General features: G+C 48.8%; 59 protein-coding genes, 1 other RNA gene and 9 pseudogenes (2 of these 69 only partly in view). 52 read left to right on the top strand and 17 right to left on the bottom strand.

All coding sequences use genetic code 11. The annotated features are described in order from the left end of the window. From ffh to ssrA, 9 genes are all read left to right on the top strand, one after another. On the top strand, positions 1 to 762 hold the 3' portion of the coding sequence (ffh, locus tag RWS31_RS01690; protein WP_009646459.1) for a signal recognition particle protein. The gene continues 609 nt to the left of window position 1, outside the view; the window shows 762 of its 1,371 coding nt (coding positions 610-1,371); its start codon lies beyond the left edge, outside the window; it ends in the stop codon at positions 760 to 762. A gap of 74 nt (positions 763 to 836) precedes the next feature. Next, the gene (rpsP, locus tag RWS31_RS01695) at positions 837 to 1,112 is read left to right on the top strand and encodes a 30S ribosomal protein S16 (RefSeq protein WP_006191829.1); all 276 of its coding nucleotides are present in this window, start codon (positions 837 to 839) and stop codon (positions 1,110 to 1,112) included. A gap of 70 nt (positions 1,113 to 1,182) precedes the next feature. After that, positions 1,183 to 1,410, top strand: coding sequence for a KH domain-containing protein (locus RWS31_RS01700; protein ID WP_006191831.1), 228 nt, complete (start codon positions 1,183 to 1,185; stop codon positions 1,408 to 1,410). 111 nt (positions 1,411 to 1,521) lie between these two features. After that, positions 1,522 to 1,929, top strand: coding sequence for a YlqD family protein (locus tag RWS31_RS01705; protein WP_009646489.1), 408 nt, complete (start codon positions 1,522 to 1,524; stop codon positions 1,927 to 1,929). Then, entirely contained in the window at positions 1,922 to 2,431 is a 510-nt protein-coding gene (gene rimM, locus RWS31_RS01710; RefSeq protein WP_314595698.1) for a ribosome maturation factor RimM, read from the top strand. The genes RWS31_RS01705 and rimM overlap by 8 nt, the downstream gene beginning before the upstream one ends. After that, positions 2,421 to 3,176, top strand: a complete 756-nt coding sequence (trmD, locus tag RWS31_RS01715; protein ID WP_314595578.1) for a tRNA (guanosine(37)-N1)-methyltransferase TrmD — start codon at positions 2,421 to 2,423, stop codon at positions 3,174 to 3,176. Before rimM ends, trmD begins: the two co-directional genes overlap by 11 nt. A gap of 90 nt (positions 3,177 to 3,266) precedes the next feature. Beyond that, the gene (locus RWS31_RS01720) at positions 3,267 to 3,869 is read left to right on the top strand and encodes a 3D domain-containing protein (protein WP_399553719.1); all 603 of its coding nucleotides are present in this window, start codon (positions 3,267 to 3,269) and stop codon (positions 3,867 to 3,869) included. Positions 3,870 to 3,978: 109 nt separating this feature from the next. Then, positions 3,979 to 6,387 (top strand): primosomal protein N', encoded by a 2,409-nt coding sequence (gene priA / locus RWS31_RS01725; protein ID WP_314595580.1) that lies wholly within the window; start codon positions 3,979 to 3,981, stop codon positions 6,385 to 6,387. A 110-nt stretch (positions 6,388 to 6,497) separates the two neighbouring features. Beyond that, positions 6,498 to 6,850, top strand: a transfer-messenger RNA (tmRNA) gene (gene ssrA / locus RWS31_RS01730). 139 nt (positions 6,851 to 6,989) lie between these two features. On the opposite strand, the gene RWS31_RS01735 is transcribed toward ssrA, so the two are convergent. Further along, positions 6,990 to 9,026, bottom strand: coding sequence for a bifunctional diguanylate cyclase/phosphodiesterase (locus RWS31_RS01735; protein ID WP_314595582.1), 2,037 nt, complete (start codon positions 9,024 to 9,026; stop codon positions 6,990 to 6,992). A 573-nt stretch (positions 9,027 to 9,599) separates the two neighbouring features. On the opposite strand from RWS31_RS01735, the gene RWS31_RS01740 reads away from it, so the two are divergent. Together RWS31_RS01740 and rlmD are read left to right on the top strand one after the other, a co-directional pair. Continuing rightward, positions 9,600 to 10,259, top strand: a complete 660-nt coding sequence (locus tag RWS31_RS01740; protein ID WP_314595583.1) for an HAD family hydrolase — start codon at positions 9,600 to 9,602, stop codon at positions 10,257 to 10,259. Positions 10,260 to 10,292: 33 nt separating this feature from the next. Next, positions 10,293 to 11,666, top strand: a complete 1,374-nt coding sequence (gene rlmD, locus RWS31_RS01745) for a 23S rRNA (uracil(1939)-C(5))-methyltransferase RlmD (RefSeq protein ID WP_314595585.1) — start codon at positions 10,293 to 10,295, stop codon at positions 11,664 to 11,666. A 472-nt stretch (positions 11,667 to 12,138) separates the two neighbouring features. Here rlmD and RWS31_RS11015 read toward each other — a convergent pair. Continuing rightward, positions 12,139 to 13,334: pseudogene (locus RWS31_RS11015) on the bottom strand (transposase). A 240-nt stretch (positions 13,335 to 13,574) separates the two neighbouring features. Between RWS31_RS11015 and RWS31_RS01760 the strand changes: the two are divergent. From RWS31_RS01760 to rpsI, 11 genes are all read left to right on the top strand, one after another. Continuing rightward, positions 13,575 to 14,192, top strand: coding sequence for an SAP domain-containing protein (locus RWS31_RS01760; RefSeq protein ID WP_009646355.1), 618 nt, complete (start codon positions 13,575 to 13,577; stop codon positions 14,190 to 14,192). 100 nt (positions 14,193 to 14,292) lie between these two features. Then, the gene (locus RWS31_RS01765; RefSeq protein WP_009646491.1) at positions 14,293 to 14,592 is read left to right on the top strand and encodes a hypothetical protein; all 300 of its coding nucleotides are present in this window, start codon (positions 14,293 to 14,295) and stop codon (positions 14,590 to 14,592) included. A 36-nt stretch (positions 14,593 to 14,628) separates the two neighbouring features. Further along, positions 14,629 to 14,844, top strand: coding sequence for a helix-turn-helix transcriptional regulator (locus RWS31_RS01770; protein ID WP_009646506.1), 216 nt, complete (start codon positions 14,629 to 14,631; stop codon positions 14,842 to 14,844). Between the two features lie 13 nt (positions 14,845 to 14,857). Then, entirely contained in the window at positions 14,858 to 16,612 is a 1,755-nt protein-coding gene (locus tag RWS31_RS01775; RefSeq protein WP_314595591.1) for a DUF262 domain-containing protein, read from the top strand. A 322-nt stretch (positions 16,613 to 16,934) separates the two neighbouring features. Beyond that, positions 16,935 to 17,840 carry a ribosome biogenesis GTPase YlqF gene (gene ylqF, locus RWS31_RS01780; RefSeq protein ID WP_399553726.1) on the top strand — a complete coding sequence of 302 codons (906 nt, stop codon included), beginning with the start codon at positions 16,935 to 16,937 and terminating at the stop codon, positions 17,838 to 17,840. After that, positions 17,840 to 18,607 carry a ribonuclease HII gene (locus RWS31_RS01785; RefSeq protein ID WP_399553720.1) on the top strand — a complete coding sequence of 256 codons (768 nt, stop codon included), beginning with the start codon at positions 17,840 to 17,842 and terminating at the stop codon, positions 18,605 to 18,607. The genes ylqF and RWS31_RS01785 overlap by 1 nt, the downstream gene beginning before the upstream one ends. Positions 18,608 to 18,696: 89 nt before the next feature. Continuing rightward, positions 18,697 to 20,811 carry a hypothetical protein gene (locus RWS31_RS01790; RefSeq protein ID WP_314595597.1) on the top strand — a complete coding sequence of 705 codons (2,115 nt, stop codon included), beginning with the start codon at positions 18,697 to 18,699 and terminating at the stop codon, positions 20,809 to 20,811. Continuing rightward, complete coding sequence (locus RWS31_RS01795; RefSeq protein ID WP_009646424.1) at positions 20,808 to 21,137, top strand: EscU/YscU/HrcU family type III secretion system export apparatus switch protein; 330 nt, start codon at positions 20,808 to 20,810, stop codon at positions 21,135 to 21,137. The genes RWS31_RS01790 and RWS31_RS01795 overlap by 4 nt, the downstream gene beginning before the upstream one ends. Then, entirely contained in the window at positions 21,134 to 21,499 is a 366-nt protein-coding gene (locus tag RWS31_RS01800; RefSeq protein WP_313972528.1) for a YraN family protein, read from the top strand. Before RWS31_RS01795 ends, RWS31_RS01800 begins: the two co-directional genes overlap by 4 nt. A 278-nt stretch (positions 21,500 to 21,777) precedes the next feature. Then, a complete protein-coding gene (rplM, locus tag RWS31_RS01805) occupies positions 21,778 to 22,218 on the top strand; it encodes a 50S ribosomal protein L13 (RefSeq protein ID WP_009646432.1) in 441 nt (146 codons plus the stop codon). Between the two features lie 25 nt (positions 22,219 to 22,243). After that, positions 22,244 to 22,636, top strand: coding sequence for a 30S ribosomal protein S9 (gene rpsI / locus RWS31_RS01810; protein WP_006192988.1), 393 nt, complete (start codon positions 22,244 to 22,246; stop codon positions 22,634 to 22,636). 300 nt (positions 22,637 to 22,936) lie between these two features. Here the strand turns inward: rpsI and RWS31_RS01815 are convergent, their stop codons facing one another. Continuing rightward, positions 22,937 to 24,208, bottom strand: a complete 1,272-nt coding sequence (locus tag RWS31_RS01815; protein ID WP_314595602.1) for an MFS transporter — start codon at positions 24,206 to 24,208, stop codon at positions 22,937 to 22,939. Between the two features lie 106 nt (positions 24,209 to 24,314). On the opposite strand from RWS31_RS01815, the gene RWS31_RS01820 reads away from it, so the two are divergent. Together RWS31_RS01820 and RWS31_RS01825 are read left to right on the top strand one after the other, a co-directional pair. Then, entirely contained in the window at positions 24,315 to 25,721 is a 1,407-nt protein-coding gene (locus RWS31_RS01820; RefSeq protein ID WP_314595605.1) for a PLP-dependent aminotransferase family protein, read from the top strand. 96 nt (positions 25,722 to 25,817) lie between these two features. Beyond that, positions 25,818 to 26,507, top strand: coding sequence for an aspartate/glutamate racemase family protein (locus RWS31_RS01825; protein ID WP_399553727.1), 690 nt, complete (start codon positions 25,818 to 25,820; stop codon positions 26,505 to 26,507). Between the two features lie 77 nt (positions 26,508 to 26,584). On the opposite strand, the gene RWS31_RS01830 is transcribed toward RWS31_RS01825, so the two are convergent. Further along, positions 26,585 to 27,214, bottom strand: coding sequence for an alpha/beta hydrolase (locus RWS31_RS01830; RefSeq protein ID WP_314595702.1), 630 nt, complete (start codon positions 27,212 to 27,214; stop codon positions 26,585 to 26,587). Between RWS31_RS01830 and RWS31_RS01835 the strand changes: the two genes are divergently transcribed. Together RWS31_RS01835 and RWS31_RS01840 are read left to right on the top strand one after the other, a co-directional pair. Then, positions 27,209 to 27,799: a flavin reductase gene (locus RWS31_RS01835; RefSeq protein ID WP_314595609.1), complete on the top strand. Its 591-nt coding sequence runs from the start codon at positions 27,209 to 27,211 to the stop codon at positions 27,797 to 27,799. The genes RWS31_RS01830 and RWS31_RS01835 overlap by 6 nt on opposite strands. Before the next feature lie 121 nt (positions 27,800 to 27,920). Then, positions 27,921 to 28,220 (top strand): annotated as a pseudogene (locus RWS31_RS01840) (ATP-binding protein); the annotation flags it as partial. Between the two features lie 66 nt (positions 28,221 to 28,286). Here the strand turns inward: RWS31_RS01840 and RWS31_RS01845 are convergent. From RWS31_RS01845 to RWS31_RS01860, 4 genes are all read right to left on the bottom strand, one after another. After that, positions 28,287 to 28,631 carry a hypothetical protein gene (locus RWS31_RS01845; protein WP_314595611.1) on the bottom strand — a complete coding sequence of 115 codons (345 nt, stop codon included), beginning with the start codon at positions 28,629 to 28,631 and terminating at the stop codon, positions 28,287 to 28,289. Between the two features lie 99 nt (positions 28,632 to 28,730). Next, positions 28,731 to 29,087 (bottom strand): hypothetical protein, encoded by a 357-nt coding sequence (locus RWS31_RS01850; protein ID WP_314595613.1) that lies wholly within the window; start codon positions 29,085 to 29,087, stop codon positions 28,731 to 28,733. 222 nt (positions 29,088 to 29,309) lie between these two features. Continuing rightward, positions 29,310 to 29,753, bottom strand: a complete 444-nt coding sequence (locus tag RWS31_RS01855; protein WP_399553713.1) for a DUF2691 family protein — start codon at positions 29,751 to 29,753, stop codon at positions 29,310 to 29,312. Between the two features lie 16 nt (positions 29,754 to 29,769). After that, positions 29,770 to 30,267 (bottom strand): hypothetical protein, encoded by a 498-nt coding sequence (locus tag RWS31_RS01860; RefSeq protein ID WP_314595615.1) that lies wholly within the window; start codon positions 30,265 to 30,267, stop codon positions 29,770 to 29,772. Positions 30,268 to 30,516: 249 nt separating this feature from the next. On the opposite strand from RWS31_RS01860, the gene RWS31_RS01865 reads away from it, so the two are divergent. Beyond that, positions 30,517 to 30,870 carry an HNH endonuclease signature motif containing protein gene (locus tag RWS31_RS01865; protein WP_314595617.1) on the top strand — a complete coding sequence of 118 codons (354 nt, stop codon included), beginning with the start codon at positions 30,517 to 30,519 and terminating at the stop codon, positions 30,868 to 30,870. Positions 30,871 to 30,892: 22 nt separating this feature from the next. Here the strand turns inward: RWS31_RS01865 and RWS31_RS01870 are convergent, their stop codons facing one another. Further along, positions 30,893 to 31,165, bottom strand: a complete 273-nt coding sequence (locus RWS31_RS01870; RefSeq protein WP_314595619.1) for a type II toxin-antitoxin system YafQ family toxin — start codon at positions 31,163 to 31,165, stop codon at positions 30,893 to 30,895. After that, positions 31,158 to 31,451, bottom strand: a complete 294-nt coding sequence (locus tag RWS31_RS01875) for a type II toxin-antitoxin system RelB/DinJ family antitoxin (RefSeq protein ID WP_314595620.1) — start codon at positions 31,449 to 31,451, stop codon at positions 31,158 to 31,160. Before RWS31_RS01875 ends, RWS31_RS01870 begins: the two co-directional genes overlap by 8 nt. Before the next feature lie 238 nt (positions 31,452 to 31,689). On the opposite strand from RWS31_RS01875, the pseudogene RWS31_RS11020 reads away from it, so the two are divergent. Together RWS31_RS11020 and RWS31_RS01880 are read left to right on the top strand one after the other, a co-directional pair. Next, positions 31,690 to 31,812, top strand: a pseudogene (locus RWS31_RS11020) (ParB N-terminal domain-containing protein); the annotation flags it as partial. Continuing rightward, positions 31,811 to 32,986 (top strand): annotated as a pseudogene (locus RWS31_RS01880) (terminase large subunit); the annotation flags it as partial. The pseudogenes RWS31_RS11020 and RWS31_RS01880, both read left to right, overlap by 2 nt. Positions 32,987 to 33,034: 48 nt before the next feature. On the opposite strand, the gene RWS31_RS01885 reads toward RWS31_RS01880, so the two are convergent. Then, positions 33,035 to 33,430, bottom strand: a complete 396-nt coding sequence (locus RWS31_RS01885) for a TIGR04076 family protein (RefSeq protein WP_314595623.1) — start codon at positions 33,428 to 33,430, stop codon at positions 33,035 to 33,037. Positions 33,431 to 33,498: 68 nt separating this feature from the next. Between RWS31_RS01885 and RWS31_RS01890 the strand changes: the two are divergent. Both RWS31_RS01890 and RWS31_RS11025 read left to right on the top strand, forming a co-directional pair. After that, positions 33,499 to 34,502 (top strand): annotated as a pseudogene (locus tag RWS31_RS01890) (phage portal protein); the annotation flags it as partial. 97 nt (positions 34,503 to 34,599) lie between these two features. Beyond that, positions 34,600 to 34,692, top strand: a pseudogene (locus tag RWS31_RS11025) (phage holin family protein); the annotation flags it as partial. Positions 34,693 to 34,749: 57 nt separating this feature from the next. Here the strand turns inward: RWS31_RS11025 and RWS31_RS01900 are convergent. Next, positions 34,750 to 35,076, bottom strand: a complete 327-nt coding sequence (locus RWS31_RS01900; RefSeq protein ID WP_314595627.1) for a helix-turn-helix domain-containing protein — start codon at positions 35,074 to 35,076, stop codon at positions 34,750 to 34,752. Positions 35,077 to 35,322: 246 nt separating this feature from the next. Here RWS31_RS01900 and acgA point away from each other — a divergent pair, with 246 nt between their 5' ends. The 8 genes and pseudogenes from acgA to RWS31_RS01940 all read left to right on the top strand — a co-directional run bounded on the left by acgA (position 35,323) and on the right by RWS31_RS01940 (position 40,954). Then, a complete protein-coding gene (gene acgA / locus RWS31_RS01905; protein WP_314595629.1) occupies positions 35,323 to 35,535 on the top strand; it encodes an ACGX-repeat peptide in 213 nt (70 codons plus the stop codon). A 129-nt stretch (positions 35,536 to 35,664) separates the two neighbouring features. Then, entirely contained in the window at positions 35,665 to 36,714 is a 1,050-nt protein-coding gene (acgM, locus tag RWS31_RS01910; RefSeq protein ID WP_314595631.1) for a radical SAM/SPASM domain protein, ACGX system, read from the top strand. A 27-nt stretch (positions 36,715 to 36,741) separates the two neighbouring features. Further along, the gene (locus RWS31_RS01915) at positions 36,742 to 37,707 is read left to right on the top strand and encodes an alcohol dehydrogenase catalytic domain-containing protein (RefSeq protein WP_314595632.1); all 966 of its coding nucleotides are present in this window, start codon (positions 36,742 to 36,744) and stop codon (positions 37,705 to 37,707) included. A gap of 34 nt (positions 37,708 to 37,741) precedes the next feature. Next, positions 37,742 to 37,852, top strand: a pseudogene (locus RWS31_RS01920) (phage holin family protein); the annotation flags it as partial. A gap of 108 nt (positions 37,853 to 37,960) precedes the next feature. Next, complete coding sequence (locus tag RWS31_RS01925; protein WP_314595633.1) at positions 37,961 to 38,146, top strand: SHOCT domain-containing protein; 186 nt, start codon at positions 37,961 to 37,963, stop codon at positions 38,144 to 38,146. Positions 38,147 to 38,180: 34 nt separating this feature from the next. Continuing rightward, positions 38,181 to 39,724: pseudogene (locus tag RWS31_RS01930) on the top strand (recombinase family protein). 444 nt (positions 39,725 to 40,168) lie between these two features. After that, positions 40,169 to 40,459 carry a 4Fe-4S binding protein gene (locus tag RWS31_RS01935; RefSeq protein ID WP_314595634.1) on the top strand — a complete coding sequence of 97 codons (291 nt, stop codon included), beginning with the start codon at positions 40,169 to 40,171 and terminating at the stop codon, positions 40,457 to 40,459. 126 nt (positions 40,460 to 40,585) lie between these two features. Then, positions 40,586 to 40,954, top strand: coding sequence for a TIGR02328 family protein (locus tag RWS31_RS01940; protein WP_037366828.1), 369 nt, complete (start codon positions 40,586 to 40,588; stop codon positions 40,952 to 40,954). 145 nt (positions 40,955 to 41,099) lie between these two features. Here RWS31_RS01940 and RWS31_RS01945 read toward each other — a convergent pair whose 3' ends face one another. Together RWS31_RS01945 and RWS31_RS01950 are read right to left on the bottom strand one after the other, a co-directional pair. After that, positions 41,100 to 41,429 (bottom strand): hypothetical protein, encoded by a 330-nt coding sequence (locus tag RWS31_RS01945; RefSeq protein ID WP_314595637.1) that lies wholly within the window; start codon positions 41,427 to 41,429, stop codon positions 41,100 to 41,102. Positions 41,430 to 41,769: 340 nt separating this feature from the next. Continuing rightward, positions 41,770 to 42,420 carry a flavodoxin family protein gene (locus tag RWS31_RS01950; protein WP_314595639.1) on the bottom strand — a complete coding sequence of 217 codons (651 nt, stop codon included), beginning with the start codon at positions 42,418 to 42,420 and terminating at the stop codon, positions 41,770 to 41,772. Between the two features lie 139 nt (positions 42,421 to 42,559). On the opposite strand from RWS31_RS01950, the gene RWS31_RS01955 reads away from it, so the two are divergent. Beyond that, positions 42,560 to 42,847 (top strand): hypothetical protein, encoded by a 288-nt coding sequence (locus RWS31_RS01955; RefSeq protein WP_314595640.1) that lies wholly within the window; start codon positions 42,560 to 42,562, stop codon positions 42,845 to 42,847. A gap of 6 nt (positions 42,848 to 42,853) precedes the next feature. Next, positions 42,854 to 43,597, top strand: a complete 744-nt coding sequence (locus RWS31_RS01960; protein ID WP_314595704.1) for an IS30 family transposase — start codon at positions 42,854 to 42,856, stop codon at positions 43,595 to 43,597. 147 nt (positions 43,598 to 43,744) lie between these two features. Here the strand turns inward: RWS31_RS01960 and RWS31_RS01965 are convergent, their stop codons facing one another. Then, positions 43,745 to 43,900: a VOC family protein gene (locus RWS31_RS01965; protein WP_314595642.1), complete on the bottom strand. Its 156-nt coding sequence runs from the start codon at positions 43,898 to 43,900 to the stop codon at positions 43,745 to 43,747. A 64-nt stretch (positions 43,901 to 43,964) separates the two neighbouring features. Continuing rightward, positions 43,965 to 44,156 carry a hypothetical protein gene (locus RWS31_RS01970; RefSeq protein ID WP_314595644.1) on the bottom strand — a complete coding sequence of 64 codons (192 nt, stop codon included), beginning with the start codon at positions 44,154 to 44,156 and terminating at the stop codon, positions 43,965 to 43,967. A gap of 251 nt (positions 44,157 to 44,407) precedes the next feature. Here RWS31_RS01970 and RWS31_RS11030 point away from each other — a divergent pair, with 251 nt between their 5' ends. Then, positions 44,408 to 44,500 (top strand): magnesium chelatase domain-containing protein, encoded by a 93-nt coding sequence (locus tag RWS31_RS11030; protein ID WP_399553728.1) that lies wholly within the window; start codon positions 44,408 to 44,410, stop codon positions 44,498 to 44,500. A 133-nt stretch (positions 44,501 to 44,633) separates the two neighbouring features. After that, positions 44,634 to 45,731, top strand: coding sequence for a YifB family Mg chelatase-like AAA ATPase (locus RWS31_RS01980; RefSeq protein WP_314595646.1), 1,098 nt, complete (start codon positions 44,634 to 44,636; stop codon positions 45,729 to 45,731). Between the two features lie 228 nt (positions 45,732 to 45,959). Here RWS31_RS01980 and RWS31_RS01985 read toward each other — a convergent pair whose 3' ends face one another. Next, entirely contained in the window at positions 45,960 to 47,336 is a 1,377-nt protein-coding gene (locus RWS31_RS01985; RefSeq protein ID WP_314595648.1) for a transposase, read from the bottom strand. A gap of 350 nt (positions 47,337 to 47,686) precedes the next feature. Here RWS31_RS01985 and RWS31_RS01990 point away from each other — a divergent pair, with 350 nt between their 5' ends. From RWS31_RS01990 to RWS31_RS02030, 9 genes and pseudogenes are all read left to right on the top strand, one after another. Continuing rightward, complete coding sequence (locus tag RWS31_RS01990) at positions 47,687 to 47,881, top strand: helix-turn-helix domain-containing protein (RefSeq protein ID WP_314595650.1); 195 nt, start codon at positions 47,687 to 47,689, stop codon at positions 47,879 to 47,881. A gap of 11 nt (positions 47,882 to 47,892) precedes the next feature. Beyond that, entirely contained in the window at positions 47,893 to 49,350 is a 1,458-nt protein-coding gene (locus tag RWS31_RS01995; protein ID WP_314595652.1) for an Eco57I restriction-modification methylase domain-containing protein, read from the top strand. After that, complete coding sequence (locus RWS31_RS02000; RefSeq protein WP_314595654.1) at positions 49,340 to 50,431, top strand: DNA cytosine methyltransferase; 1,092 nt, start codon at positions 49,340 to 49,342, stop codon at positions 50,429 to 50,431. The genes RWS31_RS01995 and RWS31_RS02000 overlap by 11 nt, the downstream gene beginning before the upstream one ends. Before the next feature lie 4 nt (positions 50,432 to 50,435). Then, positions 50,436 to 52,979 (top strand): BpuSI family type II restriction endonuclease, encoded by a 2,544-nt coding sequence (locus RWS31_RS02005; RefSeq protein WP_314595656.1) that lies wholly within the window; start codon positions 50,436 to 50,438, stop codon positions 52,977 to 52,979. Between the two features lie 95 nt (positions 52,980 to 53,074). Further along, complete coding sequence (locus tag RWS31_RS02010; RefSeq protein ID WP_314595659.1) at positions 53,075 to 53,347, top strand: hypothetical protein; 273 nt, start codon at positions 53,075 to 53,077, stop codon at positions 53,345 to 53,347. Next, on the top strand, positions 53,337 to 53,444 hold the full coding sequence (locus RWS31_RS02015; protein WP_314595661.1) for a transposase: 108 nt from the start codon (positions 53,337 to 53,339) through the stop codon (positions 53,442 to 53,444). Before RWS31_RS02010 ends, RWS31_RS02015 begins: the two co-directional genes overlap by 11 nt. A gap of 45 nt (positions 53,445 to 53,489) precedes the next feature. Further along, positions 53,490 to 54,648 (top strand): annotated as a pseudogene (locus RWS31_RS02020) (IS3 family transposase). A gap of 66 nt (positions 54,649 to 54,714) precedes the next feature. Next, on the top strand, positions 54,715 to 55,083 hold the full coding sequence (locus RWS31_RS02025) for an IS30 family transposase (RefSeq protein ID WP_314595663.1): 369 nt from the start codon (positions 54,715 to 54,717) through the stop codon (positions 55,081 to 55,083). Between the two features lie 173 nt (positions 55,084 to 55,256). Beyond that, positions 55,257 to 55,605 carry the 5' portion of a hypothetical protein gene (locus RWS31_RS02030; RefSeq protein ID WP_314595665.1) on the top strand. It continues 158 nt past the right edge of the window, so 349 of the gene's 507 nt are visible here — the first part of the coding sequence; it begins with the start codon at positions 55,257 to 55,259; its stop codon lies off the right edge, out of view.

Consider the following 55,605-nt stretch of genomic DNA (forward strand, 5'->3'; position numbering starts at 1 on the left):
GAGCTTAAGGACATCAAGGCGGACGTCAAGCCGCACGAGATCCTGCTCGTCGTCGATGCCATGACGGGTCAGGATGCCGTGAATGTGGCCGAGAGCTTCAACGAGGGGCTGGGTATCGACGGCGTCGTTTTGACGAAGCTCGACGGTGACGCCCGAGGCGGTGCGGCTCTGTCGGTCAAGGCGGTCACGGGCTGCCCAATCAAGTTCGTCGGCATGGGTGAGAAGCTTGAAGCGCTTGAGCCTTTCCATCCCGACCGCATGGCGTCGCGCATCCTCGGCATGGGCGATGTGCTCTCCCTCATCGAGAAGGCGCAGTCCACGTTCGATGCGGAAGAAGCCAAGAAGATGGAGAAGAAGCTGCGCAAGGCGGACTTCACGCTCGACGATTTCCTCGCACAGATGCAGAAAGTCCGAAAGCTCGGTTCCTTTGAGCAAATCCTCGGCATGATTCCGGGCATGGGTGGGCTCAAGAAGCAGCTGCAGGGACAGGACATCGACCTCAACGGCAAGGAAGTGCGCCGCATCGAGGCGATCATCAAGTCTATGACGCCGAAGGAACGCGCGGACATTTCCATCATCAACGGCAGCCGCCGCAAGCGCATCGCGCTCGGCAGCGGCACGCGCGTGCAGGATGTGAACAAGCTCTTGAAGCAGTTCAACGAAATGAAGAAGATGATGAAGCAGGTCAAGAAGATGCAGGGAGGAAAGAAGGGCAAGGGATTCCCCGGCCTCGGCGGCATGAAGCTGCCGTTCATGCACTGATCGGCTCATGGAAGATTCGTCGGCTGCGATGCGTCGCGGCTGACACAAAATTATCCTTTGAAGGAGGTGAAAACATGGCAGTAAAGATTCGTTTGACCCGCATGGGCGCGAAGAAGAACCCGTTCTACCGCATCGTCGTGGCGGATTCCCGCTCGCCGCGCGACGGTCGTTTCATCGAGATCCTCGGCAACTACGACTCCACGAAGGAGCCGGCCGTCATCAATGTCGATGAAGACAAGGCCATCGATTGGATGAGCAAGGGCGCACAGCCGACGGATACCGTCCGCTCGCTCTTCAGCAAGAAGGGCATCATGGCGAAGTTCGATGAGAAGAAGCGCTCGAAGAACTGATCGAGACGAGGCGACGGAGACGGCATGAAAAGCCGCCTCCCGCAGCTTCTCTTGAGAAAAGAGGATCAGCATGAAGGAAGTCGTTGAAATCATCGCCAAGGCGTTGGTCGATCATCCCGAAGACGTCGTTGTCGACGAAAAGCAGGAAGACCGCATGACATTGATCGAGCTTCATGTCGCTTCGGATGATATGGGAAAGGTGATCGGCAAGCAGGGCAGGATTGCGAAGGCGATCCGCACGGTTGCCAAGGCCGCCGGTACCCGCGAGAACAAAAAAGTCAAGGTCGACATCAATTAGTGAACTACGCGGCAGCATTCCCTTCGGGGGTTCTTGCCGCTATTTCTTTAGGCGCACGGATGAGGTGACGGTGTTGCCTCGCATCCATGCGCTCGATGAAGGAGAGAGAATATGGACAGCATTCAGGTGAAGGTTCCTTGCACGGTCAAGGCAAAGCTGACGGAAAAGCTCAAGAAGCGCATCATTGACGAGCTGGAAGACAGTCTGCAGAAGGTCGATCTCGAATTGCAGCAGATGGGCATCGAGGAAAAGCGCATCGTCTCTGAGGCGGCGCAGCAGGACATCCAGCGTGCGCAGGCGGCGCGTCAGCACTTCGCCATCGAGCGTCAAAAGCGCATGGATTTCAAGGAGCAGGCACAAGCGAAGCTCGAAGAGACGAAGAAGCTCGCCATCGGTGCTGAAATCGTGCAGGGCACGCTGGAGCGCACGGCGGAGCTGAAGGTCGGCTCGAACATGCGCGAGCTTATGAACGTCGAAGTCCTCGTCGAGGACGACAAGGTCGTTGCGATCCGTGGCTGACGGGCGCGTCGTCATAGGCAAGGCAGGTGCGCCGCACGGCCTTCGGGGCGAAGTGCGCGTGATACCGCTGACGGATTTTCCCGAGCGCTTCGAGTCCCTGCGTGAGGTCTTCATCGGCGAGCGCGTTTTCCACGTCGAGCACGTTCACTACCATCGCCAGTTCGTGCTGCTGACGCTCGCCGAATGCACGTCGCGCGAGGCGGCGGCAAAATTGACGAGTGAGCTTCTGCGCGTCGCGCGGGAAGATGCCGCGCCGCTCGCTGAGGGCGAGTTCTACACGTTCGACATCATCGGACTCGCGGTGCTCGATATGGCAAGGGAAAGGCTCGGGGAGGTCACGAACGTCCTCAAGACGGGCAGCAATGACGTCTATGTGGTGAAGAAACCCGACGGCGCGGAATTGCTCGTGCCGGCACTGAAGAAGGTCGTGCGCGAGATCGACATCGCTGGAGGCTTTTTGCGCGTCGACTTACAGGAAGAGTTGGACGACCGTGCGGATTGACATCGTGACGCTATTTCCTGCGATGTTTGAAGCGGTGTTCGGTGAGAGCATCATCAAGCGCGCGAGGGAGAAGGGGCTGCTCGACATACGTCTGACGCAGCTGCGGGACTTCGCCTTTGATAAGCACAAGCAGGTTGATGATTCGCCTTTCGGCGGCGGCAGCGGGATGGTCTTGAAGCCTGAACCGATGTTTCGCGCCGTGCGCTCGATCGTGGCGAACAGCGCGGCGAAGAGCCGGCGCATCGTGCTCCTGTGCCCGAGCGGCGCGACATTCACCCAGGCGAAGGCGAAGGAACTGGCGAAAGAGGAGCAGCTGATCTTCCTCTCGGGGCATTACGAGGGATTCGACGCACGCATCCATGCGCATCTGGCAGATGAGGCGATCTCCATCGGCGATTTCGTGCTGACGGGCGGCGAACTGCCCGCGATGGTCGTCGTCGACGCCGTGGCGCGCATGATCCCGGGCGTCCTCGGCTCGGAAGAGTCTGCGCCGACGGATTCTTTCTACGATGGCCTCTTGGAGTTTCCGCAGTACACAAGGCCGCGCATCTTCGAGGGAATGGAAGTGCCCGAGGTGCTTCTGTCTGGCGATCATGCGAAGATTCGCGCCTGGCGTCGCAGAGAATCGCTGCGCATCACGCGCGAAAGGCGACCAGAGCTTTTGGAAGGCGTGCAGCTGACGGAGCGGGAGAAAGACTATTTGGCGAATCTTATGGCGCAAGAAGAGAATTGTGAGAAAGATTAGTCGGGGCTAAAGGAAAGCTTTGACGGAGTATCGTTTTTTTGCTATAATAGTCCTCGTAGGAAAATCAGCTTTTCTGTGAGGTGGCGTCTATTGAGAAAAATGGTGATTTTTTCGTCCATCCTTTGCATTTGCCTGCTCTTGTCGAGTGCTGCAGCCTTTGCCAGCGGTTTTCTTGTCAAGGAAGGCATGCGGGGCGACAGCGTTCGTGCCGTGCAGAAGCTGCTGATCGGGCGCGGCTATCTTGCGGATGGAGAAGATGACGGCGTATGCGGCAAGAAGACGGTGACTGCCATCACGAAGTTCCAGCAGGAGAGCGGCTTGGATGCCGACGGCATCTGCGGACAGATGACGTACAGGGCGCTCTCGGGCGGTGAGGAGCCGCCTGTCATCGAGACTCCTGTGAGCCGCGGCGGCGGTCGTTCGCTGCTTGTGTCGGCGTCGGCGTACAGCCGCTTCGATCCAGGCCTTTCAAGTCATACGGCAAGCGGAACCTTGGTGAGAAAGGGTGTGATCGCTGTCGATCCTGCGGTCATACCGATGGGCACGCGCGTCTTTATTCCGGGATACGGCGAAGCGGTGGCTGAGGACATCGGTTCGGCGATTCGCGGCAATACGATCGACATCGCCTTTGAGACGGCAGAAGAAGCGATTCAGTTCGGCCGCAAGACCATCGAGATCTTCATCATGGATTGAGAAGCGTTTGCTGTTTTTGCAGCATGATGGCGGCAGAGCATCGGAAAGGTAGGCTTTCGGCGCGAAAGATTCGCGCTGGAAGCCTTTTTTCTTGTAGGAGGAGAGCATTTTGCGAAGGGCGGAAGTCTTTGTCAATATTCCCGTGAAGAGCATAGCGAAGGCGTACAGCTATGCCGTGCCCGACGAGATGTCTTTCCTTGCGGCGGGCTGGCGCGTATTTGTGCCTTTCGGCGGGCGTAGGGTCGAGGGCTTCGTCGTCGCCCTCTGGGATGACGAAGGGGAGAGGACGGGCTACGAGCTGAAGCCGATCATCGCCGTTGTCGACGAAGAGGCCTGGTTTACGTCCGAGATGCTGGAAACGGCACGTCGAATCGCGGACTTCTACCTGTGCTCGCCCGCTGAGGCGATGCGGCTCTTCATGCCGGGCAAGAGCGGCTTGAAGATCGAGGTCGAGTATGAGGCAAAAGAGGGGGAAGAGCCGTCTTTGACGGGCGCGGCGCAGCAGGTTTTCCGTTGCCTCCGTGAAAATGGCGTCATGCGGCTTTCCGTACTTCGCAAGGCGCTTCCTGCGCTTGCCGCAGAGATGCCTGTTCTCCTGGAGAAGCTCGTGCAGCAAAAGCAGGTGCGAAAGCTCTATCGGGCGCAGCAGCGCGACAAGGCGCGTTATGAGAATATCCTGTCGCTCGCGCGTCCGCTCGATGAGGCTGTGCTCTCACGCTATCGAAGGCGGCGTGCACAGAAGCGTCTGTTGGAGCTCCTTGCTGCAGAGGGAGAAAAGGCGGATGCTGCCCTGCGCGAGGCAGGATTTTCCGCCGCTGTCCTTCGCGCGGTACTCGAAGCGGGCGATGTGAAGAGCGAGAAGCGGCGCGTTCTGCGCGACAGTTACGGAGATATGACAGGCGTCGGGGCGATGGTCGACCTGACGGCGGAGCAGAGAGCGGCGGTCGATGCCGTGCTTCCTTACATCGGGCGGCGCGAGCATCGCGGCTTCCTCTTGCAGGGCGTGACAGGAAGTGGCAAGACTCAGGTCTATATCGAGACGGCGGCGGCCGCGCGCAGGGAAGGGCGCAGGGTTATCGTGCTCGTTCCTGAAATCGCCCTGACGAGCCAGATCATCCTCGCCTTTAAGGGATCTTTTCCCGAGGACATCGTCGTCATGCACAGCCAGCTTTCCCTTGCCGAGCGAAACGACGCGATCTTCCGCGTGCGGCGCGGGGAGGCGGGCATTGTCATCGGTGCACGCTCGGCACTATTCACACCCATCGAGAACGTCGGACTCATCATCCTCGACGAGGAGCAGGATATGTCCTATAAGCAGGATGAGGCGCCGCGCTACCATGCTCGTCCCATCGCCGAGGTCATGGCGAAGCTGCATCGCGCCGTACTGCTTTTGGGCAGCGCCACGCCGTCTCTTGAAACTTCGTACCGTGCGCGCTGCGGCGAGTTTACGCTGCTTTCGATGCCAGAGCGCATCGGTGCGAGACCGCTCGCGCATGTCGAATGTGTAGACATGCGCGAAGAACTGCATCGCGGCAATCGCACGATCATCTCCGTGCCTCTGCGTCAGCTCATTGAGGAAACGATGGCGAAGAAGGAGCAGATGATCCTCATGCTGAACCGCCGCGGCTTCTCGACCTTCGTCATGTGCCGCTCGTGCGGCGCCGTCGTCAAATGTCCTTCCTGCTCGCTGCCGCTCGTCTATCATCGCAGCGGCAGGCTCCTGTGCCATCACTGTGACATCGAGCAGGCCGTGCCGCTCCTGTGCCCCGAATGTTCGAGTCCCTACATCAAATACTTTGGCTCGGGCACGGAAAAGCTGGAAGCGGAACTCAAGGCGCTCGTGCCGACAGCACGCGTCGTGCGCATGGACAGGGATACGACGGCGCGAAAGCTCGCGCACCAAGAAATTCTCACGGCGTTTCGCGAGAAGAGGTACGACATCCTGCTCGGTACGCAGATGGTCGCCAAGGGGCATGACATCCCGGGCGTCACGGCGGTCGGCATCCTCAGTGCCGATGCGAGTCTCAACATGCCCGACTTTCGCGCGGCGGAGCGCTGCTTCATGCTCATCACGCAGACGGCGGGCCGCGCAGGCAGGGGCGAGGCTGCGGGACAAGTCGTCGTGCAGTGCTACAGCCCCGAGCACTATGCGGTGCAGGCGGCACTCAAGCAGGACTACGAGGCCTTTTATCGCGAGGAGATTGCCATACGCGAGCAGCTCTTTTACCCGCCGTTCAGCCGCCTTGTCAAACTCATCGTGCAGCATGGGGAAGAGGAGGCGGCGCGTCAGGAAGCGTGCCGCATTCAGGAAAACTTCCTCGCTGCCTTCGCAGGCAGGGAAGGGCAGCAGATCATCGGTCCTGCACCCGCCTTGATCGCCCAGTTTCGCGGCATCCATCGCTTTGTGCTTCTCATCAAGACGGCGGATCTCGCCGCCGTGAGGGAGTTCCTGCGCGGCGAGGGACTGGATCAGAGGAACGATGTGCTCATCGACGTCGATCCGATCATGACGATGTGAGCCATGCAAAAATACTTGTTGCAAAATTTCTTCAAAGGCAGTATACTATACATCCAAGCTGAACGGGCTTTTGAGAGTCTTTTCAGCGAGCGCTTCATGTGCATGCCAACGGGGACGTAAAGGTTTCGACGAGGGTAGATGGTGCATGGGCAGCGAGCCGGGGGTTCACCATCCCGTCAGCAAGGTGAAACTTTTATTTAAACATAAAAGCAAACGAAGACTACGCTCTGGCAGCTTGACGCCAGCCTCTGTCCGCTTGGCTCCCGCCTGAGCGGATAAGAGGACAACTGCGGGATACCTGAGAGTTGATTTTCGCAGGCTCAAAAGGGAATTTTTTGCGGAATCGGATGACGGAAGCCTGTCTGCGGGCGTCTGGATTCTTAAATAAAAACACAGACTGCGCTCGGAGAAGCCGATGAAACAATGCTTTCGGACAGGAGTTCGATTCTCCTCGTCTCCACCAGAGAAAAAGCGGCAGAGCCGTTGAAATAAAGAAGAGGACGCCTGCGGCATTCGTACCGCAGGCGTCCTCTTTTCGTGTTTGCACGTCGGCTTCGGTGATCGATGTGCGTAGGATTGTCTTCTGTTCATCCATGGGAATTCTACTTCTTTTTCTTTTCCAACAGGGCAAAGAAATCAGAAATCTCCATCGGCCGGTGGAAGTAGAAGCCTTGGATGTAGTCGCAGCCCGCCTCGAGAACGGTCTGAAGTTCCTGATCTGTCTCGACGCCTTCGACACAGACCTTCTTGCCGAACTTATGACAAGAGTAGACGATGCTCGATATAAAGTCGCTGCTGTTTTTGGAATAGGCCATTTCTTTCATCAAGCTGCGATCGAGCTTTACGATGTCGGACGGGTGTTTCAAGAGAAGTTCCAAGGAGGAATATCCCGTGCCAAAGTCGTCGAGCGCGAGACGAATGCCGAGGTCGCGGCACGCTTCAATGAAGGTCTGTAAAGTGGCGGGGCTTTCGTTGTAGTTCGTTTCCGTGAGTTCTGCAACGAGATTCTTGCCATCCATTTTGTGACGGGCAAGGGTCTGACGCATGAAGGGCAGGAAGTCGGGGTCCAGCACTTGATGATAACTGACGTTGAAGTTTAGGGAAAAGTTAGGGTTCGTACGGCGTATACGCTTGGCATGGATGACTGCCTGTTCGAAGATCCAGCGTCCGACAGCGCGGATTTGTTGAGTGCGCTCCAAGATGGGGATGAATACGGCGGGTGAGATGTTCGTGCCCTCGTGGGACCAGCGGCACAGAAGTTCGCCGCTGACGATGCCGAAATCGTCGGTGGTGACCGTCGGCTGGATGACCGTGCGGAAGTTGGCGCAACCATGCTCGACATCCTCATTGATGGCGAGCAGGAAACGGCTGAGGTTTTTGCGCGTTTCGAGATTCTTTGAGGAGAAAAGAACATAAGGCTCATCGGGGGATTCTTTTGCGAGATCCAAGAGGCTCAGCATGTTGGCGATGATCTCATCACATGCTGTATCGCTCGGTATGCCCTCCATCAAGGCGAGAGAAGAGGGCGTTTGTACAGCAAGACCGTAGATGGCATAGAGATTCCTCACCGTCAGACTGATGAATTCGAGTATCGTCCTCGGATCTTCAGTGATATTGGGCGAAAGGATTGCGAGGAAGCGCAGACCGTCGAGGCGGTAGATCAGAAGACCGTCGCGGAAGCGGTTCGTGAGTCCGGCTGCGATGTCTTTGAGAAGTGCATCGGAATGGCTTCGGCCGTGCATCTCGTTGATTTCGCGGAAGTTGTTCAAGCGGAAGCCGATGAAGGAAAGGGAAGGATATTCCTTTTGCAGTTCCTGCAATTTGATTTCCGCACCGTTCTCGCGTGCAAATCCTGTGATAGGATCGACGACAAAATCGAGTGCGAGGCGCGAGATGCTGCCGGAAAAGAATAGGGGATTCTCGCGTGTCGAATCCCATTTGAGGATGCCGCAACAACGAATCCAGAACTCGTTTCCTTTATGATCGCTCACACGGTAGCGCAGATCATGGGTATCGCGCTTGCTTTCGATGATGTCGGCAATGTCTGCCCTGTATGTGGCGAGATCGTTGGGGCGATGGATTCGACTTTCCCATTTCTTGAGAAAGTCCTTGACAACGTTGCTCTTGAAAGCAAAAGTTTCGCGCATCTGGTCGTTGATGTAGAATAGGTTCGATTGCATGTCGCCGAAGTAGATGTATTGGTCGGCGAGTTCAATGGAATCGAGGAAACTTGGGAAGTCGAAGCGATTCTCTCGAAGGAAGGTGGAGAGAGCTCCCTTGTCGGCATCGGCATCGATTTCTGCAGCAACGCCGCCCGTGCTGCGCAAGAGATCCCTCATGCGGATGATGCGCATTGCAAAGCGCCCGACAAGGTACAACGCTGCTGTGAGATCACGAACTTTTTCCCAATCAGGAACATCGGAGATGATGACGCCTGATGGCTCGCCATCCTTGAAGAGGGGGACAGCGGATAGGGAGTAAAGACCGAGCGAGGTGAAACACTGGCTGGCAAGAGGGTGTTTGGCAGCAATCGCCTGTGTATCCTTATAGAGAATGCACTTGCCGTTCATCAATTGATCATACGTCAAGGCGACAGCAGCGCGCACGAGGCCATCCTCAGGCTGCTTGTATGGTTCCATATCATTTGAACTCCAAGTGTAGGCGGGCGTAGAGCGCTCATCCAAGGGTTCGATGATCATGATGCGATGCAATGCAAAGATATCGCCTATATACTGAAAGAGCGAGCAGATGCCTTCGTCAGATTCTTCTGTATCGACGATTTTTTTCAAAAAAGCTGCAGAAAGTTCGGTTTTTTCACAGAATTCATCAAGCCATTCCAAAACGGAGTTCATGATTCTTCCCAACTCCTTTGTAGCGTTTTTGGGAATCGCTGATAAATTTAGTACAGTCATCTTGATGCATCTTTTCTGCCCGCTCTGCATCGACAAATCTTCACCGATCTGACGGACTTCGTTTATCAGAGCTTCCTTTACTATACGATGTCATTATACATGAAATCCCCCTATTCGTCTATTATTTATAGGAAAAAAGTTCATATTTTTGAAAATCTTTGAATCGCACTTCGCTTTTAAAAGCAGTGCGATGGACTTTGACGTGTGTTTTCGATCAACCGTGTATTCATGCAGGGAAAAAGAAGCTTTTCGCGAATAAAAAAAGAACAATAGTTGGACGATAGCAGAAAGGTGATTCCTATGCAATATAAAGCTGTGATCTTTGATTTAGACGGTACCCTTGTTGATTCCTTGGCTGATCTTTCGGACAGCGTGAATCTCATGCTGGAAAGTTACGGCTTTCCGACACATGAGGTGGAAAAGTACCGTTATTTCGTCGGTAATGGCTCGAAAAAGCTCATGGAGCGTACCTTGCCGAGGGATAAGGCGGCGTCCGCCGAATTTGTTGAGGAAGCGCTCGCGAAATATAAGGCGATCTACAAGGAGCATCTTCTGGAAAAAACGCGTCCCTACAATGGCGTACGGGAACTTCTGGAAGAACTGAAGAGTCGTGGCATTCCTTTGGGAGTCTGCACGAACAAGCATAATGATGCGGCGTTGACCATCGTGAAGATTCTTTTTGCACCTGGTACCTTTGAAGAAGTGCTCGGTGATCGCCCGGGTTTTCCGAAGAAGCCCAATCCTGCGACCCCATTGGAAATCGCTTCACACCTTGGCGTGAAGCCCGATGAGGTGGCTTATTTGGGCGACACCTCGGTTGACATGGAAACCGCTGTGCACGCGGGATTTTTGCCTGTCGGTGTCCTCTGGGGATTCCGTCCCGAAGAGGAACTTGTGAAAAGCGGCGCGAAGGTCTTGCTCAAAGCGCCGTTGGAACTCTTGGAAAAAGTGGAGTTTTGAATAGTTGCCAGACGATTGAAGGAAAGAGAAACAATGAGAAAAGAAATTCCCGTGCAACAGGGCGAAAAATATGAAATCACAATCAAGACCCTTGGCGCGAGTGGCGAGGGTGTGGGGCGTGCTGCCGATTTCACTGTATTTGTGCTCGGCGCTTTGCCTGGCGAGCGCGTGCTCGTGCGTATCGACGAGGTTAAGAAAACGTATGCGCGCGGAAAACTCGTGGAAATCTTGGAGAAAAGTCCTCAGCGCATTTCCCCCGCCTGTCCGATTTATGACTTTTGCGGTGGCTGTCAGCTTCAGCACCTGTCGTATGAGGGGCAGTTGCACTGGAAGCGTCAGCAGGTCGTCGATGCCGTCGAGCGCATCGGAAGGCTTTCCGGCATCGAGGTGCTGCCCGTTTTAGGTGCGAAAGAGCCGTGGTTCTATCGCAACAAGATGCAGTTTCCCGTAGGAAGGAAGCGGGGGAAGACGGTCATCGGCTGCTTTGCCAAAGGCTCGCATGATATTATCGATACGAGGGACTGTCGGATTCAAAAGGAAGGTAACAACACCATTGTCAACGTCATGCGCGAGGTCGTCGATCGTTTGCGTATTCCCATCTATGATGAAGATCGTCACACAGGTGTCCTGCGCCACGTCGTCGGCCGTATTGGGGAAAACGGCGAAGCGATGGTCGTGCTCGTCACAGCGACGAGGGATTTGCCTAAGGCGAAAGAAATCATACGGTTTCTTAAGGAGCGCGTGCCAAACCTCAGGAGCGTGCAGCAAAATATTCAGACGTACCGCAATAATGTCATATTGGGGCGCGAGACAAAACTCCTCTGGGGCAAGCCGACGATCCCTGACCGCATCGGCAAACTGCACTTCTCCATCTCCGCACGGTCGTTTTTCCAAGTCAATACGGAGCAGGCCGCCGTTCTTTATGAGAAGGCTCTCGAATATGCAGACCTCAATGGAATGGAAACCGTCATCGACGCCTACTGCGGCACAGGTACGATCACGCTCTTCCTCGCACAAAAGGCGCATCGTGTTTATGGCATCGAGATCGTCAAGCCCGCGATCGATGATGCGAAGAAAAATGCGCGTGACAATCGCATAAAAAATACGGTGTTCCTCGTCGGTGACGCCACAAAGCTCATGCCGCACCTCTATCACGAAAACGTTCATCCCAATGTCATCGTCGTCGACCCGCCGCGCGCTGGCTGTACGGAAACCGTTTTGAAAACCTTCGCCGCTATGCATCCTGATCGAATCGTTTATGTGTCTTGCAATCCCGCAACTCTGGCAAGGGACATGGCATTCTTGGCGACACTGGGATATATGGCGAAGGAAATACAGCCGGTCGATATGTTTCCGCAAACATCGCATGTCGAGTGCGTGGTATTGATGTCAAGAGATCAGAAGTAAAAGCAGGGAAAAGGCTTGAAATCAAGGGATTCCGAGAATATTGCTGGTAGCGTCGCCGGAGTCCCTTATTTATGCCCTTTGCCAACAGTTGCCACTACTGGTTTTTCAGTATTTGTAACAAGAGAACTGCTTTTGTCCTTGGCGTAACAAAGGAACTACTGTTTTTCGAGGTTCTGGAGAATGTGTGAGAAGGGAACTTATACCACCACGAAAACGAACCGTAAATTCGCAAAGTAACTTCCGCTGATGTAAGTCTGTGGGATTTAGTCTAAGAAAGCCGATAGGAGTAAGTGCGAGAAGCATCAGAATTTGTATGCAATGGATGACCTGAGCACAATATCGTCTTAAAAGCGACCGAACCATAAGGGATCATCTGGAAAAATGGACATGCTTCGCACTCCGAAAAGCGAGGCTTTTCAGAGTAAGTTCCACCCTAGCGGGATTTACTATGAGAAAGATGTGCAGCGCAAGATCAGCCCTTTAGAAGCCTAGGAGACTGCACGACATCTTCCGGCGCAACATACGAGATACCCAAAAGAGCAGCCAGTTCCTCGGAAAAAGCGAACGTAAACATCTCATAGGGAGACTTGCCGCTGTAAATGTTGCGACGGACGCCATTGATGTGAGAAAAAATCAAATTGACGGTATCCTGTGTGAAATGGTCGAAAGAAGACCCCTTCGGCACAATATCGCGAAAAAGTGTGTGATTCTTCTCAATTTGCGCCTTTTGGCAAGACTGCATGGGATCGCAGAAAAAAAAGGCAGGCCTCCTTTTCTCCCTCAAGATTGTTCTCAAAGGCGAAAACATCGGAGAACTCTCCACCGTTGTCCGTAAGCATCACGGGCATAAGGACAGGAAAAGAAAAACCGCCTGCAGTCAAAGTTCGTTTGACCTCTTGGAACTTCAAGGCAGCCTGCACAGCCGTCTTGTTTTCGAGCAGAAGCCCGAACATGAAATTGAACGCAGTGAAGTGGACGGTGAGGATGACTTTGCCGCCCGAAACTCCGATAACGGTATCAAGCTGCGTATGTGCGCTAAGCCCTTCCCGTTCCATATGAGCGAGGAAATCCGCATAGGTGCGTTCCTTCTTTATGGCGGAAGGAACGACATCCGCCCACTTCTTTTTGCGAGGCTTGAACTTTACGGCGCGTGGAAGGTGAATCTTGGAAGCCGAATAATATCCCTTGGAAAAATGCCGATAAACCATGCTGAGAGACACATTGAGCTCTGGGTGAGAAGCGACGATAATAAATGTGCGGCCCCTTCTCAATGCAAGAGGAAATGATGCGATCCTGCTTGTAAAAAGACGCACGGTTCAACGGAATGCCTTCGCGTGCATCGTGCAGGAGCGCTTCGTATTCGGCATGTGCCTGCGGAGCGACATAGAGAAGGCGGAGGAAGCGGCAGTTAGCGGAACGGCGCTTGGGGCAGGCGTTGCAGACGAAGGGCGTCTTGTCGAGCAAGGGGCAGAGTTCGTCCGTTTGCACGAACGCATTGCGGTGCTCTTTGCGATGTTGCTTCACTTCGTAAGATATGGTGGTAGGATCTTTCTGAACGAGCAGGGCGATCGCCTTGAAGGACAATCGCTTGTCGAGCCCGTTCATGATTTCCTGGCGGTCTTGTGCAGTAAGGTGCTTGTTCTTCTTGTTGTTGTCTGCTTGCTTCATGATGACAGCCTCCTTTGTGTAGAGAGATTTCTCACACTAAATTCAGCCATAAATTCTTCTCAGAGTAAATCCCGTCAGTGACCTATTATGTGAGATTTACTTTGGAAATTTACCAAATATAGTAAGGTGGCAGGTCAAGCTGAGTTTGATAAGTTTTAATTTAAGGCTTTGAGAAATTTTGGTATAATAGAATAATAGGATAATAGATAGAAATAAAATTGAATTTGGTGAGGTGATCACTTGAAGGAGCTTAGACCCAATTTCAGAGACATAAAATCATTTGAGGAATTTAGCAGATACTATTGGTATCGAGAAGAACTTTCAAAAATTTGCAAGTCTCTTGGATTAGAATATAGAAGTACAAAGCAAGAACTGAATCATATTATAGAACAATATTTTAATGGGAATAGAATAGAGAAGTCTCAGAGATTTGTAAACAAAAATCAAACGGAAGTTGTAACGTTAAGTACACCATTACTTGAGTGTAGTTTTTCTTTTAATAAAAAATTTCGAGAGTATTTTTCAGCTGTAACGGGTGTTAGTCCATTTAAGTTTAATGCTGATATGGCAACGGCATGGAGAAAAGTAAAATCAGAAAATGATTTAAATTTTAAAATTCAAGATATGCTGAAAGTATATTATGGAGAATCAGAATATGCTAAGTACGATAATTCAGCTTGTCAATGGAATCAGTTCCTAAAAGACTTTTTTTTGGATAAATTTAGCGAAAATTATTTCGATAAGTTAAAAGTGGCAGCTATCCTTTGGAAAGAAGTCAGAGATTCAAAGAGCAAAAAAATATATTCTAGGGAACTTCTAAATGAATATAGAAATAAAATTGAAGAGTACCATAAATAGTGAAATACCAGCTTGTCGATTGAATAAAATATATAACTAAGACATTTACAAAAAAGTAGATGTCTTTTTCATGCTCATTTTTAGGAAAGGAGGGATGTAAGTGGCTAACAGAATAAAAGGAATTACCGTTGAAATTGGTGGAGATACTACCGGCCTTGATAAAGCCTTAAAAGGAGTAAATTCTACAATAAAAAATACGCAGTCACAGCTTCGTGATGTGAATCGGCTATTAAAACTTGATCCTTCCAATGCTAAACTACTTGCTCAGAAACAACAGCTACTGCAAAAGGAAATTTCTGAAACCAGTGAAAAGTTAAATGCCTTAAAAGAGGCAGATAAGCAGGCAAAAGTACAGCTTGAAAATGGAGAACTTGGTCAAGATAAGTATGATGCCCTTTAAGGATAATTTTGTATATCCTATTGGAAGGTGAATTCTATGGTAAAGAATAATATTGAAGTGGATGTAAAAGTGAAATGCATTGAAGCCGGAAAGACGCAGGTGCAGCTTGCAGAAGAGATTGGCACTACTAGCCAGTATGTTAACCAGATCATTAAGAAAAAAGATGGGGTTGTTAATAAAACCTTTGTACAGATGATGGAAAAGCTAGGTTATGATATTGAGCTAACCTATGTGAAGAGGAAGGAATGCTAAGGAGGATAATATTATGGCATATGAGACACCATTAACAATAGCTGAGGTAATGAAGGACATTACTGCAAATAAATATGTTTTACCTTCTATTCAGCGTGAATATGTTTGGGATACCGAGCAGATTGAAGCTTTGTTTGATTCTCTTATGAGGGACTATCCGATTGGGACATTCCTTTTCTGGGAGATTAATAAGGAACATGTAAACGACTATGACTTTTATGGATTTATTAGAAATTATCATGAGTATAAAGGTGTACATAATAAGAAAGTCGATTTAAAAGGTTTGGATGGCGTGACAGCTGTTCTTGATGGACAGCAACGTCTCACCTCAATTTATATAGGGCTTAAGGGAACCTATGCCTATAAACTTAAATATATGGCAAAGAAAAATCAGGAGGCATACCCAGCTAGGAAATTATACTTAAACTTACTATCATATTCTACGGACAGTAGTAACGAGTATGAGTTTAAATTTCTTACAAATAAAGAAGTGCAAAATGATGAAAATACATACTGGTTCGAAGTCGGTGAAATCCTTAATATGAAACAAGATGGTGACGTTGCGATGTTTGTTACTAAAAATATAGGCTTTTCAAAGGAGTTTAAGTATACTGAAGAACAGACAATATTCGCTATCAATGCTCTGTCTAAGCTATATAACATTATTAATAAGGTTGGCACGATTAGTTATTATAGAGAGAAGACGGTAGAACTCGATAAAGTTCTAAATATATTTATAAGAGTCAACAGTGGAGGGACACCTCTAAGTTACTCTGACTTGCTTCTATCCATAGCTTCTGCACAGTGGGAAAACCATGATGCGAGAGAAGAAATTATTGAGTTTGTTGATGATGTAAATGCAGTAGGAGCAGGATTTAAAATCAATAAAGATTTTGTGCTGAAGACGGCGTTGGTTCTTAGTGATTTTACGAATATTGCTTTTAAAGTGGACAATTTTAACAAACAAAACATGATTAAAATTGAAAACAATTGGGATAATATAAAGAAAGCTATTAAACAGGCGGTTCTTTTGGTTTCATCATTTGGTTATTCAGGTGAAACACTAACATCAAATAATGCGCTGATTCCAATTGCATATTACCTTTTTATTAATGGTATGCCGGATAACTTTGTTGATTCAGGGATAAACAAGAATAATAAAGATAAAATAAAGAAGTGGCTTATACGTTCTCTGTTAAAGAAGACATTCAGTGGACAACCAGATAATGTGATTAGACCAATTCGTGAGATTCTAAAAGCAAACGGAACAAATGAGTTTCCATTAGACAGTATCATCGACAAGTTTAAAGGTACAAATAAATCCATACAGTTTACGGATGAAGATATTGAGGAGTTCCTTTTGAAACTTAAATATGGAAAGAGTGACACACTTTCAACTCTCATGTTGCTATATCCATCACTAGATTTCAGTAATAAATTCCATGAAGATCATATGTATCCGAAGAGCAAATTTACAAAAACTTATCTCCGAAAGCAGGGTGTTCCTGAGGAACAATTAGATTGGTACATTGCAACGGTTAATGATATAAGTAACCTTCAGCTTCTTGCTGCACAGCTTAATGAAGAGAAGCTTGCTACTGATTTTGATGAGTGGTTTAACGAACAACATCCTACAGATACAGATAAGATTCAGTATAGGACTGTGAATTATCTGCCAGATATGGAGTATTCATATGAAAATTATCCAAAGTTTATAGAGGATAGAAAAGCACTTCTAAAAAAACAGTTAAGTGCAGTTCTGCTTTAGGATAATATGGGTTGTTATACTAATAAAAGTGATATGTTCCCAAGAACTGACAAAGATATAAAAACATGGGTGATATGTTCCCAAGAACTATTAAATCAACAGAATGTGCCAATGTAAGCTATGGTATCAGCTCGTGTCACGTGGAAACGCTCACGAAACTTATCAGGAAAGATTTGCTGTAAAGAAAAGGCCTCAAATCGAATTAGACTGCACTCCAAAATACGGACATGGATAGCGATAAATCGTGATTTCTTTGTTTTATACCTAAGCGCATGATGTAAGAACTCAGTAAAATCAAGGGTCGAAGGGAATATGTATAATGATGAAAAATGATGTAGCGAGAGATATACCCATCATCCAATGGTATCCGGGCCACATGAAGAAAGCACGGGAACTGGTGGAGGAGAATTTGAAGCTTGTAGATGTCGTTGTCGAATTGCTTGACGCGCGGATTCCAGCGGCGAGCGCGAATCCCATGCTGCGAGAGATCGTTGGCGACAAGCCGCGCGTCGTGGCGCTCAACAAGAGGGATCTGGCGGACGAGAAGATGACGAAGTGTTGGCTGGAATATTTTCGTGCACAGAAGCTTCCGGCTGTTGCGCTCGATTCTGTGACGGGGAAGGGCATGCGGGAACTGTTGGCGCTCATTGAGAAGGCTGCGAAACATCGTACGGAAAGGTTGGTATCGAAAGGTGTTGCAGCACGCAAGGCGCGTGTGATGATCCTCGGCATACCGAACGTCGGAAAATCGTCCCTGATCAACCGCTTGGCAGGCGCGGCGAAGGCGAAGACGGCGGACAAGCCCGGCGTCACGCGCGCGAAGCAGTGGATACGCATCGGAGCGGACGTTGATCTCTTGGATACGCCGGGGATTCTTTGGCCGAAGTTTGAAGACCGCGCGGTTGGACTTAAGTTGGCGTTTACCGGCGCGGTCAACGATGAGATCTACGATTTGGAGAATGTGGCGCACTTGCTCCTTGCGGCTTTGCGGCGCGATCATCCGGAACGCTTGCAGGAGCGGTTCAAGTTCAAGGAGGAGCTTCCAGAGACTACGGAGAAACTGATGGAGGCGATCGGACGCAGGCGTGGCTGCCTTTTGAAGGGCGGACGCATCGATTTCGAGAAGGTGCAGCATATCCTTCTGACGGAATTCCGTATGGGGAAGTTCGGCAAGATCAGCTTGGATGTGCCCCCGACGAAACCATCGGAGGAAGTGGACGGCGGTTAATGGATGGGGAAGAAATGACGATAAGAGAACTGGAGTGCCTTTATCGTGCAGGGAAGTGGACTGAGGAGCTGCAGAGGCAGTGCCTGTCGGATTCCCGCACAGGTGTGCAGCGATTGGTGCGTCGATGGGAGCGAGATGCGCAGGAGCGCGCCCGCGTCGAAGCACTGTACCATTACGAATTTTTGGCACGTGAGAAGGGCTGTCTGCTTGTGGCAGGCGTCGATGAAGCCGGTCGTGGCCCTTTGGCGGGACCCGTTGTAGTCGCCGCAGTCATCTTGCCGCTGGGTCTTTTTCTGCCGCATTTGAATGATTCGAAGAAATTATCTCCAGCCGTGCGCGAGGAACTTTTTTCTGCCATTATGGAAAGCGCTGTCGCTGTGGAAATCGTGAGCATTTCAGAGAAAATCATCGACGAAAAGAATATCTATCAAGCGACGAAGCAGGGGATGTACGAAGCTGTTTCCGCCTTGCGGCCGCAGCCGCAGCATGTCTTGCTCGATGCCGTGCCGTTGAAGCTTTCTATGACGTCTTCTCCCATTGTCCACGGGGATGCAAAGTCGGCGTCGATTGCGGCGGCATCGATCGCGGCCAAAGTTACGAGGGATCGCCTGATGCTGAAATATGACGAGGAATATCCGCAGTATGGTTTCAAAAGGCATAAGGGCTATGGGACGGCGGAGCATTTGGCGGCTTTACGGAAGTATGGGCCTTGTCCCATTCATCGAAGATCGTTCGAGCCGGTTCTTTCGATGGCGGTGAACCCTTGAGGCAAGGACGCGTTGATGAGGCCGGCATCAAACGGATGGATTTCATTTTAGCAGGTGTTCCTTAGAAGATTACACGGAGGATTCGTTTCATGGCAATGGAAGCAAATGCCGCCAATGCTGCGGGGTCTTTGCAGCGAATACAGCGGCCTCAGACGACAGGATCGACAGATGCCGTAACGCGGCGAGGGGACGGCGCTTCGTCCTCCCCTTTTGCAAAGGAGACGAATGTCTCTATACGAAATTCCATTGCGGATTTGTCATCCGTCCTCGGGAGGATTTCCCAAGGACAGGAGGATTCGGTGGAGGTTCTGCCCGATCACCTGCAGAAGGTGATTCGTAATGTCATGGAAAGCGCTTTTTCGTTAAGTGCGACCTTGGAAGAGGGATTGGGCAGTACGACGGAGAGCCAGCGTTTTTCCTTGGAGCAGTTGGGCACGCTTTCGCGCATGCTCACACAGCTGGGTGCACTCGCGGAAAAGGGCGTGCAGGTCAGCGATTTCAGTGAGAGCATGCAGACGTTGCTGCGAAATCTGAAATCGCTTCTGACGGCGCAGGAGGGTGGAAACTCCTTGGAGCCAGCGCTCTTGAATAAGCTGTCCTTCCAACTGCTTGACGCTAAGGCACTGGAGGATTTGCCGGCAGCCTTGCAGCAGGCATTGACGGTCTTGGCACAGACGCAGCCGCAGCGGGGTGCGAGCGAGACAAGTTCTTTTGACTTTCTGAAGTCCCTTGTGCAATATTTCATGCCGCGGCCCGGAGAGGAGAGTGTGTCGACGATCATGCAGGAGTCTGGGCAGACGACGCCCGAAGGCGACGCGGATGCTGAGACCAGTGCGAATCCATCGATGCGCGATATGAGTGAAGGCGGTGCGAAGGAAGTGCGGCAAGAGACGGCAGGGCAGATGCCAGAAGCCGCCAATGAGGAGACGAACGCTGCGCAGAAGGAAGGTGAAGCGGTACTTGGGAAGGAGGCGGCGTTGAGAAAAGCGGCGACGCAACAGCCCCAACGGAATGGCGCCGTTTTGCAGCAGAATGCCGAGGGAATGGAACCTGACTTGTTGCCAGACGCTGAGGATGGCGCTTCGGAAACAACACAGCAGCAGAAGGTTTCAGGGCAGGCAGAGACTACCGAGGGCAAGGGGCAGACGAAGACGTCTCAGGAGCAAAGCGGAGCACAGCAGCAAAAAGCCCTCGGACAGGGAAATGTTGCCGAGGGCAAAGGACAGTCGAGTGAGCAAATGCTACGTGGTGCGCAGCAAGAGGGAAAGTCGACGGAATCAGCGGTGTCGCGTCAGAATGCGCAGAGTGTGAATCCGCAGTCGACAAGACAGGAAGGCACCGAACAGAATATAGCGCAGGAAAAGTCTCTGCAACAGGGGCGGAATCCTGCCGGTCCATCGACCAACACATCGACCAATACGCAGGGAGAGGCGAAAGCTTCTGCGCGTCAGATGCCCGTGATGCAGAATACGCCTCAGCTCATGCAGAGTCTGAAGGAGACGGCGTCATTCATGCTGAAGAATATGCCGCTTACAGAGAAGGATGCCGCCTTGCTGCGCGACTTTATCAACAACGGGCAAAAACTCTTGCCGGACAAGGAAGCGAAGCAGCTGCAGCTTCTCCTGCGCCTCAGTCAGAATAATGTTCCTGCTGCCGTCAATCAGGCTGCTGTGCAGAAGAATCTCGGCGATCTTCCGCGTCTCTGGGCATTTATGCAGCTCTGTGATATGACGGCGGTGAAGGACATGAAGGAGCAGCAGCTCAAGCGAGCGGGTAAGGATGTCGCGGAATTTGCCGCTTCGATGAAGCGTTCTATGGAAGGCGGCAGTCTTTTTCAGACGGATGGCAAGGGCAATGTGCATCGGTCGCTGAATTTCATGTTGCCATTGTATATGGGGGAAGGCGAAAAACAGAGTTACCCCGCGTATGCCAATGTCTATAACGAGGAGAAGTATTCGCCCGAGGATGGGAGCATGCACAAGGAAACGTGGCTCAGGCTCTGCGTGCTTACAGATCATATTGGCGCCGTAGAGCTGACTTGCCAGGTGTACGACGCGAAGAGCCTCAACATGCGCGTGCTTTTCTCGGAGGCGTCCGCCGTGGAAGAGTTCAAGTCGTATATCCCTGAGTTCAAGGAATCATTTCGTACGATGGCATTGGAACTGACCGATCTCAAAGTCAGTATGGCGGGTAGTAAAGAATGATGGACACGAATATGGAAAATAAAGATTTGCCGCTGGAAGAGCGAGACGTTGCCAATCAAAGAGCTGTGGCTTTGCGCTATGAGCCGGAAAGACAGCAAGCTCCGAAAGTCGTGGCGAAAGGACGTGGTTTCGTCGCGGAAAACATCCTCGCAGCGGCACAGAAAAACGCGATTCCTGTCTACCAGAACAAATCGCTTGTCAACATGCTGATGGCCTTGGAACTCGACCGAGAGATTCCTCCGGAACTTTACCGTGTAGTAGCTGAGGTTCTTGCCTATGTCTATCGCATAGACAAACGCCATCAGAAGCCGGAGTTGCCGCGGTGACAACGAAGAGACTTGGTGACCGAGGCGAAGAAGCGGCGGCGCTGTATCTGGAAAAGCGTGGCTGCCGCATATTGGAACGGCAATTTCGCATGAAGACGGGTGAGATCGACATCATTGCTGAGGAAGATGGGACATTGCTCTTCATCGAGGTCAAGACGCGCCATCCGACGCGATTCGGCACGCCGGCTCAGGCCGTAGGACGCACGAAACAGCGGCGTATTTTTCGTACAGCCTTTTTGTATATGCAGAAGCATGGATTTATGGAAAGAGCCTGTCGATTTGATGTCATAGAAATCCTCGCGATGGACGAATCTTATGCGGTACGCCATTATGAGAACGCCTTTGAATTTGATGGCATTTAAGGGAAATTGATAAATTCAGTGATTCCTGAAGGGTTTGGAGAGAAGGCGCTTTTGTCGTTTGCGGCTGCATAAGCTACCAAAGTTTGGCAGAACGATGCGACAATTAAACTTGCAATCTTCCGGCAGAGCAGCGGCAAGAAAAAATGCTTGACAAGCTGTGCCCTTTTGAATAGAATATTTCTGTATGAGTCGTAGCAAGCGCATCCATTAGCCCCGGAGCGCCAGCGGGCCATCATCTATGAAAATAATGCATTACAATAGGTTGAGGGAGGATTCGCATGAAGACGACATTTATGGCGAATGCAGCGAATATCGAACGCAAGTGGTATGTTGTCGACGCTGCCGGCCAGACGGTAGGTCGCTTGGCGGCGGAAGTCGCCAAGGTGCTTCGCGGCAAGAACAAGCCGACCTTCACGCCGCATGTTGATACGGGTGATTTCGTCATTGTGATCAACGCGGAGAAGGCGGTCTTTACAGGCAAGAAACTCACGGATAAGATGTATTTCCGTCATTCCGGATATCCGGGTGGCACGACGTTCACAGCGGCAGGAAAGCTCATGGAGAAAGCTCCGGAGAAGGTCATTGAGAAAGCGGTGCGCGGCATGTTGCCGAAAAATCGCCTCGGTGCACAGATGTACCGCAAGCTCAATGTCTATGCTGGTTCGGAACACCCCCACGCAGCGCAGAAGCCCGAAGTGCTCGCGCTCGACATCCGTTGATTTCTGGAAGGAGGAGCTTTAATCCATGGCATTAGTCAGCTATTACGGCACGGGTCGCAGGAAGACCTCGGTCGCTCGCGTTCGCTTGGTTCCCGGTGACGGCAAGGTCACGATCAACGGCCGCGATATGGAAGAGTATTTCGGTCTCAAGACGCTTGAGCTCATCGTTCGTCAGCCGTTGAACCTCACCGATACGGTGGACAAGTACGATGTCATTGCTAACGTCAAGGGTGGTGGCGCCTCGGGCCAGGCAGGTGCGATTCGTCACGGCATCACGCGCGCCCTGATGGAGCTCGATGGAGAGCTTCGCCCGGCGCTGAAAAAGGCTGGATTCGTCACGCGCGATCCGCGCGAGAAGGAGCGCCGCAAGTACGGTCTCAAAAAAGCTCGCAAGGCCTCTCAGTTCTCGAAGCGTTAAGCAGCAAGAACCGAATAGAAAGTTACAAAAGCCCGTCAGTCCAGTACTGGCGGGCTTTTTCGGTTATCTCGACGTGCTGAAATTGCCCGTAAGATCGACAAAAATGCGCTGATTTTCAGGTTGAAAGTTATATACAAGTTACATACAAGTTACATACAAGTTACAAAAGATTTTTCCAACAGTCCGCTTCGGCGGATTATATTTTGTTATGGGTCGTGACACAATAAACCACCCGCTATCTTCGCAGATAAATAATGTGTTGTACTATGATGATGGTCTTGTCCTGTGTCAGCGCCTCGATTATCTCTGCGTATTTTGCGTGGAGGCAGGGATACGGCTGAGAAGAGCGGCGCAGCAGAGCGCAGCCGATGCGGCGCACACTTGAAGGGTGAGGCCATCCACATAGGTGGCGGGCGAGGCAAGAGATGCGCCGTCTCCCATGAGAAACTCGCCTGCAAATACAATTCCGAGCGCACCTGCAAGCTGCTGACCCGTCGTCAGAATGGCACCACCAACGCCCGCATCCGCCATCGGTAGATAGCGCAGAACAATACCTGTCGAAATGGGAATCACCGTGCCGTTGCCGATCCCGAGGACAAACAACGCGAGGAGGACAAAGGGAATTGCAGTGGACAGTCCCGTGATTGTGCCGAGCAACACGGCGAGGATGCCCGTGCCCGTGCAGAGCGTTCCGCAGATCAACACGTGCGACGGCGAGTATCTCCGCATGAGCATAGGACCTGCGGAGGAGGCGAGGACGAATCCCGTGCCGACCGCCATAAAGACAAGTCCCGCCATCTGCGGCGAGAGTTCACAGATGTTTTGTAGATAGAGGCCGAGAATGACAAAGAATGGCACAATGGCGGCGTACAGGCATACATTGAGAAGAATTCCGATTGTATAACCACGATACCAAAAGAGACGGAACGGATTTCCTAGCCGTTTTTGGTGTGCCTCGTGTACAGCTTTTAGATTCGGTGGCAGCGACCTGCAGCCAATGGCGGCGATCAGGCAGATCGGCACGTTGGCAAGGAAAATCATGCGCCAACCGAGTCCAAGAAAATCCCATGCAGGAATCCAGCCGCCAAGTACCTGCCCCATGATCTGCCCGAGTCCGATGGACACGCCGAATGCGGATAGTGCCTGCACACGTGCATTCTCTTCGTATGAGACACGAATCAGAGCGAGTACCTGCGGCACCATGACCGCGCCCGAAAGCCCTTGCAGAAGACGTGCGACAACAAGGTGTTGTGCCGTCTGAGCAACGCCGCAGAGCGCTGAGGTCGCGGCAAAAAGAAAAAGTCCGAGGCAGTAGATACGCCGCCGTCCGAAACGGTCGCCGAGGCGGCCGCCGACAATCAGCCCTACGCCGTAGACGAGTGCATAGCCGCTCATAATGCCCTCGAATTCTGCAGCCGACGGATGTAAGGAGGAAATGATGGCGGGGGCGGCGACATTGATAACGAACTGGTCAAAGATGGACAGAAACGAGCCGACCAGGATAAAGGGCAGAATATAAAGTGAGACGGATACCGTTGCGCTCGTTGAAGCAATGCTGTTTTTCCTATCCATGGTCATCTCTCCTGTGATATAATACATACAATTATTATGTTAAACTGCCCATTGTATGATTTCAACAGTAAAATTGTATGTATGACAATGTTGTAGGAGATATCCTATGCCCATCAATTCGTTCGATAATTATCCGATGACGTGGCGTCCCGCACGCGCGGAGCTCCATCCTCCGTTCTATCGTGCACTTGCTGCTCAGCTCGAATACGACATCCTCAGCGGACGGCTGCTGCCACATACAAAACTTCCGCCTCAGCGGGAACTTGCCGACTTTCTGGATCTTAATCTGAGCACGGTGACACGCGCCTTTCGTCTTTGCACGGACAAGGGGTTGATCTATGCGGTCATTGGGCGCGGGACGTTCGTCTCGCCGAATGCCGTACTGCATGATACGATGGGAGGAACGGAAAAGTCAATCATCGAACTCGGCAGCATTCATCCATACGAGGAGTTCAACGAGATTCTTGCAGATACTGCACGGGAGATTCTGCGCGGCAAGGGTGCAGCGCGGCTCTTCGCGCTTGGTGGTGTGCAGGATGAGGATCGTCATGCGCGAACTGCGTGCAGTTGGCTGGCACGCTTTTCTCTTGCGGCAGAGCCAGCGAATCTCCTTCTTACTTCTGGCACGCAGAGTGCACTTGCAATCGTACTCACTGCGCTGTTTGATGCAGGAGATCGAATTGCGGTGGACGGATATACGTATGCGAATTTCATCGGCCTTGCAAAACAGTTGAACATACGCCTCATCCCAATCGAGGGAGATGTGGACGGGATGCTGCCGGATGCGCTTGCACGGCAGCGTCAGCAGATAAACATCAAAGGTGTCTATCTTATGCCGTCCTGCGCAAACCCGACTGGCATCGTCATGCCTGAGGAACGGCGCAGAAAGATTGCAGCGGTGCTGCGTAAGCACAATATGTTTTTGATTGAGGACGATGCTTATGGCTTTACGGCACGCGAGAACGCTGTGCCCATGACCATGCTCCTCCCGCGGCAGTCTGTTTATCTGCACAGCCTGTCAAAACTTACCTGCCCCGGACTGCGCGTTGCCTACATGCTTGTTCCCGCGCATCTCAGGCCGCTCTTTCGACGGACAGTGCGCAGCATCAGCATGACGATTCCGCCGCTGAGTGCGGAGATCGCATCAGAGTTGATCGCCAGCGGCGCGGCGGAGCGTATAATGAGGGAGAAATGTCGGATGTCTGAGGAGCGCAATCGCATCTTTCGAGGGATCTTCCCTGCACATACGAGGAATCCACGCAGTTTCTTCCAATGGATGCCACTGCCTGTGGGATGCGGTGGGGCGAATGTCGAGGCACAGGCGCAGCATCGCGGTGTGCGTGTCCTCTCGTCGGATCGCTTTGCCGTCGGCGGGGAGGCGGAGCATTCCTTTATTCGCCTCGCCCTCTGCTCGCCGCCAACGAATGAGGAGCTGGCGCGCGGACTACGGATTGTTCATGATCTGATGGAGGAAAATACGATTCCGCCGCAGACGGAGACATTGATCCTTTAGGAAGAATAAAGGAAGAGGGGGGTGAATTGTCCTCCCTACAATTTTTACCTTGTTATGACGGATGGACGGTGCTATTGTAACAGCAGAGGTGATATGATGAAAACAATAGGACTGATCGGTGGTATGAGTTGGGAAAGTACGGTGACATACTATCAGATCATCAACGAAACGATTAAAAATCGGCTAGGCGGTCTGCATTCTGCAAAATGTATTCTATACAGTGTTGATTTTGATGGAATCGAGAAATATCAGACGAGGGGAGAATGGGATAAGAGCGCAGATGTTTTGTCTGAAGCCGCACAAGCACTGGAACGGGCGGGTGCAGATTATATTGTAATCTGCACCAATACGATGCACAAGGTAGTGCCTGAAATCGGCAGGAGAATTCATATCCCCATCCTGCATATTGCAGACATGACCGCTGTACAGCTAAAGAAACAAGGCATTCGAAAAGTCGGCCTGCTCGGCACGAAATATACCATGCAACAGGATTTCTATAAAAATATTTTGATCAGACAGGGGATTGAGGTCATCGTTCCGAATGATGATGATGTCGATGTCGTCAATCGCGTCATTTACGATGAACTGTGTCTCGGAAAAATTTTTGAGAAGTCCAAAGCTGCATATCTGGACATTATTCATAAACTCGCACGAAACGGGGCGCAGGGGATCATCCTGGGATGTACCGAAATCGGACTTCTGATCCAGCAATCCGATACCGATATTCCACTCTTTGATACCACACTCATTCATGCAGAACAAGCAGCACTTAAATCACTTGAGTGATAAAAAGAGATTCCGTTCGTCTTATTGACGTTTGGAATCCCTTTTCTACTTTATCGGACACGGTATTCTATTTGCAATTATTCCATCATGCGAGACAGTACATCGGCAACAATGGGGAGTGTTGTCACGCCGTCAGCGTCCAGATAGTGTCCGCCCGTCTTGGTCTCATAAAAGACTGCGTCGAACCGTTCGGCAAACGAGCGGCTGAACTCGTGGGTGACAATCGGATCGTCCCTGGCGGAAACAACGGCTCTATTTGGGATTGTTTTTGAAAGCAGTTTATAGTTTGGGATTGTGGCGGTGAATTCATCGAGGAACGAAAAGTCTGGAATTGACTGATCGAATCCGGAGACGAGCACGGCGCCGCCGATTGGTGCAGCGACTGTTTGTAAATATCGCAGCGTTGTAATGCATCCCAGACTATGGGCAACAAAATAGGTGTTTGATGTTATGCACGTGAGATGCTCTGAGAGAAATGATATCCATGTTTTGCAGTCCGGCTGTGCTGGTGTCGGCATATCGATGGATTCAGTGATAGCGCCTTTGTCTGTCAGAAATTCGTTCGGCCATGGAAACCAGTGCCGCGTGGATGATGCATCGAATCTGTGAATAATATATACGTTGTTATCATGTGCCTGATTATGGGGTCTTGACGCAGATGGTATGCTGAAAGCAGATTCGTTGACAGAAAGGAGCATACGATGCATCAAAGAATTGAGCGATTTGGGTTTTACTACGGTTTTCCCGTGTTTTTCATGACAACGAAGGACCGCGCGACCGGCGCGGACGATCTGACGCCGCTGTCCTCGTCTTGGACGCTTGGCAATACGATGGTGATCGGCATCGGCCAGGGAAATAAAGGCTTTCAAAATCTGGAAGAGGGTGCAGAGGCGACGTTCAGCGTGCCAGACGGCACGCTCTATGAACAGCTGAAGCGCATTGAAAAAACGACGGGCGTTCGAGAGCCCGCCGGCGTGAAAAAAGAGCTCGGCTATACTTATTGCTCGGATAAATTCGCCGCCGCCGGCCTCACGCAGCTGCCCGGTGAGACGGTGCGGACAGTGCGGATTGCGGAGTGTCCCATCCATATCGAGACCGTCGTGGAGAGCATCACGCCCAAGGATTGGTTCGCCGTCGTCGTCTGCCGGATCATGGCGATCTTCGTCTCGGATGAATTGCTGCGGGACGGACGGATCAACACGGCAAAGTGGCACCCGCTCATCTACAAATTCAAAGAATATACGACGACGGGCGATCGAATCGGTCTGAATTTCGGATTCGACGAGTACTGAGATTACAGTACGTGCGGAACCCCTCTTTGCGTGTCATCATCTTGTCCGCATAGGAGCAGAGCAAGACAATCTTCTTTCCTGCATGGCGCGTCTCGGCAATGATCTCCTCGTTGAGATGGTGGAGTATCAGGCGAAGCGCTCGCTTGAAATTGCAGCGGCAGGAGGGCATAATGTCCTGATGGTCGGTGTGTCCGGCTCAAGCAAGACAATGCTGGTACGTTAGATGTCTTCGATCCTGCTGGAGCTGAAGAAGGAAGAAACCATCGAGATTACGAAGATTTGCAGCATCTCAGGGCTGCCTGGCAAGAATACGGGGCTTATGACCACACGTCCGTTCCGAAGTCCGCATCATACATTGTCCACAGTGGCAATGATCGGTGGCGGCAGTATCCCGCGTCTGGGCGAGGTGACGCTCTCACATCAGATTGACGATACATGCTTTATACAACATCAATAGATTAGTTCGCTACTTTCTGTAATATAGCCATTAAAACCTCCACACGAGGGAGAAGCCGCAGGTCGCGTCCGGCGTGTGGAATCCTTCGGGTTTTTCTATGGACGCGGCAGCGAAAACATCGTAGGAAATATCGTTGACCGTTCCGCGAACGCTGAGCGCTGCGCCTGCGAGCACATGCCCGTTGTAGAGATCGGCGCCGTAGACGGCGCCGACATCGAGACCGAGGTAAAGTTCTGCCTTTTGCTTCGGGAACTGCAGCCGCTCCTGCCGTGCCGCCTCCTGCGCCCGCGACTGGTCAAGCTGCTCCTGTTGCGAGAGCGGAGCCGCTTGGGCGGGAGAGACGGATAAGGGGAGGGTGGCTGCCAATAGTTGCATTTAAAGCACGCTGCCGCCGGCATCTATTTCTCCTAGGGCTCCTGCGGCAGACAGACCCAATGTTCCGCCTACACCAGCAAGTGCTGTAAATGATCCAGACTAGCCGGAGATGTATGTTCTATAAGCATCAGATGTTTCTTCTTTACCTGATATTGCTAGCCATCCTGCACCAATGTTTAACGGTACAGCTGTAGCTGCTACGCCAGGCGCAAATGCTATTGTTCCGTACACGTTTCCAAATTTGTCGATTATACAAGCAACTGTAGCGGCTTTTATACCCTCTCCGATACTCATCTGGATAGTGGTATAGTCAGAGGGCATGTTTCGAATATCAAGCTGTCCAGAATCAACTAAATATTTGGCTTCATTCATAACCTCACTTGAAATATCATCAATAAGAGAATCTATACGATCATAGGCTTCTTGAAAATATGGAACTTCTTCTGGTGAAATCATGCTACGAAATAGTTCTTCGTATTCCGCATTCCATTTCGTTCCACTAGTTGCCGAAGTCGCACCAGAACCCGCATTCCCACTGACCGCCTTAGCAGCCGCAGCCCCTACAATCGCGCTGACGATCTGCGCTGTACCGGGATCCTTGATCTTCTTGATCTCGCCGATGATCGTCTCGGTTACGCCTGCGCCGATGGCGCCAGAAGCAAAGTCAGCTCCTGTGATTTAGCTTATTTCCTCCGTTTCAATATTTTCAAATCCTTGGTTTACTGCATTCGTATACAAGGCAGATATGATCTTATCATCAACAGAAGAAATATCTACATATACACTATCTGTTACAATAACTTCTAAATAAGCTCCATTTAGCTTGTCCGTTTTGTTCTCGAGGGAAGATTTTAAGCTGAATATACCTGATACGATATAATACCTACGCGACATGAGTACTGAAAAGAAATCTTGGTTTGAAAAATACTTGAAATCAAATAAATCAACCATTTCACCGTTTATATTGTGCCATGCCTGAAGATCACCAATTATCGCTGTACCATAAACCTCCCATGTACCATCGACCATATCCTTTATGGGGGAAAGTATACGATATAAATATTGTCCCCATCCATTTGGAATGATGAAACTTATTTTTTGTATATGATTCAAAGTTCGCACCTATTTTCTGTCCACATTACCATCTGACGATTTGAGCCGTACCTGGATCTTTGCCATCAAGTGCCTTAATAACAGCTTCGTTGACTCCTGCACCAATGGCACCAGAAGCAAAGTCAGCGCCTGTGATCTGGCTCATGATGCCGCTGATGATGGCATGGACGGCGACTTTTCTGCCGCTGCCGTCATCGGGGAGGTTATGGGCGAGGCGGAAGGCTTCTTCACCGAAGGCTTTGGCAAGTTCTTGTTGTTCTTCGATCTTTTGCTTGTCAAAGATACGTTCAAGCTCATTCAGCGAGTTCGCTGTATCGCGGCTCAAGGCAGAGATGTCCTGCGTGGGATTTTCGCGAATGTCGATTGTTCCCGGTGCAACGGCAGAAGTTGTCGTGCTGTTCGCATCGCCCTTGTCGCCCTCCACACGAATGGCGGCGAGATTGCCAGTCTCGTATACCTTCGCACCGAGATTTACGCCGCCATACAACAGGTGACAGACAGGGATGCGCGTCGCGTGCTGCATCTTCGCTACAGGGGGTATCGCTCGTGGTCGGCGATAGCAGAAGAGATGAAGCTGAGCCTGCGGCAAATTTATCGGCTACACGGAGAAGGATTGAAAAAATTTTCGATTCGGGCATAGGATGTCACTAAATGGCAGTCGATGTCCTCTTGATGTCAATGGGTTGATTTTGATATGATAGAATCAGTGAGAATAGGAAGAAGCCATCGAGGGAGAAATCCCATCGGTGGCTTTTTTGATGGAGGGGAAGCGATGCCGAGGAACCCGAAACGCCCATGTTGCTACGGCGGCTGTCCCAATTTGACGGGCAGCAAGAGCGGCTACTGCGAGAAGCATGAGAAACCGATGCAGAGGTACTACGAACGTTTTGCTCGCGGCTACAGACAGCACGAGCGGTACGGCAGTGTGTGGCGAAAGATTCGTGACAGGCATCTGGCACGAGAACCGCGGTGCGAGATGTGCAAAGAGCACGGACGCTTCGTGGCGGCGACGCTCGTGCATCACATCAAGCCGCTCGGCGATGGCGGCAGGTATGACGAGAGCAATCTCATGTCGCTCTGCATTAGCTGTCACGAGAAAATTCATCGGAGAAGCCGAGAAAGATAAAAGCCGACTCAAAAAGAATCGGCTAGGAGAGATCAGAGTGTGAACCTGTGCAGGAAGCTGTTAGGATAAGCTGTCCCTTGTCGATGGCATAGACGAGCAGCCAATCGGGAGCGACATGGCATTCACGAAACCCAATGTAATTACCGACAAGCGCGTGATCGCGATGCTTTTCAGACAAGGGTTCTTCTGCGCAGAGCGTTTGCAGGACATCGTCCAGCTTTTTCATATTCGCCCCGCGTTTTCGCAGACGTTTCAAGTCCTTGCGAAATTGCGTGGTAGTTACGAGTTCAAGCATCGCCGTCCTCCTCACCTAAGTCTTTTAAAAGTGTACTTAGGGAACGATAGCGTTTTGCCTCGATTTTCCCGTCCATAATGGCGCGCGCTTCATCGATGGCTAGTAGCGTCTCTTTATTGTAGCGCGGCTGCTTCGGCTGGAAGGGAAAGCCGCCCTCCATGATGGATGCGTGCAGAAAGATGTTGATGGCATCGGTGATGGATATGCCGAAGCTGGAAAAGACATCCTCTGCATGGGCTTTCACCGTAGGCTCGATGCGCATGTTGATGGTGGCAGTTTTGGTCATGATACGATTCCTCCTTTCGTTTATTGTAATGCGAAAGTGAAGCAAATGCAAGCTGTGTTTTGGCATCCCCCGGGGGCGGAAAAATCTCCAAAACCGCGCCATTGCCGGACCGACGATGGGTCACGCGCAAAAAAAGAACGGTTCATGGAATTCCCCATGACGGAATTGGACGGAGCAGACCTTGCAGATGCCGCAGAGCTTTTCGGTGCAGATATGCCGAATCCGAGTGAGTACCTGTCTGCGCGGCAGTCTGCGCGAATTCGACTTCATCAATCCCGTCATCATTGACAAGAACTGCGGCATCCTCGCAGGTCACGGGCGCGTTGCCGCTGCCAAGGCGGAGGGCATGAAGAGTGTGCCAGAAGCGCATGGTGTATTTGCCGACGAACAGCTTCTATCAAGTGCTCTCAGCAGAGGCCTATTCAAAGCACGGATTCAACATCCACGGTGTCGTGTTCGACGAATTGCACACGCAGCCGAACCGCAAACTCTTTGACGTTATGACGAAAGGCTCGGGCGATGCGCGAATGCAGCCGCTCTATTTCCTCATCACGACGGCGGGGACAGATACACAGTCCATCTGTTACGAGACGCATCAGAAGGCGAAGGACATCTTAGAGGGACGAAAAATCGACCAGACATTCTATCCTGTCATCTATGGTGCAAAGGAAGATGAGGATTGGACAGATCCCGAGGTATGAAAACGGTCGAATCCATCGCTCGGCATCACGGTAGGCATCGACAAGGTGCAGGCGGCGTGTGACTCTGCGCGTCAGAATCCAGCTGAGGAGAACAGCTTCCGTCAGCTTCGTTTGAACCAGTGGGTCAAGCAGTCCGTGCGCTGGATGCCGATGGACAAATGGGATGCGTGCGCCGCGACTGTGGATGCCGGAGCCTTGAAGGGGCGCGTCTGCTACGGCGGTCTTGACCTCTCGTCGACGACGGATGTCACGGCATTTGTGCTCGTGTTTCCTCCGACGGATGAAGATGAGTCTTTTGCTGTGCTTCCGTATTTCTGGATTCCCGAGGAGAACATCGACTTGCGCGTGCGGCGTGACCATGTGCCTTATGACGTATGGCAGAAGCAGGGTTTTCTCATGACCACGGAGGGAAACGTCGTGCATTACGGCTTCATCGAGAAATTCATCGAAGAACTGGGCAAGACGTACAACATCCGCGAGATCGCCTTTGACCGCTGGGGTGCGGTGCAGATGGTGCAGAACCTCGAAGGAATGGGCTTCACCGTCGTCCCGTTCGGGCAGGGATTCAAGGATATGAGTCCGCCGACGAAGGAACTGATGAAGCTGACGCTGGAAAAGAAAATAGCGCACGGCGGGCATCCCGTCATGCGCTGGATGGCAGACAACATCTTCATTCGCACCGACCCTGCGGGGAACATCAAGGCGGATAAGGAGAAGTCCACCGAGCGGATTGACGGCGTGATCGCGCTTATTATGGCGCTTGATCGCGCGATTCGCTGCGGCAATGATGCGTCGGAATCGGTGTATAATGAGCGAGGAATTTTGCTGCTGTAAGGGCTTGCATGAATGATAGATGTCCTTATCCAAGAGCATCGGTCATGGTCAATCTGCCTCGTCAATACGTTCGATTTTGAAAATCACAGGACGGGTTCCGTCAGAACAGCAACATATGATGGTGTTCTCTTCCCTCATCCACCCTTTCATGATCAATCCACTCTGCAGTCCTGCATAGATGTAGCGAGAAATGGCATCCCATGCTTCCGAGCAATGGGGCTTTCGGGGGCCTCCCGCTACCGTATCAGGATTTGCTGTTGTTTTGACTAGTGTGTTAAGTCCGCCCTGGCAGAAATGGTCGTTTCTTTCATCCCTCTCAAAGATGAATTCATCTCCCACATTGTAGCAGGGACAGTCTCCGGAATTGGGATCGGCGCAATACTCCTTTTGCAATTCGGGATACAGCTTTTTGTCGATAACCGTAAGTTTCACCTTGTGCTTCATTACTCTTCCTCCCAATATTCGGCTTCACAGCCATATACACAGATTGTCATCAAAGGAGAACGATGCTCATGAACCTATTCAGCAAACTCTTTCGTTCGCGGGACAAGCCCATGAATCATCTCGGCGGCTTGTCTTTTTTGTTTGGACAGACGGCAGCGGGTAAGGCGGTCAACGAGCGAACGGCAATGCAGACAACGGCGGTCTATGCCTGTGTCCGTATTCTTGCCGAATCAATCGCAGGGCTGCCGCTTCACGTCTATGCCTACCAAGGGCGGGGCAAAGAGCGCGTGCCGGAGCATCTGCTGTACTTCCTGCTCCATGATGCGCCGAATCCCGAGATGACCTCCTTTATATTTTGCGAAACAATGATGAATCACCTTCTTTTATGGGGGAATGCCTACGCACAAATTTTGCGGGATGGCAGGGGCAAGGTTCTCGGACTCTATCCGCTGCTCCCGGACAAGATGGAGGTGAGTCGGGACAGCCGCACAGGAGAACTCTACTACACCTACACGAGAACCACGGAGGAGAATCCGAACTTCAAGGACAAAGGGCAGATTCGTTTGCGGCGTGAGGATGTGTTGCATATTCCAGGACTCGGCTTCGACGGTCTTGTGGGCTATTCGCCCATTGCTATGGCAAAGAATGCCGTCGGCATCGCTCTGGCGACGGAGGAATACGGCGCGGCATTTTCCGACATGGTGCGCGTCCGGGTGGTGTCTTGGAGCATCCGGGCGTATTGAAAGACCCGTCGAAGCTGCGGGAAAGCTGGCACGCCGTTTACGGCGGTACGATGAACACGGGCAGAATCGCTGTGCTGGAAGAGGGCGTCAAGTATCAGCAGATTGCCATCCCGCCCGAAGAAGCGCAGTTCCTTGAGACGAGAAAGTTTCAGATCGACGAGATTGCTCGGTTCTACCGTGTGCCGCCGCATATGGTCGGAGATTTGGAGAAATCGAGCTTCAACAATATCGAGCAGCAATCCTTGGAGTTCATCAAGTACACGCTGAATCCGTGGGTCGTGCGCTGGGAGCAGTCGCTGCAGAAAGCCTTGCTTACAGATAAGGAGCGATAGGAATATTTCATTCGCTTCGTGGCAGCCTTCGTACCAGATGGGCGAACCCGACCAGCTGCTCGGCTATCCCGTGTATTCCTCAGCATATATGCCCGCTATCATCGAGAACGCAGCACGGATGGGGCTTCCCGTTCCGCAGAAATTGCAGGACATGATGCACAGCATTAAAAATCAAGAGGGTACATAACAACTTCAACGCCCGGCGGATGATTGTCGGGCGTTGAAGTTTGTGTGAAGCATATTTTTATTCTGCAAGCTCTTTATATCTGCGCCCCCATTGTTTCATAGCTGCAATGATGGGATTTAGGGATTCGCCCAATGAAGAGAGCGCATATTCCACACGCGGCGGCACTTCAGGGTAAACGGTGCGCGTGATGATGCCGTCAGCCTCCATCTGTCGAAGACTGTCCGTCAGTACCTTCTGGCTGATCCCCACCAGAGCTCTTTGCAATTCGTTAAAACGCCAAGGACGCAAGATGAGATTCCTGATAATAAGAAGCTTCCACTTGCTTCCAATCATGCTGACTGTCGTTGCGACATCGCATTCTGGAAGATCTTCTTTTTTGCGCATGACAAACCATCTCCTCACATTATATATGCAGCACTTAAAATAAAATGTTACATACTATATATAATGTAACAGCCGCAAAATGTCAATAACCTGCCACCCTGTTATAGAAGAGTTTCTTTCGTTATACTTACTTTAAAGTAACGCAGGTTACAAAATTGTGCGTACTTGCGGCAGGTTGCATCCATGGATATAATCGAAATCACAGGAGGCAATGGTGCCTGCTGGATGTCGATAAGGAGGACGATTATGGCGTTATCAGACCTTTCCGGATGGGCGGAAGACAAGACTGCCAGCGGCTGCGGAGCAGCCTGCGGTGCAGGTGACAAGCCCAATGAGAAACCTGCTGCCTGCGGTGCTGATGATAAGCCTGCAGAAGCCCCTGCAGCCTGCGGTGCTAGCGACAAGCCACAAGAGAAGCCGTCGGCTTGCGGGTCTTCCTGCGGCGCAGGTGACAAATAAGATTGGGATAAAACCCCTTCTTGTTTGAGCAGAACGGGAATCCTCCAGCTTTATCAGGGTTGGAGGATTCTTTTTGAAAGAAAACAGCTGCGCAGATGATACAGATGAAACGGACAACGGTGAAAGATCATGAAACCATACTTTTCTTTTCAATGGCACATAACAGATGCATGTGACCAGAGGTGCAAGCACTGCTATATTTACTCCGCCGGCGACCATACCTGTATTCTTTCCATGACATGGAAGCAGATGGAAAGCACCTTCTACAACTGCCTTGATTTCTGCGAAGTATATGGAAGAATGCCCTATTTTTATATTACGGGCGGTGATCCGATCCTGCATCCTGATTTCTGGAAACTGCTTAAACTGATTCACGATCATGCGATCAAGTTCACGATTCTCGGCAATCCGTTTCATCTGAATGACCAGATTTGTCGGGAGTTAAAATGGTATGGCTGTGAGAAGTACCAGCTTTCTCTTGATGGACTCAGGGAAACGCACGATTGGTTCAGGAAGCCAGGCTCTTATGACTGTACCTTAGAAAAGATTGCCTGTCTCAACAAGGCGGGCATACGGAGCGTCATCATGACCACGGTATCCAAAACGAATCGTATGGAAGTACCAGGCATCATTGATGTGGTCGCGGAGGCCGGGGTGAATGTATTTGCCTTTTCCCGATACGTTCCGAGCGGCGGTGATCTGGATGTGTCCATGACAGCGCAGGAATATCGGGAACTGCTTGCTGTCTGCGATCAGAAGTTCAAAGATTATGCGGAGCAGGGATGCGATACCTACTTCAACAAAAAGGATCACCTATGGACGTTGTATGAATACGAGACGGGGGCATTTAAGATTCCCCAAAACGCGAAGACTGGTATGATCTACAACGGCTGCAACTGTGGAAACTGTCATATCACCATTCTTCCTTCCGGCGATATCTACGCTTGTCGCAGAGCAGCAGACAGCAAGGTCGGAAATGTTTTTGAAGACCGTCTTGCTGATGTATGGGTGACAAGCATGGAAAGTTATCGGGAATACGAGCGGTTTGGTAAATGTGCGCGATGCAAACTGCTTGCATGGTGCAGGGGCTGTCCTGCCGTGGCAAAGGGGACAAGCGGCAGTTTTTATGCCGAAGATCCGCAGTGCTGGGCAGATGAAAACGGAATACTGTTTCAATAAAAACTCAAGATAAGAAGGATATGCCACATGAAAACAATGAGAACGATTGTGATCGATAAGCCGACAACAGCAGAAGACATCGTGTTTTCCAAGGTTGCTGTTCCTGCCGTCAAATCGGGATGGGTGCTTGTAAAGATCAAGGCGTTTGGACTGAACCATTCGGAGCAGATTCTCCGGGAATATGAAATCCTGCGGGATTATATCAAGAAACCCGTCATCCCCGGCATTGAATGCGTAGGCGTGATCGAGGATGCGTCCGATACAGACCTGAGTGTTGGACAAAAGGTGGTCGCCCTTATGGGCGGCATGGGGAGAAGCTTTGACGGCAGCTATGCCGAATATGCACTTTTGCCGCGACATCATGTGTTTCCGGTCGATACGGAACTGAGTTGGATCGAGATGGGCGCTGTTCCTGAAACCTACTATACCGCATGGGGATCGCTGATGCAGCGTCTGCAGCTGAGGCGTGATGACACGCTTCTGATCCGCGGCGCAAGCTGCGCTCTGGGGTATGCCGCGATGCAGCTGGCCAAGGCACTTGGCTGTAAAATCATCGCAACCACACACCGGGACAAACACCTGCATTTGCTTCAGGAAGGCGGTGCGGATGAATCTGTCCTTGACGATGGAGAGATCGCCGACAAGATTTGCGGAGCAACGAAGGCACTGGAACTGATTGGTTGCAAAACATTATTTGATACGATGCGGTCAGTAGAACCCGGCGGCATCATTTGTCATACTGGCGTTCTTGGAAATGTGTTTGCATTCCAGAACTTTTCGCCGCTGAATCACATACCAAATGGCGTATATCTGACCGGGTTTCACTCGAATGATCCAACGGATGATGATTTGAGGGACATTTTCAGTTTTATAGACAAGTATAACTTAAAGCCGCTCACCGGAGCGGTATATTGTTTCGACGACATCAGGCAGGCGCTGATTGACCTTGATGGCCATAAGGTGCAGGGAAAGATTGTCATCTGCATGGAGTAATGTGGATACATGAATGTGAATACGAGATCAGGCATTTCTCTTCATCTCGAATGAAGGAATCTCGATCATCGAGAACGCAGCACGGATGGGGCTTCCCGTTCCGCAGAAATTACAGGACATGGTGCATAGTCTTAAAAATCAATAATTAGTTTAACCTCAACGCCCGGCGAATGATCGTCGGGTTATTTTTATGCCTCCAAAGGTGACCAAAAGTGCCGTTTTTGTCTGTTGTTCCATGAAGGGAGATGTTGAAATGAGCAAGGAAGAAGGACTTGGGGAAGTGATGTATCAGATGGTGATGCGTGCTTCATGGAAAATGCTGCAGAGCGGACTTTTGTCAGAGAACGAGTATATTGCCCTTGAAGCGAAAATGCGCGAGAAATATCGCCCCGTCATCGGGCTTCTATTTTCAGATATTGACTTGCTATCGTGCGGATAGTACGGGAATATGGGAGTGAAAAGGAGCGGATGAGATGAAAATACGAAGAATTGAACGAAACGTTCCTGTCATGCGCCCGAAAATGCGTGTAGCCGCATATGCCCGCATTTCTGTGGATACGCTTCACCACTCTCTTGCGGCGCAGGTCAGTTACTACAGCACCCTCATCCAGAAGAATCCTGAATGGGAGTACGCAGGTGTGTACGCAGATGAAGGAATCACAGGCACAAGTACCGCGTATCGGACGGAGTTCAAGCGGCTGATTGCGGACTGCAACGCCGGGAAGATTGATTTGGTGCTCGTCAAAAGCATCAGCCGCTTTGCCCGCGACACTGTACTGTAGATTGCCTTTATACCGTCCGACGCTTGAAAGAGAAGGGGATCGCCGTCCGTTTCGAGCGCGGGAACATTGATTCCACATCCGAGGACGGGGAACTCCTCATCACGATTATGTCTAGCCTGGCTCAGGAGGAGAGCCGCAGCATCTCGGAGAACACGACATGGGGCAAGCGCAAGCAGTTCGCCGAGGGCAAGATCAGTGTGGGCTACAGTGCATTTCTCGGCTATGACAAGGACTTCAAGGTGAATGCGGAACAGGTGAAAGTGGTGAAGCTCATTTACAAATTCTTCCTTGGCGGGCGATCCTTCTACGCTATTACCAAGGAACTGGAGAAGCGCGGTATCAAATCCCCGTCGGGAAAGGACAAGTGGTACATTTCTACGGTGCGTTCCATCCTTACAAACGAGAAGTACCGTGGTGATGCGCTGATCCAGAAAGAGTATACGGCAGACTTCCTCGATAAGACGCGACGGAAGAACACAGGCGAGATTCCGCAGTATTATGTGGAGGCGCACCACGAGGCAATTATCCCGCCGGACTTATTCGATTTCGTGCAGACAGAAATCAAGGCACGAGAAAACGGCGGCAAGCACAGTGGTGTGAGTATCTTTGCAAACAAAATCAAATGCGGCTGCTGCGGCGGCTGGTACGGGGCGAAGGTCTGGCCCTCCACGGACAAGTACCGCAGAGTCATCTACCGCTGCAACAAGAAATATGCCCACAGGGGCAAGCCGTGCAGCACAAGGCATCTGACGGAGGAGGAAATCAAACAGACTTTCGTCAAGGCACTGAACTCCTTGGTGGAGGTCCAAGAGAACGTGATTGCGGAACTCCGCTCCCTGATTGACGGCGTTTGCCAAACGGGAGAGTTGGTGGAGGAACGGGATAAAGTAGAGCAGGAACTCAGCGTTTTGGCAGAACGTCTTGAAACACTGATTCGTGAGAATGCACGGGTGGCACAGGATCAGACGGTGTATCTGAAACAGGAAAATGAGATTCACAAACGCTATCTGGAGAAGCGGGGGCATTTGGAAAAGTTGGATGACCAAATTGCCGAGAGGGAGAGCAAGAGAAACACCTTGGAGAGCATGATTCAAGTGGTATGTGGTATCAACGGGGAGCAGGTTGCGTTTGACGAGGAGCTGTGGGGCGGGCTGCTTGATTACGTTGTGGTCAAGGCGGATGGTGCAGTAGTCGTTGTTTTCAAGGGTGGGATTGAAATTAATGCTGGAAGATAATCTCCAAGGATGCAAAAAGAGATCCCATTCGTCATATTTGGCGCTTAGAATCTCTTTTTGCAAAGAATCATTAGGCAGCATCGCGTATTCTATGTTATGATTATTTTATATTTGACATGAAGGAGAGGCTCGTATTATATCAAGAGCTAGGAATGTCTGAAACTGTTGCGCGGCATACGGGTCTGCGCCTTTGCAACGCTTGATAGAAATGGTTTGCCCGCAGTGCGGATCATTGATGTGATGTTGAAGGAGGAGGGGCATCTCTTTTTTGCACGGCACGTGGCAAGGATTTCTGTAAGGAGCTTCTGGCGAATTCTATCGTTGCTGTAACAGGACTGAATGACAAGTGGCAGACGGTACACCTTATGGGGCGTGCCGAGCGGCTTGCAGATGCGGAACAACACGCGATGATTGACCGTATTTTTGAAGAGAATCCGTTGCTGAATGAGGTCTATCCGGGGATACGCATTATATCTCGAGGCCTTTGTTATTGCGGAGGGGCGCATTGAGTTCTTTGATCTTGGGCAAAGTCCCATCTGCTGCGAGAGTCTTGCGCTTGAAAAAGCTTCTGTTACGGAAAAAGACTTTTTCATCACGGAGGTCTGTATTGGTTGCGGTACGTGTGCAAGTCTTTGCCCGCAGCAGTGCATCGAGGACGGGGGTTCCCTAAGTGCACCCTTCTTCCAGAAAATTCCCGATAAAACGAGAATTTTCTGGAAGAAACGAAAGAAATAGGGGCATGATTTTGCACTTTTTACATGGGAAACTGTAGAATTGATGCCTGTGGATAACGCGAGTCTTATTATCCGTGGTTTATCAGCGTTTCCTTAGAAAAATCAACTTTGTTAACGGGAGAACAATATGAGACTATGGCATGAAAAACTTATCCATTTATTGCCCAAAAATCAGCTTCTTGGACAACATAGGGAATGTTGTGCTCTGAGGGGCAATGGATGGAAAAAGAAACATAAAACTGTGGACTATGTGTTTACATATTCCCCATATCATCTTTTTATTTACCATGTATTGGTTATGGAGGAGATGGAAAAAAGAGGATATAATGTTTCTGCAGAATGGAAGGATAAAAATTATAGAGGAAGGACAGCAGAAAAGTACGATAATCTTAAAGAGGAAATTATAGGCAGTCCAATTTACAAAGAGCATAATATTGAATATCTGGCTGATTGCATAGAAAATTTAAGAGATAAAGGTATACATTTAAAAGTATAGAAGTTGTGGAGGAGTAAGCGGAAGCCATAGGAGAACTCCTTCTTGGCATGGTCGTAGAGGCGGGCGAAAAGCTCCACCTTTTTGGAGCGGGTGCGATGGTAGATGGAATCGTCAAGGATGAGCACGTTGATGCGATCTGCATGAGTCAGGGGAGCGATGGTCGGTTGGATGATGGTGTGGCAGCTAGGGTTGTTGTGAATCTGCGCCAGTGGATATGGCAGGAATTCATGAAACGGTAGAGCGTGTCCTTGGCAAAGGGGATAACGCCGGGTTGCAGGTGGATCTGCATGAAGAAGGAACGCTGTGTGAAGATGGTGGAAAAGGCGACGATAAAGATGCCTAGAACAGGGAAGCCGCAGAGTTTGTAGGTGTCTGCAGAACGAAGAATGCGACTGACGTGGTAACGTCGAAGAAAATATTGCATTTTCTCGGAAAGCTGTTTCTCAGATTGGTTGGTTTGCGCTATACTATTCATGGCATGAGCCTCCATTGGATGTTTTTGTGGCGTACTTAAATTATACCAAATAGATGTCGCTCATGCTATTTTATTGTTTGGAAAGATTGATTTTTCAAGGCTTACAGCGGATTATTTATCTACGAAGTTTGAGGTAAAAGTAGTAGTGTTTTGGGCGATTCCTACTACTAAGCGTTTTCTGGGATTGATTATAGCAGAAAAGGGAGTGCTGCACAAAATATGCAGTACTCCCTTTTCTGTCAGCGGTCAACGGTTAACGGTCAGCGGCCGAAGGATGGAATCCGGACAGCGGGTTCATGGAAGGAGAAAAACGGAGTTCCACCCAATTGGCGTTGGGCGTTTATCTACCTTCCAGGGTCAGCTGTTTCCCCAGATCGAAGGCCTGCTGCATTTCTTCCGCATGATGCTTTTGGTAATAGGCTTTTTTATCCGCTTCAGAGAACACGGATGATTCATATTGACTGTAATCTTTGAACTGCAGGGTATTGAAAGCGCAAAGTTTGTGAGGCACCGTCCCCAGGATGTTTGTGGCGAACGTTTCATAGGGAGCCAGGCTGTCCTGCAGATGGTACTCTTTGGCATGTTCCACCGTAACGTTCATGGTATACACAAAAGCGGAAGGCAGCTTTTTACCTAATACGGAGGGAATTTCCCTGCTGTAGATATAATTTGAAAAAAGCAGTCGTTCCAGGAATGCCTGCATCCCGGAAGTCAGATTCATGAAATAGATGGGAGAACCAAAAAGGACTCCATCGGCCTGCTTCACTTTTTCCAGGACCGGAGTCAAATCGTCTTTGACGATGCATACGCCGTGTTCCTTATCCTTCCGTTTGCAGTAAAAACAGCTGAGGCAGCCTTTGTAATGCAAGGTATACAAATCGATGCATTCCGTCTCGGCCCCCACAGAGGCAGCCCCTTCCAGAGCCTTACGCAAATAGGCAGCGGTATTGCCGGTACGACGGGGACTTCCGTTGATGGCAATGATTTTCATAGATATTTCTCTCCCCTTGAAATGATTTGATACTTCCATTATGGTTCATTGTAAAATGAAATCGGACACATAAAAAAGTAGAACGTACAGAATCAATCTGGTAAAATATCTTTGCACAAACACCACCAGGAGGTTCTGTATGCCCCGCACTCATTCTACCACAAAACGCCGCACATTCAAACACTTAAACGCCTATCAGCGCGGGCAGATCGAAGCGATGCTGCGTCTTGGTGTCCCCAAGGTGAAAATCGCCAAAGACCTTGGCATCGCCCGCCCCACCTTGTACGAGGAAATAAAGCGCGGCACGGTAACGCAGAAGCGTTCTGATTGGGCGTACTACGAGCAGTATTTTACACAGTCCGGTCAAATCCGCTATGAGCACAATCGTGAGAACTCCGGAAAACCGTCCAAATTTAACGCAGCATAGGACTTCATCCGGTATGTAGAAAACGCCATTTTCAAAGACAAACACTCTCCTGATGCGATCTGCGGGCGTGCCAAGCGTATGAATCTGTTCGATGTGTCTGTCTGCACAAAGACCATCTACAACTATATTGCGATGGGGCTGCTCAAGGTCAAAAGCATCGACCTGCGCCAGAAGGTACGCCGTCGTAAGCGCAAAGAGAAAAAGAACCATGACGATGGCAGGACGCTCGGTGAGAGTATTGACTGCCGTAACCCTCTTGTTGACGAACGCTCCACCTTTGGAAATTGGGAACTTGACACCATCGTCGGGAAAAAGGGAACGGATCCTGTTCTACTTGCCGCAGATGAACGTAAGAAGCGAAAAAGACATCTTGTAAAGATTCGTGCAAAGACCGCAGAGGCGGTTGCCGAAGGGATTGCCAAACTAAGAGAGCTCTATGGGGCACAATTTTCACAGGTATTTCGTACGATCACTTGCGACAATGGGAGCGAGTTTGCTCGTCTGCAAGAAGCTGTTCCAGAGGCGAAGGTGTACTATGCTCATCCTTATGCCCCTTGGGAACGTGGAACGAACGAGAAGCAGAATGCACTCGTTCGGTATTTCATTCCGAAGAGCATGGATATGACGAACTTGAGCGAGGAAGAAGTGCAGCGCGTAGAGGATTGGATCAATACGCTGCCATGCAAAATTCTAGGTTATGAAACGCCACAAGAGCGCTTCGATGCCGCGCTAAAAAATCTTCGTCCATAAATTTTGATTCTGTTATGCTCGACTGTCCGATACGAGCGGTAAGGGCATCAACCGCTTCTTTGCTGCCAACGCTGAAAGCAACATGGATAAAGCCTGTTCTGGCGAGTGTTTTCTTTTCATCCGTCATTTCGGGTTTCTTCATAATTTCTAGTCTTGCCCCGTCGTCAAAAGAGATGAAATAAGAGCGGAAGTCCGTATTTTTTTGTGGTATCCATCGTTGGCATTACCGTTCAGATATTTTACGAAGAAATTCTTCGCTGCCTCCAAATCATTCACATACATTGCAATATGCTCAATCTTCATCGTATCCCCCTCCGTTCACTGATTTCATAATCTCATGAAGTGAATAATTCTCTGCGGCATCACGCTATTCCCGGTTTTTCAAAAAATTTCGGGTAGTGTCGACCGAGATTTCAATATCGATTTGACCGTCGGGATAGTGTTCGGAAAGAACAAGGATTGTACAAAGGTCTGGATGCTTGCGCAGTTCTTCCAGCCAGTGTTTATTGATGACAGATTCTCCGAGGTTCGGATGTGCGGTGATAATCAGTGACTTCATAGGGATACCTCCATTTCTATCTCAAGCTATAGTGCACGGTGGGGAGGGGTACAAGAGCGCACTTTTTTGTGGGGTACTTCATAAAGGCAAGCGTTCATTTCGTCTTGTTAGAAAGAATCATTAGGCATCTTCCTCTCTCCTGTGTTATAATTTTCTTATATTTGAAACGTGGGAGAGAGCCGTTGTTTGCAAGGATCTATGCTGCGACGACCCTCGGGATTGACGGACGGATTATCGACGTTGAGGTGGATGTGTCACCCGGGCTGCCGGGGTTTGAGCTGGTGGGGCTTCCCGATACGTCGGTGAAGGAGTCGAAGGGGCGGGTGACAGTCAATCTCGCTTAGCCATATTTGCAGAATGCAGAAGTGGGATTTTGGTATTCGCCGCAATTTTCCATCAAAAGCAGGAATACATTTCATAAATGGAGAAAAATAGCAAATAAGAAACACCATTCCAATCAAAAAGAGGTGCAGCCTTGTGTTTGCTAAATCGTATGGTGCGGTGACTTTCGGAGTCGATGGGAGGATCATCGATGTCGAGGTCGATGTTTCTTATGGATTTCCTGCGTTCGACATTGTCGGGCTTCTTGATACGGCGGTGAAGGAGTCGCGTGAGCGTGTGCGCACGGCGATCAAGAATACGGGCGTGAAGCTCAAGCCTGCGCGGGTGACGATCAATCTTGCGCCTGCGGACATACGAAAGGACAGCTCGGGACTCGATCTGCCGATCGCCGTCGGGCTTTTGGCGGCGTATGGGCTGATTCCAGCAGAGCGCATGGAGCGTGCCTTGTTTGCGGCGGAGCTTTCGTTGGAGGGGGAGCTTAGAAGTGTGCGCGGCGTGCTCTCCATGACGGTCGGGGCGAAGGAGCATGGCTTTCGTGAAATCTTCGTCGCGCCCGGCAACGGCAGTGAGGCATTGCTCGTCGATGGCATCCGCGTGTATGCGCCGAAAAACTTGCGCGAGCTGTACGATTTTCTCTTGGACAAAACGGAACTGCTTCCGTTGGAGGTGAAGCCCAGTACCGCAAGCGATATGGAAGTGCCTTCGGATGACTTTGCCGATGTACAGGGGCAGTTCTTCGCCAAGCGTGCGCTTGAGATTGCGGCGGCAGGCGGGCACAATCTTCTGATGGTCGGCGTTCCAGGCTCGGGCAAGACGATGCTCGCGCGACGCCTGCCGTCGATTCTGCCGCCGATGACGCGGCAGGAGGCGCTTGAGGTGACGAAGATCTACAGCATCGCGGGGCTCTTGAAGGACGGCAGCGGTCTCGTCGAGACGCGTCCCTTTCGCAGTCCGCATCATACGACGTCGACGGTGGCGATGATCGGCGGCGGCAGCATCCCGCGTCCGGGCGAGGTGACGCTCTCGCATCACGGCGTGCTGTTTCTCGACGAGCTGCCGGAGTTCGGCAAGTCGACGCTGGAAGTCTTGCGCCAGCCGTTGGAGGACGGCGCTGTGACTGTGGCACGCGTCAATGCGACGCTGACGTTTCCCTCTCGTATCATTTTGGTCGTGGCAATGAACGAAGTAACGTCGATAACGATACAATATGAGGATAAACAGGTAGCTATTTAAAAATTGTGACTATCAGTTATTCTTAAAAATTATTCTTTGATATGGGCGGTAGCACGCATGTTTTTGCTACTTCCTTATATTATTATTGACAGAAAGACAAAAGGATATGTCGTATTTTTGTCATGGTTTCCTATACAATATGTTATATAGTATAACTCAAACTTCGCACATCAAAAACATTCTACATACCTTGAAAACACTGACTTTATGCCAATGAAAACACTCTCCTTATGCACATTTTCGTAGTTTTTGCGACAACAGTACAGGAAGCTCTTTCAAGAAGCCTTGCAGCTGTTCATGGATCTCCCCTTCATCCAGCATGGGCTTCTCTTGGAGTCGTTCAACAAACAGCAGCAAAAGGAGGCGCATGGCTTCCACGAAGCACACATCCGGCAACTCATCCACAGATAGGTAGAACAGCTTCCCCAGACTTCGTGCATCCTTGCACTCGCGCTGCTCCAGTGCCAGGAACATGTACCGCGTGAACACGATGGAGACATGCGCTGTCATCGCGTCATACGAAAGAGAGCGGCAGTCCTTCTCCAAGCGCAGGAAACTCTTGCACACCTTGAAGAACACCTCGATGCCCCAGCGCTTGCCGTAGATGCGGATGACTTCTTCCGCCGTGAGGCTCATGTCCGTCGTCACCAATACCAGCCAGTCCTTCCGATGGTTGCGGTTGCGGACAAAGACAAGGCGCACGGGGAGAGATTCTTCGCCCTTGACGACAGCGGCTTCCACACTCAGCAGATACTTCGAGCGGCCACGCCGCTTTCGGTGTTGCTTGTAGATCGCCTTCACATCCTGCAGGCATCCTTGATGGATGTAGTGTATCTTTTCCGTCTTCTTTGCCATGGCGACCACATCGTAGCCAAGACCGTGAATCTTCAGGAGCGATGCCGGGGAGCAGAACCATGTGTCGAACAGGACGTGGCGCACTGGGATAGCGGCAGCCTTCGCTTCCTGTAGGAGCTGCAGCATCACCTCGGTTGCCTTCTGCTGGGCAAGTTTTCGCTGCTTGCCGCCATTGGAACGAGCGTCCACTTTCCGTGACGCCTCACGGAGGCGATTCTTCGTATTCTCGGTAGAGAGCAGCGTATGGCTGACAGGCAGAAGCGTATTGCCATCCGACCAGCAGAGCGTGAGCATGCGGAAGCCGTAGGAGAACTCCTTCTTGGCATGATCGTAGAGGCGGGCGAGAAGCTCCACCTTTTTGGAGCGGGCGCGATGGTAGATGGAATCGTCAAGGATGAGCACGTTGATGCGATCCGCATGAGTCAGGGGAGCGAGCGTGTCATGGATGATGGCGGCGGCAAGCTCTGTCGTGAATCTGCGCCAGTGGATCCGGCAAGAGTTCATGAAGCGGTAGAACGTATCCTTGCCGAAAGGCATGGCGGCGCTTTGGAGATGCATTTGCGTGCAGACGGAACGCTGCTGGAACACCATGCGGAAAACCAGCAGGAAGATACTGAGGACAGGGACGCCGCGAAGCTTGTACGCATTTGTCGCACGGAGAATGCGAACGACTTGATAGCGACGGAAAAAGACCTGCATTTTCTTAGAAAGCAGTTCCTCGTCTTGGTGGTTTTGTGTTATACTGTTCATAGCATGAGCCTCCATTGGATGTTTTTGGTTGACACTTAAAATTATACCAAATGGATGTTGCTCATGCTATTTTATTTGCCAAGAAGATAGATATTTCAAGGGTTACAGAGATTATTCATCTGCGAAGTTTGAGTTGAAAATGTAATCGTTCAAAAGTAGGTACAAAATAGCAATCGTTCAATTATGCACACTATCATAGAAGATGTTTATATGATGCTTTTGAGTTTCTTTGAATAGCAATAACAGATAGAAATAAATAACAATAAACGCTATTAAACATATTGGAAACCTAAAGAGAAAGTGATATAATGATATTTGTATAATTGCAACTAAATCGATGGAGGTACAAAATGACAGATTCGATAAATGATAAATGGATAAATATTGATGAAGCCGCAGAATATCTAGGTGTTAAGCCCGGTACTATCCGTGACTGGATTAGAAAAAATAAAGGCATTCCCGCTCACAAAATTGGAAAGCAGTGGAAATTCAAAGCATCTGAAATAGACGCTTGGGTTAAAAGTGGAAAAAGTGCAATTGAATAGGAGGTTTTGATATGGCTGATTTGGGCCAAGTTTTCACGAGGCAAGTTGTTGCCAAATACATGACATCTCTATTTGATTTACCGAAAGAAGCCGCTGTGTTGGATCCTTGTTTTGGCGCAGGGGCTTTTTTAGAAGCGCTTGAATCTGATGAATTTAAAAATGTTACTGGATGTGAAGTTGATACTGCTTTGTATGAAATGCAAAAAAATAAATTCGAAGAATATAAGTTATTAAATCAGGACTTTTTACAATTTGAATCTTCAGAGGGTTTTGATGGTATCATTATGAATCCTCCGTATATAAGGCAGGAAAAAATAGATGATTTGCAATACCTTGGGATAACAAAGGAAAAACTTCGAAAAAATGTAATTTTTAATACTCTTCCTAGTACTGCAAATATGTATATGTATTTTATTTTGAAAGCGATGGATTTATTAAAAATAAATGGGCAACTTGTTGTTATATTTCCATCAAGTTGGTTGAATGCCAAGAGCGGTCATCAATTTAAAAAAGCATTACTAAACACAGGAAAAACTGAAAAGGTGATTTACTTGCATGGCGATGTTTTTGAGAAAGAGGCTCTTGTAGACGTTGTAATTCTAAAAGTGGTAAAGACAACTGCAGTATTAGACACGATTGAAGAATATCTTGAAGTTGTAGGTGAAGATATTGAACCGATGCTTTTGAAAAGAGAAGGTATGAGAACTGTATTTGAATGCTCATTTGATAAATTGGCTTCAATTCAGAGAGGGATGACTACTGGATATAATCAGATGTTCATTAATCCGGACATAAAAGGTAGTGGTGCTCATTTTAAGAAAATTATATCTTCGCCTAAAAGCTTAATTAGTTACAGTACTGATAATGCAAAATTAGATCAATTACTTGATTGCACTGGTGAAGACTTGTCGGAACAGGTTAAATGTTATTTAGATATCTGGAAGAAAAAAATTTTGACTGATGGTAAACCTAAGACATTGTTGGCAAAAATTCAAAATGGGCAGAATTGGTATTCTGTTAGAATAGTGCCAAGTAGGGGAATTATTTTTAGCTATTTTGTTAGAAACGACATGAAGTTTATTCTCAATGATAGCGAGATGTTTGTGAGGGACAATTTCTATATAATTAGACCTTATGTTGACAAATTATTGATGATGGCATTATTGAATAATTATTACACATTTTATCAGCTTGAACATTTTGGAAAAAAATATGGGGCAGGTTTACTGAAATTGCAAAGGTATGACCTAGAGCGGCTGACATTTCCTTTTGTTGATCAGATGTCAGATGATGACATTATGAAGCTTAAGAACCTTGCACAAAGATTAGTTGGTTCTGGAAATAGTGATTTGATAGAAGAAATAACGAAAGTGCTGTCCGTTTATAGTGCTGTCGATAATGAAACTATTGAAAAAGATTATAGAGAAATAAAAAAACAACGATTGGAGGGCATCATAAATGAAAACTAAAGTTGTTAGTTTGTTTTCCGGAGGTGGCGGCTTGGATTTGGGGTTTGTGGCTGAAGGGTATGATGTTATTTGGGCAATTGATAATAATCCTAATGCAGTTACTACATATAAACAGAATATAGGAAATCATATTATTTGTGATGATATAAATAAAATTGATATGGAGACTATTCCTCATGCTGATGTTGTAATTGGTGGACCACCGTGTCAATCCTTTTCTTTAGCAGGAAAACGAAATGTGGAAGACGAAAGAGGACAACTTGTATGGAGATATATACATATTATTGAACAGGTAAAGCCGAAGGCTTTTGTGTTTGAAAATGTTACTGGATTATTATCTGCAAAAAACTCAAATGGTGAAAAAATAGTTGAATTACTAAAAACTGCATTTAAGGAGATTGGATATAATGTTACGCAACAGGTTATGAATGCAGCAGACTATGGAATTCCACAAAAAAGAAAGAGAGTTATTCTGGTTGGCTTGAAAAATGGAGAATTTGTTTTTCCAAAACCAACACACAGTGAAGATGGTTTGAAATTAAAGAAATATGTTAGCGTAGAAGAAGCATTAGGAGACTTGCCACCAGCTTCCTTCGATGAGAATGGTGTTGTTAAGTTTTTAAACACACCATCAACAGCATATCAAAAAAGTATGCGAAGAGGGGAAATAGTATCTGAACACTTTTTTTCACAGATGAGTGAATTGGACAGATATATAGTTAAACATGTTAAACCTGGTGGGAATTATATGGATATACCACCAGAGGTTAATTCTGAAAGAATTAGAAGACTGCAACGAGATGGCGGACATACAACTTGTTATGGAAGGATGGATCCATCAAAACCTTCGTATACAATTAATACCTACTTCAATAGACCTAATGTAGGATGTAATATCCATTACAAAGAAGATAGATTGATTACTGTAAGAGAGGCTTTGCGCCTACAGTCATTTCCTGATGATTACAAAATAGTTTCAACAAGTAAGCAAGGAAGAAATCTGATTGTAGGAAATGCGGTACCGCCGTTACTCGCAAAAGTAATAGCGAGTTGCCTTAAAAAATATTTAGAGGAGGACTAATGCTATGTGGATATCATATTCAGATTCAGAAGTAAATTCATTTCATCCCGTATGTGAGAGAGCACTGAATTATGCTTTGAAATTAAAGGGCTTAGACAAGGACTATGTTGCAAAACATCATCAGACAACAGGTTCATTAGAAATGGATTATGTTATACAGAATACGAATACAGGAAAATATCTGTGTGTTGTAGAAGTGAAAAGAACGCCAGCAGATGTACATAGCGCAAGATATCAATTTCAAGCTATGTCATATGTTCAAATGAATGCCGGCCAGAATGAGAAACCATTTTATATTTTGACTAATTTGGAATATGTATTTTCTTTTAGGTATGATTCTACTCGTCCAAGAGTATTCCAACAGATGTTAAAACCAGGACTTACGCATATGGGTGACTTTTCCTCTTATACAGAGCAGGACTTCATAGAAAAATTAGGGGATTTTTTTGCACAACAAATAGATGATTTTTTAAACGACAGATATGATTATCTAGTAACACTTGAAGATTTTGCAAACCACATGGAAGCAATTAAATCCAATAATAAAAGATGGAAAACTCATTTAGCCGTATTGCTATATGAGTATATTAGAGGTGCATTTAATGCAGTTAGTAGAAACGAGTTAAAAGATATTAGACTATTTCGAAGCGATGTGAAAAGAATATGTGACGAGGCTGTAAGAGTTAATTTTAAGGATATATTTACTTATTCTAATTCGAACTTTGAGAACACTTTTTCTATCAGTGGATCTATGTTGTCCGATATCTATAATTTCGGAGAGCAAAATATTAACGGAAATACTATCGCTGGAATACTGCACTCGATTATTTCCTCTGGACATGAACATGAGGGAGAAGTTCCTACGGATTTAGAATTGGCAAGAATTGTTGCTGTGTTGGCAAAGCACAGTAGCAATAATTTAAAAAATGGGGGTATTATTTGTGATCCAGCGGCGGGCAGTGGAAATTTAATTAATGAGGTAATACCGGAACTTAATCTGAATCCAACACAGATTCTGGTGAATGATGTTAATTCAAAATTACTAGAACTCTTGTCAATGAGAATTGGTTTGAATTATCCAAAAATAATTTCTAAGAGGAATTCTCCACAGATTTACAATAGAGATATTGCGGATATGGATAAAAGTATATTTAGCGATGTCGAAGTTGTAGTAATGAATCCACCTTTTTGTGCTGGCATTAATAGCATTCCAAGAAGAAATAAAATATATACAAGGATAAAAAAGCTTACAGGAAATAAGCCTTATACAGATGTAGGACAAATGCCTTTAGAAGCGGCATTCTTAGAGATGGTATTAGCTCTAGTGAAAGATGGTACTACAATTGCGTGTGTATTCCCGAAAACTCATTTAATAGGCAGGGGTCCAGAGTCACAGGTGATTCGAAGATTACTATTAAATAGTTTTGGCCTTCATACTGTATTTACATATCCAGGTGAAGATATTTTTGACGATGTTACAATGGATACATGCGTCTTAGTAGGACACGCACATACTAGGAGTGATGAAATAAAAGTAATTTCTAGTTATGATAGGATACCGGATATAGATACGCATCATTTTTATAATAGTTTATCTCAAAATATGACTGCATCTTTTTCGCAGATTACACCGGGAATAGTTGGTAAATGCATTAGTTTTGATGAATTGAGGGATTCTATTGATGACGGATGGAGGACTCTTAATTCTGAAATGGTTGAGGCGATTATATTTGTAGAAGGAAAAATAAAACTCAATACTAAAATAAAGTCATTAGAAGACTGTGAATTTCCAATAAAAAGAGGTGGAGCCGGAAATTCGGGTGGTAGTGATTTAGTGTTTATTGATAGTAGAGACGATTTTAAACCCTTGCTGGGGCACTTGACCATCAATACTGCTAGTGGAATGAGAAATGCAGTGTTGAATACTATTGACATAGGAAGAGGAGACAGCGAGTTTTTTGATACATCATTGAATGATGATAATACAGTAGATGAAACTATAAGAATATATAACGGACTTCCTGCAAGAAATGGAAGACAGCAACGAAATACCAAGACAAATGATGAGTGGAAAAGAATTTTAAAACGTGAGAGCAACGGCAGATTTTCTGCGAACTCTGTATTAATTCCACGTGGTATAAGAGTTGTTGGAAAAGTATATTTTTCAAAAAATCCAGTGTTTGTATCTACGAATTTTGTAGTTTGCTTATTACCTTCTTATGAAGATGCAATACTTATGGCATCGTGGATGAGTACAATATTTTACCAGCTGGTGTGTGAAGTATCTTCTAAAGATCAAGAAGGAATGAGAAAGATGGAAGTTGCAGATATTCTGAAAACGTACATTCCAGATAAAAATCTGGTCACACAAAATACAATTGATAAGATAAAAAACGAAATAGATAATATCGATTTTATTGAACTCAAAAATCCTGTGATTAGGGAAGTAGATAAAATATGGGCTGAGGAATTATTCGGAGCAGATAGTAGAGATAGCTTAGAAGAGGCAAATCGTCTTTTAAGTTATTTGACAAATAAGAGAAATTAAGGAAACAAGGGAGTGTATAATAGTTTGTGTAAATGCCAAGTTTGTTGATGTATTTCAAGCTCGACTTGAGCATCTACTAGGAGGGCTTTTCCAACATGGCAAAACGCAAAATGATTCTCACTCCGCCAGATAATATCGCCAAACAAATCATGGAAACCTACCAACCCCAAGATGCACAGGAAATCCAAGATGTTGTCAAACGCATCTTCGCGCCCATCTTCGAGGCGGCGCTCAAAGGGGAGATGCAAAATCATCTCGGCTATGCGCCAACCATGAACGCACGGATTCCAGTGGCAATACTCGCAACGGATACTCCGAAAGACTCTCAAGACGACCTTGGAAGAAGTCCCCATCCACATGCCCCGTGACCGTCAAGGCTCCTTCGAGCCGCAGATCGTCAAGAAGCACCAGCGTGATGTCTCTTCCATTGAAGGCAAGGTTTGTTGTGGCAAACTGAAGTTGTAACAGAGGTGTCTAAAGAAAAACATCGAATGAAAGGAGATTTGATTCTTGTCACAACAACACTATGAACCAGAATTCAAGCAACAGATTGTCCGTCTTCATATCGAAGAGGAACGCACATACCGAAGCCTAACGGCAGAGTATGGAGTTTCCAAAGCAAGCATCTGCAAATGGTGCAAAGAATTCAGCGAAGAATGCCAGCAAAACGCCTCAAAAAACCAACCGCCCAGAATGATCTGGAGCTTATGAAGAAGAACCGTCGCTTACGCGAAAAACTTGCAGAAGCGCGAAAAGAAAACCTTTTTCTAAAAAAAGCGGCGGCATTCTTCGCAAAGGGAATCGACGAGAGGCATATCGATTCATCGATGAACATCGGAATCTGTTCGGCGTCCGGTGGTTGCTGCGACGTTTGGAAATTTATCCGAATGCTTATTACAATTACCGAAAGCACAGACGCGCAAAAGCGATCGCCCAAAAACGGGATATCCTGCATCAAATTCAAACCATATATCATGAAACCAACGGCGTTGTCGAATATCGCAGGAGGCGGATTTATTTGGTACGCAAGGGCATCGATCTTTCTGCCCTCACAGTTCATAAGTATATGAATACGGAACTGGGGCTGCGCTCCATTGTGCGACGAAAAGCTCCGAGATATCAAGGGGGCACGCAACATAAGAAGTCCGAAAATCTGCTCAAGCAAGATTTTACAGCACCACAAATCAATCAAAAATGGGCGACAGATTTCACCTATTTATTTCTCCACGGAGGCGATGTTCGATATAACTGTACGATTATTGACCTACATGACCGCAGCGTTGTCGCAAGCCTGACGGATCGGCATATGACGAGTGCCTTGGCACTCCGAACGCTTGGCAAAGCACTTAGTGGTCAACGCAAGAAAATCAAAGGTCTGATTCTTCATAGCGATCAGGGCAGCCCGTACACATCGAAGGCGTTCACCGACTTTTGCGAGGAACATGACCTGACGCAAAGCATGAGCAAGGCTGGATGACCGTATGATAATGCCCCTATGGAGCGCTATTTCAATACGCTGAAGAACGAAGAAATTTATCTTCATGAGTATCGAGATGAGGAATCTCTCTATCGCGCAGTGGAGCATTTTGCTTATACCACATACAACCATGTACGACCGCATTCTTATAACGGCTATCGCACGCCATTCGAAGCGAGGTATTCGACATAAGTTGATTGGACACTCGTGTTACAAAAACGCTTGACCACAACAGTTTGACACTTAAAATTATACCAAATGGATGTTGCTCATGCTATTTTATTTGCCAAGACGATAGATATTTCAAGGGTTACAGCAGATTATTTATCTGCGAAGTTTGAATTTAAAAGCATTACGGCAGACAATGGTTCAGAGTTTTTGGATGGTAAAGGGCTGCAAAAGGCAGCCAAGTGCGATGAAGTGTACTACGCTCATCCGTTCAGTAGTTGGGAGCGCGGGAGCAACGAGAACGGGAACCGTATTCTGCGCAGATTTTTGCCGAAAGGAACGGATTTCAGCACGCTGAAACCAAGAGAGCTGAAACGGATCGAAGATTGGGTAAACAACTATCCGCGCAAAATCTTCGGTTATAAGACTGCAAATGATATGTATGCTGCGGCTGCATAAGATACCAAAGTTTGGCAGAACGATGCGACAATTAAACTTGCAATATTCCCATTCATATTGGGTACAAAGTAAGAGTTGCAATTGTTTGTGAGGTTGAATATACTAATGGAGGGTGTAGCGGATAGCTTACTAGTGCAACTTGAATTACAATTTGAAAACTAAGGGGTATTGAAGTGCGAAAGCTATATGTTGGAATTACAAATGATGAATGGTTTTATAACTTGAGAGATATCTCCCCTGAAGTCGTTAATTTTTGGACTCCGGGAGCAAAAAAATTTAAAGCACTGTGCAAGGGAGAATGGTTTCTTTTTAAGTTACATGCACCACAAAATCACATCGTAGGCGGTGGGAAATTTGATTTTTTCTCAGTTATGTCACTAGAGAATGCATGGAAAAAATATTCAATTCAAAATGGTGTATACGCTTTGCAAGACTTAACATCAAAAGTGCGAGCTTATCGAAAAAATACTGGGGGAGATTTGGAGGGAAATACCATTGGATGCATTCTCTTAAAAGATGTCA

This window comes from uncultured Selenomonas sp., assembly GCF_963528755.1.
Taxonomy (GTDB): Bacteria; Bacillota; Negativicutes; order Selenomonadales; family Selenomonadaceae; genus Selenomonas.

Excerpts from the sequence above, each read along its gene's own strand:
- rpsP (WP_006191829.1), top strand. The coding sequence starts at position 837 with ATGGCAGTAAAGATTCGTTTGACCCGCATGGGCGCGAAGAAGAACCCG.
- RWS31_RS01700 (WP_006191831.1), top strand. The coding sequence starts at position 1,183 with ATGAAGGAAGTCGTTGAAATCATCGCCAAGGCGTTGGTCGATCATCCC.
- RWS31_RS01705 (WP_009646489.1), top strand. The coding sequence starts at position 1,522 with ATGGACAGCATTCAGGTGAAGGTTCCTTGCACGGTCAAGGCAAAGCTG.
- RWS31_RS01735 (WP_314595582.1), bottom strand. The coding sequence starts at position 9,026 with ATGGAACCATACAAGCAGCCTGAGGATGGCCTCGTGCGCGCTGCTGTC.
- RWS31_RS01740 (WP_314595583.1), top strand. The coding sequence starts at position 9,600 with ATGCAATATAAAGCTGTGATCTTTGATTTAGACGGTACCCTTGTTGAT.
- rlmD (WP_314595585.1), top strand. The coding sequence starts at position 10,293 with ATGAGAAAAGAAATTCCCGTGCAACAGGGCGAAAAATATGAAATCACA.
- RWS31_RS01770 (WP_009646506.1), top strand. The coding sequence starts at position 14,629 with ATGGTAAAGAATAATATTGAAGTGGATGTAAAAGTGAAATGCATTGAA.
- RWS31_RS01775 (WP_314595591.1), top strand. The coding sequence starts at position 14,858 with ATGGCATATGAGACACCATTAACAATAGCTGAGGTAATGAAGGACATT.
- ylqF (WP_399553726.1), top strand. The coding sequence starts at position 16,935 with ATGAAAAATGATGTAGCGAGAGATATACCCATCATCCAATGGTATCCG.
- RWS31_RS01785 (WP_399553720.1), top strand. The coding sequence starts at position 17,840 with ATGGATGGGGAAGAAATGACGATAAGAGAACTGGAGTGCCTTTATCGT.
- RWS31_RS01790 (WP_314595597.1), top strand. The coding sequence starts at position 18,697 with ATGGCAATGGAAGCAAATGCCGCCAATGCTGCGGGGTCTTTGCAGCGA.
- RWS31_RS01795 (WP_009646424.1), top strand. The coding sequence starts at position 20,808 with ATGATGGACACGAATATGGAAAATAAAGATTTGCCGCTGGAAGAGCGA.
- rplM (WP_009646432.1), top strand. The coding sequence starts at position 21,778 with ATGAAGACGACATTTATGGCGAATGCAGCGAATATCGAACGCAAGTGG.
- rpsI (WP_006192988.1), top strand. The coding sequence starts at position 22,244 with ATGGCATTAGTCAGCTATTACGGCACGGGTCGCAGGAAGACCTCGGTC.
- RWS31_RS01815 (WP_314595602.1), bottom strand. The coding sequence starts at position 24,208 with ATGGATAGGAAAAACAGCATTGCTTCAACGAGCGCAACGGTATCCGTC.
- RWS31_RS01820 (WP_314595605.1), top strand. The coding sequence starts at position 24,315 with ATGCCCATCAATTCGTTCGATAATTATCCGATGACGTGGCGTCCCGCA.
- RWS31_RS01825 (WP_399553727.1), top strand. The coding sequence starts at position 25,818 with ATGAAAACAATAGGACTGATCGGTGGTATGAGTTGGGAAAGTACGGTG.
- RWS31_RS01835 (WP_314595609.1), top strand. The coding sequence starts at position 27,209 with ATGCATCAAAGAATTGAGCGATTTGGGTTTTACTACGGTTTTCCCGTG.
- RWS31_RS01830 (WP_314595702.1), bottom strand. The coding sequence starts at position 27,214 with ATGCATCGTATGCTCCTTTCTGTCAACGAATCTGCTTTCAGCATACCA.
- RWS31_RS01845 (WP_314595611.1), bottom strand. The coding sequence starts at position 28,631 with ATGCAACTATTGGCAGCCACCCTCCCCTTATCCGTCTCTCCCGCCCAA.
- RWS31_RS01850 (WP_314595613.1), bottom strand. The coding sequence starts at position 29,087 with ATGATTTCACCAGAAGAAGTTCCATATTTTCAAGAAGCCTATGATCGT.
- RWS31_RS01860 (WP_314595615.1), bottom strand. The coding sequence starts at position 30,267 with ATGCAGCACGCGACGCGCATCCCTGTCTGTCACCTGTTGTATGGCGGC.
- RWS31_RS01865 (WP_314595617.1), top strand. The coding sequence starts at position 30,517 with ATGCCGAGGAACCCGAAACGCCCATGTTGCTACGGCGGCTGTCCCAAT.
- RWS31_RS01870 (WP_314595619.1), bottom strand. The coding sequence starts at position 31,165 with ATGCTTGAACTCGTAACTACCACGCAATTTCGCAAGGACTTGAAACGT.
- RWS31_RS01875 (WP_314595620.1), bottom strand. The coding sequence starts at position 31,451 with ATGACCAAAACTGCCACCATCAACATGCGCATCGAGCCTACGGTGAAA.
- RWS31_RS01885 (WP_314595623.1), bottom strand. The coding sequence starts at position 33,430 with ATGAAGCACAAGGTGAAACTTACGGTTATCGACAAAAAGCTGTATCCC.
- RWS31_RS01900 (WP_314595627.1), bottom strand. The coding sequence starts at position 35,076 with ATGCGCAAAAAAGAAGATCTTCCAGAATGCGATGTCGCAACGACAGTC.
- acgA (WP_314595629.1), top strand. The coding sequence starts at position 35,323 with ATGGCGTTATCAGACCTTTCCGGATGGGCGGAAGACAAGACTGCCAGC.
- acgM (WP_314595631.1), top strand. The coding sequence starts at position 35,665 with ATGAAACCATACTTTTCTTTTCAATGGCACATAACAGATGCATGTGAC.
- RWS31_RS01915 (WP_314595632.1), top strand. The coding sequence starts at position 36,742 with ATGAAAACAATGAGAACGATTGTGATCGATAAGCCGACAACAGCAGAA.
- RWS31_RS01925 (WP_314595633.1), top strand. The coding sequence starts at position 37,961 with ATGAGCAAGGAAGAAGGACTTGGGGAAGTGATGTATCAGATGGTGATG.
- RWS31_RS01935 (WP_314595634.1), top strand. The coding sequence starts at position 40,169 with ATGAGGTCTATCCGGGGATACGCATTATATCTCGAGGCCTTTGTTATT.
- RWS31_RS01940 (WP_037366828.1), top strand. The coding sequence starts at position 40,586 with ATGAGACTATGGCATGAAAAACTTATCCATTTATTGCCCAAAAATCAG.
- RWS31_RS01945 (WP_314595637.1), bottom strand. The coding sequence starts at position 41,429 with ATGAATAGTATAGCGCAAACCAACCAATCTGAGAAACAGCTTTCCGAG.
- RWS31_RS01950 (WP_314595639.1), bottom strand. The coding sequence starts at position 42,420 with ATGAAAATCATTGCCATCAACGGAAGTCCCCGTCGTACCGGCAATACC.
- RWS31_RS01955 (WP_314595640.1), top strand. The coding sequence starts at position 42,560 with ATGCCCCGCACTCATTCTACCACAAAACGCCGCACATTCAAACACTTA.
- RWS31_RS01965 (WP_314595642.1), bottom strand. The coding sequence starts at position 43,900 with ATGAAGATTGAGCATATTGCAATGTATGTGAATGATTTGGAGGCAGCG.
- RWS31_RS01970 (WP_314595644.1), bottom strand. The coding sequence starts at position 44,156 with ATGAAGTCACTGATTATCACCGCACATCCGAACCTCGGAGAATCTGTC.
- RWS31_RS01985 (WP_314595648.1), bottom strand. The coding sequence starts at position 47,336 with ATGAACAGTATAACACAAAACCACCAAGACGAGGAACTGCTTTCTAAG.
- RWS31_RS01990 (WP_314595650.1), top strand. The coding sequence starts at position 47,687 with ATGACAGATTCGATAAATGATAAATGGATAAATATTGATGAAGCCGCA.
- RWS31_RS01995 (WP_314595652.1), top strand. The coding sequence starts at position 47,893 with ATGGCTGATTTGGGCCAAGTTTTCACGAGGCAAGTTGTTGCCAAATAC.
- RWS31_RS02000 (WP_314595654.1), top strand. The coding sequence starts at position 49,340 with ATGAAAACTAAAGTTGTTAGTTTGTTTTCCGGAGGTGGCGGCTTGGAT.
- RWS31_RS02005 (WP_314595656.1), top strand. The coding sequence starts at position 50,436 with ATGTGGATATCATATTCAGATTCAGAAGTAAATTCATTTCATCCCGTA.
- RWS31_RS02010 (WP_314595659.1), top strand. The coding sequence starts at position 53,075 with ATGGCAAAACGCAAAATGATTCTCACTCCGCCAGATAATATCGCCAAA.
- RWS31_RS02015 (WP_314595661.1), top strand. The coding sequence starts at position 53,337 with ATGCCCCGTGACCGTCAAGGCTCCTTCGAGCCGCAGATCGTCAAGAAG.
- RWS31_RS02025 (WP_314595663.1), top strand. The coding sequence starts at position 54,715 with ATGGATGTTGCTCATGCTATTTTATTTGCCAAGACGATAGATATTTCA.